The organism is Stenotrophomonas sp. YAU14A_MKIMI4_1 (assembly GCF_003086855.1).
GTDB lineage: Bacteria > Pseudomonadota > Gammaproteobacteria > Xanthomonadales > Xanthomonadaceae > Stenotrophomonas.
This window is the reverse complement of record NZ_CP025998.1, coordinates 3,187,277-3,244,152: the sequence shown is the minus strand read 5'-3', so window position 1 is coordinate 3,244,152 and position 56,876 is coordinate 3,187,277. Positions and strand designations below refer to the sequence as shown.

Annotated in this window: 50 protein-coding genes, 1 pseudogene and 1 riboswitch (1 of these 52 cut by a window edge); of the genes and pseudogenes, 32 read left to right on the top strand and 19 right to left on the bottom strand. The window is 67.4% G+C overall.

Annotated elements, in window-relative coordinates:
- Together pilH and C1931_RS14925 are read right to left on the bottom strand one after the other, a co-directional pair.
- Positions 1-321, bottom strand: partial view of a twitching motility response regulator PilH gene (gene pilH, locus C1931_RS14930; protein WP_005410644.1) — the 5' portion only. 51 nt of this gene lie to the left of the window's left edge; 321 of the gene's 372 nt are visible here — the first part of the coding sequence; it begins with the start codon at positions 319-321; its stop codon lies off the left edge, out of view.
- Between the two features lie 89 nt (positions 322-410).
- The gene (locus C1931_RS14925) at positions 411-1,406 is read right to left on the bottom strand and encodes a YhdH/YhfP family quinone oxidoreductase (protein ID WP_108756895.1); all 996 of its coding nucleotides are present in this window, start codon (positions 1,404-1,406) and stop codon (positions 411-413) included.
- 152 nt (positions 1,407-1,558) lie between these two features.
- On the opposite strand from C1931_RS14925, the gene hflK reads away from it, so the two are divergent.
- From hflK to C1931_RS14890, 7 genes are all read left to right on the top strand, one after another.
- Positions 1,559-2,695 (top strand): FtsH protease activity modulator HflK, encoded by a 1,137-nt coding sequence (gene hflK, locus C1931_RS14920; protein ID WP_108756894.1) that lies wholly within the window; start codon positions 1,559-1,561, stop codon positions 2,693-2,695.
- A complete protein-coding gene (locus C1931_RS14915) occupies positions 2,692-3,555 on the top strand; it encodes a protease modulator HflC (RefSeq protein WP_108750747.1) in 864 nt (287 codons plus the stop codon). The genes hflK and C1931_RS14915 overlap by 4 nt, the downstream gene beginning before the upstream one ends.
- 66 nt (positions 3,556-3,621) lie before the next feature.
- Entirely contained in the window at positions 3,622-3,807 is a 186-nt protein-coding gene (locus C1931_RS14910) for a DUF2065 family protein (protein WP_108750746.1), read from the top strand.
- A gap of 281 nt (positions 3,808-4,088) precedes the next feature.
- Complete coding sequence (locus C1931_RS14905) at positions 4,089-5,381, top strand: adenylosuccinate synthase (protein WP_108753832.1); 1,293 nt, start codon at positions 4,089-4,091, stop codon at positions 5,379-5,381.
- A gap of 125 nt (positions 5,382-5,506) precedes the next feature.
- The gene (locus C1931_RS14900) at positions 5,507-6,151 is read left to right on the top strand and encodes a hypothetical protein (RefSeq protein ID WP_108756893.1); all 645 of its coding nucleotides are present in this window, start codon (positions 5,507-5,509) and stop codon (positions 6,149-6,151) included.
- A gap of 62 nt (positions 6,152-6,213) precedes the next feature.
- Complete coding sequence (locus C1931_RS14895; protein WP_234412830.1) at positions 6,214-6,858, top strand: transcriptional regulator; 645 nt, start codon at positions 6,214-6,216, stop codon at positions 6,856-6,858.
- A complete protein-coding gene (locus tag C1931_RS14890) occupies positions 6,821-7,228 on the top strand; it encodes a hypothetical protein (protein WP_108756891.1) in 408 nt (135 codons plus the stop codon). Before C1931_RS14895 ends, C1931_RS14890 begins: the two co-directional genes overlap by 38 nt.
- Here the strand turns inward: C1931_RS14890 and C1931_RS14885 are convergent.
- From C1931_RS14885 to C1931_RS14875, 3 genes are all read right to left on the bottom strand, one after another.
- On the bottom strand, positions 7,225-7,857 hold the full coding sequence (locus C1931_RS14885) for a M23 family metallopeptidase (RefSeq protein WP_108756890.1): 633 nt from the start codon (positions 7,855-7,857) through the stop codon (positions 7,225-7,227). The genes C1931_RS14890 and C1931_RS14885 overlap by 4 nt on opposite strands.
- 4 nt (positions 7,858-7,861) lie before the next feature.
- Positions 7,862-8,818 carry a L,D-transpeptidase gene (locus tag C1931_RS14880; RefSeq protein WP_108757780.1) on the bottom strand — a complete coding sequence of 319 codons (957 nt, stop codon included), beginning with the start codon at positions 8,816-8,818 and terminating at the stop codon, positions 7,862-7,864.
- 91 nt (positions 8,819-8,909) lie between these two features.
- Complete coding sequence (locus C1931_RS14875; RefSeq protein ID WP_108756889.1) at positions 8,910-9,329, bottom strand: hypothetical protein; 420 nt, start codon at positions 9,327-9,329, stop codon at positions 8,910-8,912.
- A gap of 77 nt (positions 9,330-9,406) precedes the next feature.
- Between C1931_RS14875 and C1931_RS14870 the strand changes: the two genes are divergently transcribed.
- The 4 genes from C1931_RS14870 to C1931_RS14855 all read left to right on the top strand — a co-directional run bounded on the left by C1931_RS14870 (position 9,407) and on the right by C1931_RS14855 (position 13,702).
- On the top strand, positions 9,407-9,766 hold the full coding sequence (locus C1931_RS14870; RefSeq protein WP_108756888.1) for a MerR family transcriptional regulator: 360 nt from the start codon (positions 9,407-9,409) through the stop codon (positions 9,764-9,766).
- Positions 9,767-9,879: 113 nt separating this feature from the next.
- Positions 9,880-12,006 carry a methyl-accepting chemotaxis protein gene (locus C1931_RS14865; protein WP_108756887.1) on the top strand — a complete coding sequence of 709 codons (2,127 nt, stop codon included), beginning with the start codon at positions 9,880-9,882 and terminating at the stop codon, positions 12,004-12,006.
- 176 nt (positions 12,007-12,182) lie between these two features.
- The gene (locus tag C1931_RS14860; RefSeq protein ID WP_108756886.1) at positions 12,183-12,986 is read left to right on the top strand and encodes a hypothetical protein; all 804 of its coding nucleotides are present in this window, start codon (positions 12,183-12,185) and stop codon (positions 12,984-12,986) included.
- Positions 12,987-13,012: 26 nt separating this feature from the next.
- Positions 13,013-13,702: an alpha/beta hydrolase gene (locus C1931_RS14855; protein WP_108757779.1), complete on the top strand. Its 690-nt coding sequence runs from the start codon at positions 13,013-13,015 to the stop codon at positions 13,700-13,702.
- Positions 13,703-13,713: 11 nt separating this feature from the next.
- On the opposite strand, the gene C1931_RS14850 is transcribed toward C1931_RS14855, so the two are convergent.
- Complete coding sequence (locus C1931_RS14850; RefSeq protein ID WP_108753823.1) at positions 13,714-13,896, bottom strand: hypothetical protein; 183 nt, start codon at positions 13,894-13,896, stop codon at positions 13,714-13,716.
- A 23-nt stretch (positions 13,897-13,919) separates the two neighbouring features.
- A pseudogene (locus C1931_RS14845) lies at positions 13,920-15,953 on the bottom strand (catalase); the annotation flags it as partial.
- Positions 15,954-16,134: 181 nt separating this feature from the next.
- Here C1931_RS14845 and C1931_RS14840 point away from each other — a divergent pair.
- The 3 genes from C1931_RS14840 (at position 16,135) to C1931_RS14830 (ending at position 18,828) form a co-directional block, all read left to right on the top strand.
- Positions 16,135-16,845 (top strand): AraC family transcriptional regulator, encoded by a 711-nt coding sequence (locus C1931_RS14840; protein ID WP_108753821.1) that lies wholly within the window; start codon positions 16,135-16,137, stop codon positions 16,843-16,845.
- A gap of 75 nt (positions 16,846-16,920) precedes the next feature.
- Positions 16,921-18,297: an amino acid permease gene (locus tag C1931_RS14835; protein ID WP_199913935.1), complete on the top strand. Its 1,377-nt coding sequence runs from the start codon at positions 16,921-16,923 to the stop codon at positions 18,295-18,297.
- A 120-nt stretch (positions 18,298-18,417) separates the two neighbouring features.
- Positions 18,418-18,828: a VOC family protein gene (locus C1931_RS14830; RefSeq protein ID WP_005418291.1), complete on the top strand. Its 411-nt coding sequence runs from the start codon at positions 18,418-18,420 to the stop codon at positions 18,826-18,828.
- Positions 18,829-19,119: 291 nt separating this feature from the next.
- On the opposite strand, the gene gcvP is transcribed toward C1931_RS14830, so the two are convergent.
- Positions 19,120-21,987, bottom strand: coding sequence for an aminomethyl-transferring glycine dehydrogenase (gene gcvP / locus C1931_RS14825; protein WP_108756883.1), 2,868 nt, complete (start codon positions 21,985-21,987; stop codon positions 19,120-19,122).
- A 62-nt stretch (positions 21,988-22,049) separates the two neighbouring features.
- Positions 22,050-22,152, bottom strand: a riboswitch (glycine riboswitch).
- A 299-nt stretch (positions 22,153-22,451) separates the two neighbouring features.
- On the opposite strand from gcvP, the gene C1931_RS14820 reads away from it, so the two are divergent.
- Positions 22,452-23,690: a multidrug effflux MFS transporter gene (locus tag C1931_RS14820; RefSeq protein ID WP_108756882.1), complete on the top strand. Its 1,239-nt coding sequence runs from the start codon at positions 22,452-22,454 to the stop codon at positions 23,688-23,690.
- 60 nt (positions 23,691-23,750) lie between these two features.
- Positions 23,751-24,143, top strand: coding sequence for a hypothetical protein (locus C1931_RS14815; protein ID WP_108756881.1), 393 nt, complete (start codon positions 23,751-23,753; stop codon positions 24,141-24,143).
- A gap of 78 nt (positions 24,144-24,221) precedes the next feature.
- Here C1931_RS14815 and C1931_RS14810 read toward each other — a convergent pair whose 3' ends face one another.
- The 4 genes from C1931_RS14810 to C1931_RS14795 all read right to left on the bottom strand — a co-directional run bounded on the left by C1931_RS14810 (position 24,222) and on the right by C1931_RS14795 (position 30,989).
- Positions 24,222-26,183 (bottom strand): M2 family metallopeptidase, encoded by a 1,962-nt coding sequence (locus tag C1931_RS14810; protein ID WP_108756880.1) that lies wholly within the window; start codon positions 26,181-26,183, stop codon positions 24,222-24,224.
- A gap of 592 nt (positions 26,184-26,775) precedes the next feature.
- On the bottom strand, positions 26,776-28,425 hold the full coding sequence (locus C1931_RS14805) for a phosphoethanolamine--lipid A transferase (protein ID WP_108756879.1): 1,650 nt from the start codon (positions 28,423-28,425) through the stop codon (positions 26,776-26,778).
- Positions 28,422-29,174 (bottom strand): phosphatase PAP2 family protein, encoded by a 753-nt coding sequence (locus C1931_RS14800; RefSeq protein ID WP_108757778.1) that lies wholly within the window; start codon positions 29,172-29,174, stop codon positions 28,422-28,424. Before C1931_RS14800 ends, C1931_RS14805 begins: the two co-directional genes overlap by 4 nt.
- A 111-nt stretch (positions 29,175-29,285) precedes the next feature.
- A complete protein-coding gene (locus C1931_RS14795; protein WP_108756878.1) occupies positions 29,286-30,989 on the bottom strand; it encodes a glycosyltransferase family 39 protein in 1,704 nt (567 codons plus the stop codon).
- Between the two features lie 130 nt (positions 30,990-31,119).
- Between C1931_RS14795 and C1931_RS14790 the strand changes: the two genes are divergently transcribed.
- Both C1931_RS14790 and C1931_RS14785 read left to right on the top strand, forming a co-directional pair.
- Entirely contained in the window at positions 31,120-31,830 is a 711-nt protein-coding gene (locus C1931_RS14790) for a response regulator transcription factor (protein WP_108753815.1), read from the top strand.
- Entirely contained in the window at positions 31,814-33,100 is a 1,287-nt protein-coding gene (locus C1931_RS14785) for a HAMP domain-containing sensor histidine kinase (protein WP_108753814.1), read from the top strand. Before C1931_RS14790 ends, C1931_RS14785 begins: the two co-directional genes overlap by 17 nt.
- Before the next feature lie 210 nt (positions 33,101-33,310).
- Here C1931_RS14785 and C1931_RS14780 read toward each other — a convergent pair whose 3' ends face one another.
- The gene (locus tag C1931_RS14780; protein WP_108756877.1) at positions 33,311-33,700 is read right to left on the bottom strand and encodes a VOC family protein; all 390 of its coding nucleotides are present in this window, start codon (positions 33,698-33,700) and stop codon (positions 33,311-33,313) included.
- 138 nt (positions 33,701-33,838) lie between these two features.
- On the opposite strand from C1931_RS14780, the gene C1931_RS14775 reads away from it, so the two are divergent.
- A complete protein-coding gene (locus C1931_RS14775; RefSeq protein WP_108756876.1) occupies positions 33,839-35,089 on the top strand; it encodes a DUF819 family protein in 1,251 nt (416 codons plus the stop codon).
- Between the two features lie 143 nt (positions 35,090-35,232).
- The gene (locus tag C1931_RS14770; RefSeq protein ID WP_159095507.1) at positions 35,233-36,375 is read left to right on the top strand and encodes a DUF3103 family protein; all 1,143 of its coding nucleotides are present in this window, start codon (positions 35,233-35,235) and stop codon (positions 36,373-36,375) included.
- 482 nt (positions 36,376-36,857) lie between these two features.
- On the opposite strand, the gene C1931_RS14765 is transcribed toward C1931_RS14770, so the two are convergent.
- Both C1931_RS14765 and C1931_RS14760 read right to left on the bottom strand, forming a co-directional pair.
- The gene (locus C1931_RS14765) at positions 36,858-37,082 is read right to left on the bottom strand and encodes a CstA-like transporter-associated (seleno)protein (RefSeq protein ID WP_049467479.1); all 225 of its coding nucleotides are present in this window, start codon (positions 37,080-37,082) and stop codon (positions 36,858-36,860) included.
- On the bottom strand, positions 37,082-39,163 hold the full coding sequence (locus C1931_RS14760) for a carbon starvation CstA family protein (RefSeq protein ID WP_108750721.1): 2,082 nt from the start codon (positions 39,161-39,163) through the stop codon (positions 37,082-37,084). The genes C1931_RS14765 and C1931_RS14760 overlap by 1 nt, the downstream gene beginning before the upstream one ends.
- A 233-nt stretch (positions 39,164-39,396) precedes the next feature.
- Here C1931_RS14760 and C1931_RS14750 point away from each other — a divergent pair, with 233 nt between their 5' ends.
- The gene (locus C1931_RS14750) at positions 39,397-40,248 is read left to right on the top strand and encodes a pirin family protein (protein WP_108756874.1); all 852 of its coding nucleotides are present in this window, start codon (positions 39,397-39,399) and stop codon (positions 40,246-40,248) included.
- A gap of 135 nt (positions 40,249-40,383) precedes the next feature.
- On the opposite strand, the gene C1931_RS14745 is transcribed toward C1931_RS14750, so the two are convergent.
- Positions 40,384-40,842: a hypothetical protein gene (locus tag C1931_RS14745; protein ID WP_108753807.1), complete on the bottom strand. Its 459-nt coding sequence runs from the start codon at positions 40,840-40,842 to the stop codon at positions 40,384-40,386.
- Between the two features lie 196 nt (positions 40,843-41,038).
- Positions 41,039-41,902 carry a pirin family protein gene (locus tag C1931_RS14740; protein WP_108751630.1) on the bottom strand — a complete coding sequence of 288 codons (864 nt, stop codon included), beginning with the start codon at positions 41,900-41,902 and terminating at the stop codon, positions 41,039-41,041.
- Between the two features lie 627 nt (positions 41,903-42,529).
- On the opposite strand from C1931_RS14740, the gene C1931_RS20610 reads away from it, so the two are divergent.
- Entirely contained in the window at positions 42,530-42,697 is a 168-nt protein-coding gene (locus tag C1931_RS20610; RefSeq protein ID WP_199913885.1) for an IS3 family transposase, read from the top strand.
- A 153-nt stretch (positions 42,698-42,850) separates the two neighbouring features.
- Here the strand turns inward: C1931_RS20610 and C1931_RS14730 are convergent, their stop codons facing one another.
- A complete protein-coding gene (locus tag C1931_RS14730; protein ID WP_108756873.1) occupies positions 42,851-44,914 on the bottom strand; it encodes a 3-hydroxyacyl-CoA dehydrogenase NAD-binding domain-containing protein in 2,064 nt (687 codons plus the stop codon).
- Positions 44,915-45,148: 234 nt separating this feature from the next.
- Here C1931_RS14730 and rpoE point away from each other — a divergent pair, with 234 nt between their 5' ends.
- From rpoE to recO, 9 genes are all read left to right on the top strand, one after another.
- The gene (gene rpoE, locus C1931_RS14725; protein WP_108750715.1) at positions 45,149-45,769 is read left to right on the top strand and encodes an RNA polymerase sigma factor RpoE; all 621 of its coding nucleotides are present in this window, start codon (positions 45,149-45,151) and stop codon (positions 45,767-45,769) included.
- Positions 45,766-46,635, top strand: a complete 870-nt coding sequence (locus tag C1931_RS14720) for a sigma-E factor negative regulatory protein (protein WP_108756872.1) — start codon at positions 45,766-45,768, stop codon at positions 46,633-46,635. The genes rpoE and C1931_RS14720 overlap by 4 nt, the downstream gene beginning before the upstream one ends.
- A 79-nt stretch (positions 46,636-46,714) precedes the next feature.
- Positions 46,715-48,247 (top strand): DegQ family serine endoprotease, encoded by a 1,533-nt coding sequence (locus tag C1931_RS14715; protein WP_108756871.1) that lies wholly within the window; start codon positions 46,715-46,717, stop codon positions 48,245-48,247.
- Positions 48,248-48,424: 177 nt separating this feature from the next.
- A complete protein-coding gene (lepA, locus tag C1931_RS14710; RefSeq protein ID WP_164272953.1) occupies positions 48,425-50,218 on the top strand; it encodes a translation elongation factor 4 in 1,794 nt (597 codons plus the stop codon).
- A 54-nt stretch (positions 50,219-50,272) separates the two neighbouring features.
- On the top strand, positions 50,273-51,067 hold the full coding sequence (gene lepB / locus C1931_RS14705) for a signal peptidase I (RefSeq protein ID WP_108750711.1): 795 nt from the start codon (positions 50,273-50,275) through the stop codon (positions 51,065-51,067).
- Between the two features lie 41 nt (positions 51,068-51,108).
- Positions 51,109-51,492 carry a DUF4845 domain-containing protein gene (locus C1931_RS14700; protein ID WP_108750710.1) on the top strand — a complete coding sequence of 128 codons (384 nt, stop codon included), beginning with the start codon at positions 51,109-51,111 and terminating at the stop codon, positions 51,490-51,492.
- Positions 51,482-52,162 (top strand): ribonuclease III, encoded by a 681-nt coding sequence (gene rnc / locus C1931_RS14695; protein WP_108750709.1) that lies wholly within the window; start codon positions 51,482-51,484, stop codon positions 52,160-52,162. Before C1931_RS14700 ends, rnc begins: the two co-directional genes overlap by 11 nt.
- Positions 52,159-53,055 (top strand): GTPase Era, encoded by an 897-nt coding sequence (gene era, locus C1931_RS14690; RefSeq protein ID WP_108750708.1) that lies wholly within the window; start codon positions 52,159-52,161, stop codon positions 53,053-53,055. The genes rnc and era overlap by 4 nt, the downstream gene beginning before the upstream one ends.
- Positions 53,056-53,073: 18 nt before the next feature.
- Positions 53,074-53,793, top strand: a complete 720-nt coding sequence (recO, locus tag C1931_RS14685) for a DNA repair protein RecO (RefSeq protein ID WP_108750707.1) — start codon at positions 53,074-53,076, stop codon at positions 53,791-53,793.
- 873 nt (positions 53,794-54,666) lie between these two features.
- On the opposite strand, the gene C1931_RS14670 is transcribed toward recO, so the two are convergent.
- A complete protein-coding gene (locus tag C1931_RS14670) occupies positions 54,667-55,389 on the bottom strand; it encodes a response regulator (RefSeq protein ID WP_108753801.1) in 723 nt (240 codons plus the stop codon).
- Positions 55,390-55,516: 127 nt separating this feature from the next.
- Between C1931_RS14670 and rlmD the strand changes: the two genes are divergently transcribed.
- Positions 55,517-56,851, top strand: coding sequence for a 23S rRNA (uracil(1939)-C(5))-methyltransferase RlmD (gene rlmD, locus C1931_RS14665; RefSeq protein WP_108756868.1), 1,335 nt, complete (start codon positions 55,517-55,519; stop codon positions 56,849-56,851).
- The last annotated feature ends 25 nt before the right edge of the window (positions 56,852-56,876 follow it).

Sequence of the window (56,876 nt, the reverse complement as noted above, 5' to 3'; positions counted from 1 at the left end):
CGAGAACGGCTTGGTGATGTAGGCCTTGGCGCCCTGGCGCATGCCCCACATGCGGTCGGTGTCCTGGTCCTTGGTGGTGACCAGGATCACGGGAATATGCCGGGTGGCCTCGTCGCGGGCCAGCGTGCGGGTGGCCTGGAAGCCATTGAGGTTGGGCATCACCACATCCATCAGCACCAGGTCAGGCAGCTCGGCCTTGGCGGTTTCCACGCCGGCCGCGCCATCGGTGGCGGTCAGGATCTGGTGCCCGAGCTTCTCGACGATGCGCTGTATCCCCAACAGCTGCGACGGTGAATCGTCGACGATCAGAATGCGTGCCATGTTGTTCCCCATGTGTTGCCCGCAGTGTAGTGCGGGCAACGTGATGGCGGGAGGGCCGCGCCCTGCCGTCCGTCGCCTGCCTGCAACGCTCAGTCGATCCGCACTACCGTGCGCCCCAGCGACCCGCCGGCCAGCATGCGTTCGAACACGCCGGGCAGTTCGTCCAGGCCCACTTCAGCGGTGCAGATGCGGTCCAGGTGCTGCGGCTTCCACGCGCCGCCCAGCTGGGCCCACACCGCTTCGCGCAGATCGCGCGGGGCGCTGGCCGAGGACACCCCCAGCAGCGACACGCCGCGGAGGATGTACGGCATGACCGTCATTTCCAAAGAAGGGCTGGCCGCCAGGCCGGCGCTGACCACGCTGCCGTAGGGCACGGTCTGCGCCAGCAGGCTGGCCAGCATCGGGCCGCCGGCATTGTCCAGACCGCCGCCGAAGCGGGCCGACTGCAGCGGGGCGGTATCGGCCAAGGCCTCGCGCGGCAGTACTTCGGCCGCGCCGATCCCGCGCAGGAACCCTGCCTGTTCGGGCTTGCCGCTGATGGCATGCACGCTGTAGCCGGCGCGGCTGAAAATATCCACGGCCAGCGCGCCCACCCCGCCACTGGCGCCGGTAACCGCCAGCGGGCCGTGGGCCGGCGTCTGCCGGTTGTCCTGCAGGCGCAGCAGCGCCAGCGCGGCGGTGAAGCCGGCGGTGCCCAGTACCATGGCCTCGCGCGGGGTCAGGCCGCTGGGCTGGGCGATCACCGCGCTCGATTCCAGGCGCACGTACTGGCTGTAGCCGCCGTCGCGGGTCTCGCTCAGGCCGCAGCCGGTGGCCAGCACCGCATCGCCCTCGCGCCAGGCCGGGTCGCTGGAAGCCACCACGGTGCCGGCCACGTCGATGCCCCCCACCAGCGGGAAGCGCCGCAGGATCCGGCCCTTGCCGGTGCCGGCCAGGGCGTCCTTGTAGTTCACTGATGACCAGTGGGCGCGGATCAGCACCTGGCCGGGGTTGAGGTCGTCCACGCCCAGCCGGGTCAGGCCGCTGCGGTAGCCGGCGCTGTCGTTTTCGATCCGGAAGGCGGTGAACGGGGTGGTGGGGGCCATCGGCGCTGCCTGACTTCGAGGAAAACACAACCTTACCGCGTCATCACCCTTTCAATCCTGCCGGTCCGCCCCATCTTGTATGATCGGAGATGGTTCACGGCTGGCGTTGCGGGAAGGGCCCGCGTCGCAGCCCATATCTTGATGGAGCGTGCATGGCCTGGAATACACCCGGCGGCAACAAGGGCGGACAAGGCCCCGAGGACAATCGACGTGGGCCGTTCCGGTCGCGCGGCGGTGGCAATGGCGGTGGCTGGGGCGGTCTGCCCGGGCCGCTGAAGGATCTGTTCGACGGGGGCATCCTGCGTTGGGTGGCGGCGGCGGTGGTGCTGCTGGTGCTGTTCTCCAGCTTCCAGCTGATCGGCGAACAGCAGCGCGGCGTGGTGCTGCGCTTCGGCCAGTTCTCGCGCATCCTGACCCCTGGCCCGAACTTCAAGCTGCCGTGGCCGATCGAATCGGTCACCAAGGTCAACGCCACCGAGATCAAGACCTTCTCGATCCAGGTGCCGGTGCTGACCCGCGACGAGAACATCGTCAATGTCTCGTTGAACGTGCAGTACCGCATCGACGACCCGCAGCAGTACCTGTTCGGTACGGTCGATGCCAACCAGGTGCTGGAGCAGTCGGCGCAGAGCGCGGTGCGTGAGGAAGTCGGCCGTGCCGACCTCAATGCCGTGCTGAACAACCGTGGTCCGCTGGCCGTGGCCGCCGAAGAACGCCTGCAGGCGCTGCTGAAGGCGTTCAAGACCGGCCTGACCGTGACCGGCCTGACCCTGCAGGACGCCCGTCCGCCGGAAGAGGTCAAGCCGGCCTTCGACGAGGTCAACGGCGCCCAGCAGGTCAAGGAACGCCTGATCAACGAGGCCCAGGCCTACGCCGCCAAGGTGGTGCCCGAAGCGCGTGGCCAGGCCTCGCGTGCCCGTACCACCGCCGAAGGCTACAAGCAGGCCGTGGTGTCCAAGGCCGAGGGTGACGCGCAGCGCTTCAGCCTGTTGCAGGCCCAGTACAAGAACTCGCCCGAGGTGACCCGCAAGCGCCTGTGGCTGGAAACCGTGCAGCAGGTGCTGAGCGAGAACCGCAAGGTGATCGGTGGCGATGGCCGCCAGCTGATCTACGTGCCGATGACCGGCGATACCCGCCCCAGCGCCTCGGCGCCGGCCCCGGTGGTGAACCCGGAGGTGGTGATGCCGTCGCTGCCGGGCGCCACGGCGGTGGAAGCTTCCCGTGACCCGGGCCGGCCGGTCGGCCGCCCGACCGGGCGACCCAGTGGCCGTGAGGAGGGCAGCCGATGAGAAGTTCGATGTGGATTGCGGTCGCCGTAGCGGCCCTGCTGGGCCTGCTGGGCTCGGTCTATGTGGTGCGTGAAGACCAGACGGCGATGGTGCTGAACCTGGGCAAGGTGGTCCGTTCGGACATCAAGCCGGGCCTGCACTTCAAACTGCCGGTGGTGGAAACGGTGCGTGTGTTCGATCGCCGCTTCCAGGTGCTGGACACCGCCCCGGCACGTTACTTCACCGCCGAGCAGAAGGACGTCAGCGTCGACTTCTTCGCCATCGGCTACATCTCCAACGTGGGCGACTACTTCCGTGCCACCGGTGGCGACCCGCGCGTGGCCAATGCCCGCCTGGCACCGATCATCACCGATTCGCTGCGCAACCAGATCAACTCGCGCACCCTGCAGCAGCTGGTCTCCGGTGACCGCAGCGAACTGATCGCCGAACAGCTCAAGGGCATCAACGAAGCGGTGGCCGGGCTGGGCATGCAGATGATCGACCTGCGCATCAAGCAGGTGGACCTGCCGACCGACAGCCAGGTGATCAACGACGTGTACGAGCGCATGCGCGCCCAGCGCAAGCAGGAAGCGGCCAAGCTGCGCGCCGAGGGCGAAGAGCAGTCGCTGACCATCCGCGCCCAGGCTGACCGCGACAGCACCGTGCTGATCGCCGAGGCCGAGCGTGATGCCCAGCGCCTGCGCGGTGAAGGCGATGCCGATGCCGCACGCATCTACGGCCAGGCCGGCGCTGCCGACCCGTCGTTCTACGCGTTCTACCGCAGCCTGGAGGCCTACCGTGGCTCCATGACCGACGGTAACGGCGTGATCGTGCTGGACAAGAATGACCCGTTCCTGCAGTACCTGAAGAACGACCGCTGAGTTTCACGCATCACCCACGGGGCCCGGCCAACTGCCGGGCCCCGTGCTTTTTCCGGAGTTCCCCCCATGAAAGACCTGTTCGCCGCCCTCTGCCTGGTGGCGGTGCTGGAAGGGCTGCTGTTGTTTGCCGCGCCGCTGGCCTGGAAGCGCATGGCCGAGCGCCTGCTGGACCTGCCCAGCCCGGCCCTGCGCAGCTTCGGCGGGCTGGTGCTGCTGGCCGGCCTGAGCCTGCTGTGGTGGGCCCGGCACTAGTGGCGGGCCGGGGTCAGAGCCCTTTCCTGCGGAAAGGGATCCGACCCCATCCAGTCGGCTGACCGGCCGGTGAAGCCGTCCGTCGGAAGGGTGGCAGCGGACCCCGGAAACCCGGATAATGCACAAAAGCCGGACGGGCCTCCCCGTTCGGCTTTTTCCGTGTCTGGGCCATCCATCGCCGGCCGCTCCCCGTTTGGAGCCGCCACCCACGCGCTGGCCAGCCCCGCCATGGGTCAACCGTCCGCGGCCCCGATGGCCGCAACAAAATCGAGGAGCCCGTCATGGGTCAGTCTGTCGTAGTGTTGGGTGCCCAGTGGGGCGATGAAGGCAAGGGCAAGATCGTCGATCTGCTTACTGAGGAAATCGGCGCCGTCGTGCGCTTCCAGGGCGGCCACAACGCCGGCCACACGCTGGTCATCAACGGCAAGAAGACCGTCCTGCACCTGATTCCGTCGGGCATCCTGCGTGACGATGCGCTGTGCCTGATCGGCAACGGCGTGGTGATCTCGCCGGCCGCACTGCAGAAGGAAATCGCCGAGCTGGAAACCTCCGGCGTGGAAGTGCGTTCGCGCCTGAAGATCTCCCCGGCCGCGCCGCTGATCATGCCGTACCACATCGCCCTGGACCAGGCGCGCGAGCGCGCTGCCGGTGGCAAGGCGATCGGCACCACCGGTCGCGGCATCGGTCCGGCCTACGAAGACAAGGTGGCGCGTCGCGGCATCCGCATCGCCGACCTGCATTACCCCAAGCAGCTGGAAGAACTGCTGCGCACCGCGCTGGATTACCACAACTTCGTGCTGACCAAGTACCTGGGCACCGAAGCGGTCGATTTCCAGAAGACCTACGACGAAGCGCTGGCCTTCGGCGAATACGTGCAGCCGATGAAGTCCGACGTGGCCGGCATCCTGCATGACCTGCGCAAGCAGGGTAAGCGCGTACTGTTCGAAGGCGCGCAGGGCGCCCTGCTGGACATCGACCACGGCACCTACCCGTACGTCACCAGCTCCAACACCACCGTCGGCGGTGCGCTGGCCGGTACCGGCGTGGGCGCCGATTCGATCGACTACGTGCTGGGCATCGCCAAGGCCTACGCCACCCGCGTCGGCGGCGGCCCGTTCCCGACCGAGCTGGACGATGAAATCGGCCAGGGCATCCGTGACCGCGGCGCCGAATACGGTGCCTCCACCGGTCGCCCGCGTCGCTGCGGCTGGATGGACATTGTGGCGCTGAAGCGCGCCGTGGCCATCAACGGCATCAGCGGCCTGTGCATCACCAAGCTGGACGTGCTGGACGGCATGGAAAAGCTGAAGGTCTGCATTGCCTACGAATACAACGGCAAGCGTACCGAGTACGCGCCGCTGGACGCGCAGGGCTGGGAAGACTGCACCCCGGTGTACCTGGAGTTCCCGGGCTGGAGCGAGAACACCCACGGCATCACCAACTGGGACGACCTGCCGCCGGCCGCACGCGCCTACCTGCGTTCGCTGGAAGAGCTGGCCGGCTGCCCGATCAGCATCGTCTCCACCGGCCCGGACCGCGACCACACCATGGTGCTGCAGGACCCGTTCGCCTGAGCGATTGACCGGTAGCGCCGGGCCATGCCCGGCGTCGTTGCAAGGAGAAGCCCCGCGCAAGCGGGGCTTTTTCGTTACTGTGTGGGCCATGCCTGCAGGGACGTAGCGCAATGACGAGGACAACGGTGAAGGGCGAGACGGTCGCGCGGGTCACCCTGTGGGTGTTGTGGAGCCTGTGGGGGCTGGCCTGCGTTGTGCTGCTGCTGGGCGCGGTCGCCAACCATCTCGCGTCGCGCACGCAGACGGTGCCGCTGCGCTTGCAGCCGGGCGCGTCTGCACAGGTGACGGTCTACCGCTTCATTGATGATCGCCTGCGGCTGCGCCTGCGCTATCTGCCCGAGGCAGCGGATCCGGCGCTGGACCCCACGGTGCGGTTCAGCGTGGAAACCCCCACACAGCAGGCGCAGTTCCGCACCAGCGTACGTGCCGGCCCTCCGACCACGGACGTCGTGCGCCGGCTGGAAACCATCGCGGGCGGGGGACTGTTTGACGCGTACTTCGGTTACGGCCGCGGCGATGCGCTGCCGCGCGGCCGTTCCTGGTTGCGGGTGACCGTGCTGGATGTCGAGCCGGCGCTGGCTGGACGTGCGGCTTCGGTGGAGTTGTTGCCGCCAATGGACGTGCTGAAGCTGACCGATCTGGATTACGTGTGGTTATGGCCATTCTTCTTCTGGCAGCCGCTGGCCTTGGGCCTGCTGATCGTCGGCGCCGGGCTGGCGATCGCCAGCATCGCCCTGCGCCGCTGGCGCCGCCGCGTATCCGCCCGGTAGCGCCGGGCCATGCCTGGCGAGGCACTTGCCAAATACCCAATATGGGCACAATAATGCCCAATATGGGTATATCCGCCGCCACTGCCTCTTCATCCGGCCCCATCGGGTTGGCCGACGCGCTGTTCACCCAGACCCAGCAACGGGTGCTGGCCCTGCTGTTCGGTCAGGACCGCAGCGATTTCAGCATTTCCGAACTGATCAGCGGCAGTGGCGCCGGCTCGGGCGCCGTGCAGCGCGAAGTGGCCAAGCTGGTCGCCAGCGGTCTGGTGAACCAACGCAAGGTGGGCAACCAGAAGCGCTACCGGGCCAACGCGCAGTCGCCCATCTACGCCGAACTGGTGTCGCTGGTGCACAAGACCGTGGGCCTGGCCGGTCCGCTGCGCGATGCATTGCAGCCACTGCAGGACCAGATCACCTGTGCATTCGTGTACGGATCGGTGGCCAAGCGCAGCGACACCGCGCACAGCGACATCGATCTGCTGCTGGTGTCCAATACCTTGGGCTATGCTGAACTGATGGCCGCGCTGGACCCGCTGGAGGCCCGCCTCGGGCGGCCCGTGAACCCGACGCTGTACACGCACGACGAACTGAGCGAGCGCCTGCGCAAAGGCAATGCCTTCCTGCAGCGGGTGCTGGAACAACCCAAGCTGTGGGTGATTGGAGGAAAGGATGACCTCGCCTTTGCAGAACCTGGTGGGGCCGGGTAAGCCGCTTTCGCTGGAGCCGCCGGATGCGCGCGAGATCGAGGGACTGCAGCGTTCCGGCCTGGCGCGCCTGCGCGATGCACGCAACGCCACGCTTTCGCTGGAAAGCCGCTTCGACCTGGCCTACAACGCGGCCCACGCGCTGAGCCTGGCGGCACTGCGCGGGCAGGGCTACCGGCCAAGCAACCGCTACATCGTGTTCCAGTCACTGAAGCACACCTTGGGCGTTGGCCCGGAGGTCTGGCGCGTACTGGACAAGTGCCACCAGCAGCGCAACCTGGCCGAGTACGAGGGCGAGCTGGATGTCAGTGGTCGCCTGGTCGAAGACCTGATTGCCGCGTGCGAGGCGGTGCGGGTTGCTTCTGGGATTTAGAACAATGGATACGGGTTGATCGATTCACCCTTCCACCACTGCTTCTCCGGCCCCAGCACATGCACCTCGAAATGCAGGTGTGGGGCATCGGCGCTGGCATTGCCGGTGCTGCCCACATAACCGATCACATCGCCGCGCTTGATCGCCTGTTTTTCCGCCAGGCCGTCGGCGTAGCGCTGCAGGTGCGCGTAGTAGTAGCACCATTGCCCGCTGGGTTCGAACTGGTAGACGGTCAAGCCACCGCGCTCGCTGTCGAACAGCTTTTCCACTGTACCGTCGGCCACCGCCAGTACCGGCGTGCCGGCCGGCGCCATGATGTCGATGGCATCGTGCACGCGTCCTTCGCTGCGCGCATCGGTGAAGGTGTCACGCAACTGCGCGCGCTGCACGCCCTGCACCGGCAGCAGCAGGCCGATCGGTTGCGCAGCGGCGGCGCCAGCGGTTGGCGCCACGGCAGGCGAGGGCGCCGGCGCAGTGGCCGGCTCGGGCTCAGCCAACACCGCGGGCGCGGCCTGCACCACGGCCTGCGCTGGCGTCGACGCAGGTGCAGGCCCAGCCTCACGCCGCAGCCACCAGCCCAGCCCCAGACCGAGCACCACTCCCAGCACGATCAGCTGCGACAGCCGCATGGCATCACTCCTGCATCACCACGGGCACCGATTCGTCCACCGCATCGGCCACGCGCAGCGCATCCCAGTTGGTCATGCGCACGCAGCCATGCGATTCGGTCTTGCCCACGTGGCCGGGTTCGGGGGTGCCGTGCAGGCCGTAATGCGGCTTGGACAGATCGATCCAGACCCGGCCAACCGGATTGTTCGGGCCCGGCGGCAGCGTCGCCTTCTTGTCGCCCTTGCGGGCATCCCAGAACAGCTTCGGGTTGTAGTGGAACGGCGGGTCGCGGAACACGCCGAGGATCTTCCATTCGCCGATCGGCAGCGGATCGTGCTCGCTGCCGGAGGACACCGGCACCTGCGCGATCACCTTGCCCTGCGCATCCAGCAGCTGCAGGGTGGAATCGGATTTGTCGATCAGCACCTTGGCCGCTTTTGCCAGCGGCGCTGGGGCGATGTTGGGTACCTGGATGCGACTGCCGGCCTTGCCCAGGTCCACGCCGGGGTTCAGCGCTTTCAGCAGCTCGGGTGAGGCGTGGAAGCGCTCGCCCAGCGCTTCTTCCACGCTGGCGTAGCCCAGGGCTTTCAGCTTGGCCTGCGCAGCAGGTGTCTTCGGTACCGGCTGGAACGGCCCGGCCACGTCTTCTTCCGTCAGCGTGTAGCTGGCCAGTGGCGCGGTGGCATCGGCCTGCAGCGCCTTCCAGGTGGCATCGTCCAGTTCACCGGTCACTGTCAGCCCGTGCGCGGCCTGGAAGCCCGACACCGCGCGGCGCTGGTTGCTGCCCACTTCGCCATCGATCTGGCCGGGCGAAAAATTGGCGCGGTCCAGCAGTACCTGTGCGTGCAGCGGCGATCGCAGTGCGGTGTCCGGGCCGGCCTGCTCGGCAATGGGGGCGGGCAGGCCGGCGGGCGGCGCCTGCGCGAACACAGGGCTGGCCAACAGCGAAAGCGCAAGGACGGCTACACGGGGTGAAAGCATGGAAAGCTCCTGCGGGGTACGCATGCACCATGCCTGTGCCCCGCGGCCAGCCTGCGTGAACGCGCCGCCTTGGGTCTGTGAAGCGGGACGGTCAGGGCGTGTCTGCCTTCTCGACCGCAGGCCGCGCAATCCGTTGCAGCTGCAGTACGCCGAACGCCACTTCGGCCGCGGTGAACAGCAGCACGATGCTGCTGGCCCCGTGTACCACGGCGTACACCTGCCAGACAGCAAACAAGCCGCGGGCAACGGCATCCAGGCGTCCCATCAGCACGCTGGGCGCCCACCAGCGCGCCAGTGACCACACCACCACGACCGATCCAAGCAGGTTGGCCAGCAACATGTGCAGGGGGTCCAGCGCCGGCACCGTGCCGGGCAGCGACCACGCGGCGGCCAGCGCGGCCATGGCCGCGTGCACGGCGGCGAAGCCCCAGGGCAGGGCGAAGGGCAGGGTGACCAGCAGGTCGTAGGCGGCGCTGGCACGGACGATACGCAGATAGGAGGGGAGCTGCATGGAGCACTCGTTCGCTGAAAGAGCGCCCACTGTCAGGCCTGAAGTAAACTTCAGGGTCAAGCTTTGTTGGAGCATCCATGCGCATCGGCGAATTGGCCCAGGCCTGCGGGCTGTCCCGCGAAGCACTGCGCTTCTACGAGAAGCAGGGCCTGATCGGCGCCCGCCGGCTGGGCAACGGCTACCGCGACTACCCGCCGGAAACGGCGATGCTGGTGCACTACATCCGCACCGCACAGCAACTGGGCTTCACCCTGGCCGAGATCGGCCAGCGCCTGCCCGCCCTGTGGCAGCAGGAGGACGCCGGCGCACTGCTGGCCATCGCCCTGCAGCAGAAGCTGGCCGATATCGATGCGCGCATCCATGCCCTGAGTGCGCTGCGCGATGACCTGTCCAGCCGCTTGGCCAGTGCCTGCCCGCTGCAGCCCAGCGCTGGCTGAGGTGAGTCGGCTGCACAACGTGAACGGCACCGGAAGCGTTCACACTGCGTGCGTCAAGGCGGCGTGAGGGCAGGCCGATAAGGTCGGACCCCCCCACGTCTTTGGATGCATCGATGAACTACTTGAGGAACGTCAGGGTTGCCTGGCGTCTTGGCCTTGGCTTTGGCCTGCTGTTGCTGCTGGTCGCGGCCGTGGTCGCTACCGGTGCCACCGCCACTGCCGTGCAGAAGCACGCCATGCAGCAGGTTGTGGACGTAAGCGTGGCCAAGGTGCGGCTGCTGTCGGAAATGCTGGACGCCAACAACCAGATGATGGTCGTGCGCCGCGAGATGCTGATCCGCCAGGGCGACGCCCGCGAGGCCGACGAGCAGCGCATTGCCGACCTGGTCAAGCGCTACGAAACCAGCTGGACCCGCTACCAGGCGCTGCCCGGTGATGCCGACGGCAAGGCGATTGGCGAGGCCATCGCGGCAAAGCGCGCCATCGCACGGCCCCTCAACAAGCAGACCAGCGAGCTGATGTCGCAGGGCGATTTCCCCGGCGCGGTGGCCCTGACCCTGGGCCCGGTGCAGGAAGCAGCCAATGGCTGGAACCAGGCCCTGGCCGATGGCGTGGCCTACGAGGAAAAGGAAAGCCGCGAAGCGGCCGCCGAAGCCATCCGCCTGGGCGAGCGCAGCCTGCTGCAGTTGTTGGTGCTGGGCGGCGTTGCGCTGCTGGTCGGCATTGCGGCCTCGGTGATGATCGGTCGCAGCATGACCGCGCCGCTGGCGCGTGCCGTGCAGTTGGCCCAGCGCCTGTCCAAGGGCGAACTGGACCAGGAATTCCGCCTGGGTGGCCGCGATGAGCTGACCCAGCTGGGCGAGGCCATGGCCAGCGTGCGGCAGAGCGTACAGGCCGCCATCGGCGCGCAGCTGCAGATGGCCGAGCAGCACGAGGCCGGCGCGATCCGTTACCGCATGGACGCAAGCGCCTTCCCCGGCGACTTCGGCCGCATGGTGCAGGCCACCAACACGCTGGTGGAATCGCACGTGCAGGTGGAACTGCTGATGGCCGAGGTCATGCAGCGCTACGCGATTGGCGATCTCAGCCGCGACCTGCCGCAGTACCCGGGCGAGAAGGGCGAATTCACCCGCACCCTGGCCGCGGTGAAGCAGAGCCTGATGGCCATCAGTGCGCAGATCGATGGTCTGGCCCGTGCAGCGGGCGCCGGCGATTTCAGCGTGCGTGGCGATGCCGCCGCGTTCCAGTTCCAGTACCAGGCCATGGTCGAGCATCTGAACGCGATGATGGCCAGCTCGCAGTCCAGCATTTCCGACGTGTCCGACGTGCTGCAGGCCATTGCCCAGGGCGATCTGACCGCGCGCATGGACGGCCAGTACCAGGGCGTGTTCGCGCGCATGCGCGACGATGCCAACACCACCACCGCACAGCTGACCGGCATCGTGCGCGGCATCCAGGATGCCGCCGGCAGCATCAACAACGCGGCGCAGGAACTGGCCGCCGGCAACAGTGACCTGTCGCGCCGTACCGAACAGCAGGCAGCGAATCTGGAAGAAGCAGCGGCTTCGATGGAAGAGCTGACCTCGACCGTGCGCCAGAATGCCGAGCTGGCCCGCCAGGCCGACAGCGAAGCCCATGCGGCCGGTGCCGCGGTGCGTGCCACCGAGCAGGCCATGGCGCAGATGGCAACGGTGATGGGTGAGATCGACCAGTCCTCGGCACGCATTTCGGAAATCTCCGCCACCATCGACGGCATCGCGTTCCAGACCAATATCCTGGCGCTGAACGCCGCCGTGGAAGCAGCGCGTGCCGGCGAGCAGGGGCGTGGCTTTGCCGTGGTGGCCAGTGAAGTGCGCACCCTGGCCCAGCGTGCCGGCGTGGCCGCCAAGGAGATCAAGGAGCTGATCGACGATTCGGCGGCCAAGGTACGCAGCGGCCTGGACGTGACGGTGGAGTCGCAGGCCGCCATTGCCCGCCTGGCCCAGGCCAGCGCACGCACCAACCAGCTGATGAGCGATATTGCCGCGGCCAGCAAGGAACAGGCGGCCGGTATCGAGCAGGTCAACCAGGTGGTGGTGCAGATGGACCAGGTGACCCAGCAGAACGCGGCGCTGGTGGAAGAAGCCACCGCAGCCAGCCGCGCGCTGGAAGAGCAGGCCGAGGCGCTGGCCACGTCGGTGGCGGTGTTCCAGTTGGAGCAGGGCGGTGCAGCCCGCCCCGCGGTGGCGCGCGCGGCCTGACCGGCCGCCCCCGGTAGGGTCGAGCTTGCTCGACGCTACCGGGACTGCGGCGGTCAAGAACGTAGAGTCGAGCTTGCTCGACTGCTCTTGATCTACCCACGCAGGCAGTCGAGCAAGCTCGACTCTACCGCCGGGCGCCGTTTTCGGCGATGCTCGGGGGCAAAGGGGGATCGCGCATGGACAGCAGGGAACCGGAACCGGCCTATGGCGATGTGCCGCGGCTGCAGGATATCGAGGTCGTGGCCGTTGCCGCGCGGGAACCACCGACCGACTGGTCGATGCTGCCGCTGACCCGTGGCGACGATGATTCCCTGGTGATGCGGGCCCTGCGGCGCATGCGCCGCGAACCGGCGCTGCTGTTCACCGTGGCCTATCTGCTGGTGTCACTGCTGGGCCTGTGGTGCAGTTTCTGGTTCTACCAGGGCTTTGAACTGTCGATTCTGGATTACATGCAGCCCAGCGACTTCCTGGTGGCCGGCATGCGCGACCCCGCCTACGTGCTGTTGCTGCTGCTGGGCGTGTTGCTGGTGCTGCTGGTCAGCTGGCCCGACACCCTGCGCGCGCGCAACGCGGCCAAGCTGCAGACGCTGCGCCAGCGCAGCATGCTGTGGCGGGTGGTGCTGTCGCGCTCGGTGCTGACCAGCTGGGATGGAGTGGGGCTGCGCGCCCTCACCGCGATGACCTTGGGTGTGGCCGGGTTCATGGCCGTCGGCGCAGCGAACTATGTGATGGTGCGCGGCGAGCAGATCCGCAACCACGGGCGCGGCGAAGTCGTGCAACTGCAGCTCAATGGCGATGCAGCACCGTTGCCGGGCACCGCACGCCTGCTCGGTTCCAGCAGCGCCTTCCTGTTCGTCTGGTGGCCACAGCAGCGGCGCGCCGAAGCGATTCCGATCGCCGCCGTGCGCAAGCTGCAGGCGCTGCCGGTGGCGGTGCGCACGCCGGCGCCGGCCGCACCCGCGCCGGGGGCGCCACGTTGACCGGCCCGGTGCCGCCCTGCCTGGTGATGCTGCCGGGGCTGGATGGCACCGGCCACCTGTCGATCGCGTTCCTGGCCGCCGTCCGCGCGCACGGTGTGCCCACCCGCGCGCTGGCCCTGCCCAGCAACGGCCCGCAGGACTACGCCAGCCTGCTGCAGCTGCTGCGCCCGCAGCTGCCCAGCCAGCCGTTCGTGCTGCTGGGTGAATCCTTCGCCGGCCCGTTGGCCATGCAGTTGGCGGCCGAGGCGCCACCCGCGCTGCGCGGACTGGCACTGTGCACCACCTTCGCGCGCCGGCCGTTGCCGGTTCCGGCTGCCGGTGCAGCGTTGCTCGCGCCCGCCTGGCCACTGCCGGCGTGGCCGATGCCACCGTTGCTGCTGCTGTCGCGGCTCTTGTTGGGGCGCTGGCGCAGCCGGCAGACCGTGCGTGAGCTGCGCCTGGCGCTGGCCCAGGTGCCAGCAGCCACGCTGCGCCAGCGTGCTGCCGCCACCCTGCGCGTGGATGCGCGCCAGGCACTGCCGCGCATCGCGGTGCCCACGTTGTGCCTGCAGGCCCGCCAGGATCGCCTGCTGTGGCCGCCCAGCGTGGCCGAACTGCAGGCGCTGCTGCCGGACGCCCGGCATGTCACCCTGGAAGGGCCACACCTGCTGCTGCAGGCGCGCACCGACGCGGCCGCCACCGTGGTGTCCAGTTGGGTGAAGGCCCTGCCGGGCTGACGCGCCGTTCGCTAGCGGTGGTCCTTGCGCCCACTGCCACTGCGCTTGCCACCGCCGTCCTGCTTGTTCACGGTGGCCCAGGCAATACGCTCGGCCGTGCTCTTGCTGGCGCCCCGCTCGCGTTCGCTTTCTTCGATGTGCGCGGCCTGGCGCTTCTGCTTGTCGGTGTACGCGGATTTGTCACCCTGGGACATGTCGTTTCTCCGGGAAGGAAGATTCAGGCCAGCAGGCGCAGCTTGGGTTCGCGCGCCCATTGGCGGGTGGCCGCGGCAGCCAGGAAACCCTTGGCGTTCTCGGCCTCGACGATGCCGGCATCGTTGCCCACGCGCGCGGCCTTCAACAGCGCCTGGCCACCGGCATCGCTGGCGATCGCCTTCAGATGGGCCCAGGCATGGCTGACGAACTCCACGGCGGCCGCTTCCTTGACCAGCCCCTTGGCCGCGTCTGCGCTGAGCACCACCGCCACCGCATCGAACAGCACCGACGGCGTGCCGGCCAACTGGCCGTCGGCGGCCTGCACCTTGCCGTCGCTCAGGCGCGCACCGCCTACCTTCGGCGCGACCAGCTTCACCTCGGCGCCGGCCTTCTGTGCGGCCTTGCGCAGGCTGGCGATCAACCCCGCGTCCGAGCCTTCGTCGAACAGGATGCCGATGCAGCGCCCCTGCAGCGTGTCCTTGGTACGGCCGATGATGCGCACTTCGGGCACGGCGGGCATGTCGCGTGCCGGTGTTGCGGTCGGCGCAGGTTCGGGCAGGTCTGCCAGCGCCAGTCCGTCGGCCACGCGTTTGGCCAGCGACTCATCGATGTTGCGCAGGTGGCTGACGGTGCGCACGCGCACCTTCAGCGTTTCCACCTTCGACAGTTCAAACACCAGGGACGAGGCGAGGTGTGCCTGCTCTGGCTTTTCCAGGCTGCGGAAGAACGCCCGCGCCTGGCTGTAGTGGTCGGCGAAGCTCTCCGCACGGGTGCGCCCTTTGCGTCCGTCGTCGGCCGTGGCGTGGCTGCGGAAACCGGCCTGCGTCTCGCGCGGGCTGTTGTCTTCCAGCGAACTGGGGTCATACGCCACGCGCCCCTTCGGCACCTGCATCTGCATGTGCCCATCGCGCTGGTGGTTGGCGAAGGGGCACTTGGGCGCATTGACCGGAATCTGATGGAAGTTCGGGCCGCCCAGCCGGGTCAGCTGCGTATCCAGGTACGAGAACAACCGGCCCTGCAGCAGCGGGTCGTTGCTGAAGTCGATGCCCGGCGGCACATTGGCCGGGCAGAAGGCCACCTGTTCGGTTTCGGCAAAGAAGTTGTCCGGCCAGCGGTCCAGCACCATCCTGCCGATCACCTGCAGCGGCACCAGCGATTCGGGAATGATCTTGGTCGGGTCCAGGTGGTCGAACGGGAACGACTCGGCGTCTTCCTCACTGAACAGCTGCACGGCCAGTTCCCATTCGGGGAAGTCGCCGCGTTGGATGGCCTCGAACAGGTCGCGACGGTGGAAGTCATTGTCGGCGGCCTGCAGCTTCACCGCTTCGTCCCAGACGGTGGACTGGATGCCCAGTTTCGGCCGCCAGTGGAACTTGACGAAGGTGGAATCGCCGGCCTCGTTCAACAGGCGGAAGCTGTGCACGCCGAAGCCTTCGATCATGCGCAGCGACCGCGGAATGGCGCGATCGCTCATCGCCCACATGATCATGTGCATCGATTCGGGCATCAGCGAAATGAAATCCCAGAACGTATCGTGCGCGCTGCCGGCCTGCGGGTAGCCGCGGTCCGGCTCCATTTTCACCGCGTGCACCAGGTCGGGGAATTTCATCGCGTCCTGAATGAAGAACACCGGGATGTTGTTGCCGACCAGGTCCCAGTTGCCTTCCGGCGTGTAGAACTTCACCGCGAAGCCGCGCACATCGCGTGGGGTATCGACCGAGCCGGCACCGCCGGCCACGGTGGAGAAGCGGGTGAACACCGGCGTCTTCGTGCCCACCTCGGTGAGCACGCGGGCGCGGGTGTACTTGCCCAGCGACGTGGTCAACTGGAAATAGCCATGGGCCGCAGTGCCGCGCGCATGCACGATGCGTTCGGGAATGCGCTCATGGTCGAAGTGGGTGATCTTCTCGCGGAGGATGAAATCCTCCAGCAGGGTGGGGCCGCGCGGCCCCTGGCGCAGCGAATTCTGGTTGTCGGCCACCGCGATACCCTGGGCGGTGGTCATGGCCGGGTGCGTGCCACCGGCCTGCAGGTGCAGTTCGTCACCCTCGCCGCGCGGCGGGTTCTGGGTCTTCTGCGACGGGGCGGTTGCGCGCTTGCCGGTGGGCTTGCTGGCGGCCATCAGGGTGTCTCCGGGGTACGAGGGGGCAGGGCATGACAGTCGCGCCCTGTCCGTTAACCCACGGTCCGCCGCGGGTGAACGTACGGGCAAAAGCCGGCTCGGGTATGCTTGCCGCATGCGAGTCGAGCCCACCGACATCGAAGCCCTGTTCGACGCCATTCCGGACGTGCTGTTCTTCATGAAGGACCGGCAGGGGCGCTATACCCACGTCAACCAGACCATGCTGCGGCGGCTGGGGCTGCGTGCGCGCAAGGACGTGATCGGGCGCACTGCCGCCGAGATCTATCCCACCGGCCTGAGCGCCGACTACGTGGACCAGGACGCGCGCGTGCTGGGCGGTGAAGTGATCGAGAACCTGATGGAACTGCACCTGTTCGCCAACCGCGAGCCGGGCTGGTGCCTGACCTGCAAGCGGCCGCTGCTGGTGGAGGGGCAGATCCAGGGCCTGATCGGCATCTCCCGCGACCTGGGGCAGAAGGACAGCCTGGGCGCGCAGTACGAACAGCTGCGGCTGGCGCTGGCGCATCTGAACGCGCACTACGCCGAAAACGTGCGCATGCAGACCCTGCTGGACATCACCGGCTTCTCGCTGTCCAAGCTCGAGCGCAGCTTCCGCAAGGTGTTCCAGATGACCCCGCAGCAGGTGCTGACCCGCCTGCGCATCCAGATGGCCATGCACCTGCTGCACGGCCAGGACAGCATTGCCTGCATCGGCCAGGCCTGTGGGTTCAGTGACCAGAGCGCGTTCACCCGTAAATTCAAGGCGGAAACCGGCTTTTCGCCGCGCGCCTACCGGGCCCGCATCGGCGAACCGCTGCCGGCCTGAGTGCCCTGCTGCACTGTGCCTATCCCGCCGGGTGGGGGACAATGTAAGGTGTCGCCCCTGTAGCCGCCGCCAGCCCTGCCGATGCCCGCCAACCCTTCTTCGACCGCTTCGTCCTCGCGCCTGGGCCATTCGCTCAAGCCGCGCCAGCTGATCATGATGGGCCTGGGCAGCGCGATCGGCGCCGGGCTGTTCCTGGGCTCCGGTGTGGGCGTGCAGGCGGCCGGGCCGGCGGTACTGGTGTCCTACCTGGTGGCCGGCGCGCTGGTGATCATCGTGATGAACGCCCTGGGCGAGATGGCCGCGGCCAAGCCGACCAGCGGTGCGTTCTCGGTGTATGCCGCCGATGCCATGGGTGCCACTGCCGGTGCCACCGTGGGCTGGCTGTGGTGGGTGCAGCTGGTGATCGTGATCGCTGCCGAGGCGGTGGGCGCGGCCGGGCTGCTGGCCACCGTCTGGCCGGCGGTACCGGTACCAATGGCTGCGCTGGCCTTCATGCTGTTCTTCACCGCCATCAACCTGTTGGGGGTGAAGAACTTCGGCGAGTTCGAGTTCTGGTTCGCCATCCTGAAAGTCGCCGCGATCCTGGCCTTCATCGCCATCGGCATCGCCCTGCTGATGGGCTGGCTGCCGCAGGTCACCTCGCCGGGGCTGAGCAACTTCACCCAGCACGGGGGCTTCGCGCCCAAGGGCCTGGCCGGTATCGGTGCGGCCCTGCTGGTGGTGGTGTTCGCCTTTGGCGGCACCGAGATCGTGGCGGTGGCCGCCGCGGAAACCGAAGACCCCGAGCGCAGCATCGCCCGCGCGATCCGTACCGTGGCCTGGCGCATCCTGGTGTTCTACATCGGTTCGCTCAGCGTCATCATCGCGGTGGTGCCGTGGAACAGCGAGTCGCTGAAATCGCCGTTTGCCGCCGTGCTGCAGGTCGCCAACATTCCGGGCGCGGCCACGGCCATCACCCTGATCGCGGTTATTGCCCTGCTGTCGGCGCTCAATGCCAACCTGTACGGCGCCTCGCGCATGATCTTCTCGCTGGCCCAGCGCCGCGAAGCGCCGGCCGTGCTGGGTTGGACCGACCCGCGCCAGGTGCCGGTGATCGCCGTGCTGGCCAGCGTGCTGTTCGGCTTTGCAGCGACCATCATGGAACTGCTGTTCCCGGACAAGGTGCTGCCGGTGCTGCTGAATATCGTCGGCTCCACCTGCCTGCTGGTATGGACGCTGTCGCTGGTCTCGCAGCTGGTGCTGCGCCGCCGTGCCGACCGCCTGGGCACGCGCCTGCCGTTCCGCATGGCCGGTTTCCCGTGGCTGACGGTGTGCGCGCTGGCCATCCTGGCGCTGATCTTCGGCCTGCTGCTCAGCGAAGCGCAGACCCGTCTGCAGTTCCTGTCCATGGTGGCGCTGACGGCGACCATCGCGGCCGGCAGCGCGATCGCACGGCGCCTGCGCGAGGCCTGACCGCCGCCATTGGATCGAAGCCGCCGGGCGTGGCCCGGCGCGACCGATACATGCTGCCTACATCTGCGGTGCGATCCTGATTGCCTGGGTCCTGAGCGACCCGTCGAACAGGAGCACCGCATGCTGCGCAGCCGTCCTTTCCTGATGTTCACCGGCCAGGCCGAGGCCGCCCTGGCGCTGTACGCCGAAGCCTTCGCCGATTTCCGCCTGCTGGCCCTGCAGCGCCACCCGGAAGGCGCCGGCGCGGGCGTGCCGGGGCAGGTGCGGCAGGCGATCTTCCTGCTGGGTGGCACCCACTACCTGTGCTTCGACAGCCTGGACGTGCACGATTTCACCTTCAGCCCGTCGATTTCGCTGTTCGTGGAATGTTCCGGCGCCGAGCAGTTCGAGCGTGCGGCGCGGGTGCTGGGCGAGGGCGGGCACTGGCTGATGCCGGTGGGCGATTACGATTTCAGCAACCGCTATGGCTGGGTGCAGGACCGCTTCGGCGTGTCGTGGCAGTTGAGCCTGGGGCAGATGCCGGACCCGTGATCGGATTATTGTGGGTGTGGACCGATCCTTGTGGGTGTGGACCTTGGTCCACACGCCCTTCAACAAACGGCCCGCTTGCGCGGGCCGTTCGCGGTGAAGCAGTCGAGCAAGCTCGACTCTACGTGCAGCACCGCTTCGGCGTGTCGTGGCAGTTGAGCCTGGGGCAGATGCCGGGCCCGTGAGTCCACGGCATCCACGCATGGCGTGGATCTACTCCAGGATGCCGGCAGTAGATCCACGCCATGCGTGGATGCAAACGAAAACGGCCCGCTTGCGCGGGCCGTTTGTCGATCATGCTTCGACTTCGTCGTCCTTGTAGGCATCGACCGGGATGCAGGCGCACATCACGTTCTTGTCGCCGTACACGTTGTCCACGCGTGCCACCGGCGGCCAGTACTTCTGCAGCTTCAGGCTGGGCAGCGGGAAAGCTGCCAGTTCGCGCGGGTAAGCGTGGGTCCACTCGCTGGCCGTCACCGCAGTGGCGGTGTGCGGGGCGTTCTTCAGCGGGTTGTCCTCGCGGTCCAGGCGGCCGTCTTCGATCGCACGGATTTCCTCGCGGATCTGGATCATCGCGTCGATGAAGCGGTCCAGCTCGTGCAGCGATTCGCTTTCGGTCGGTTCGACCATCAGCGTGCCGGCCACCGGGAAGCTCAGGGTGGGGGCATGGAAGCCGAAGTCGATCAGGCGCTTGGCCACGTCTTCGGCGCCCACGCCGCTGGTCTTCTCCAGCGGGCGCACGTCCAGGATGCACTCGTGTGCCACCAGGCCGTTGCGGCCGGTGTACAGGGTCTTGAAGTGCGGGGCCAGGCGCTTGGCGATGTAGTTGGCGTTGAGCTGCGCCACCTGGGTGGCCTTGCGCAGGCCTTCGGTGCCCATCATGGCGATGTACATCCAGCTGATCGGCAGGATCGAGGCGCTGCCGAAGCTGGCCGCGCTGACCATGCCGACCGGGCCGTTGTCACCCAGCTTGCCCGGCAGGAACGGGGCCAGGTGTTCCTTCACCGCGCACGGGCCCACGCCCGGGCCACCGCCGCCGTGCGGAATGCAGAAGGTCTTGTGCAGGTTCAGGTGGGACACGTCCGAACCCCACTTGCCCGGCTTGGCCACGCCCACCAGGGCGTTCATGTTGGCGCCGTCGGTGTACACCTGGCCGCCGTGCTGGTGGATGATCTCGCAGATCTCGACCACTTCCTCTTCGAACACGCCGTGCGTGGACGGGTAGGTGATCATGATCGCGGCCAGGCGGTCGCTGTACTTTTCGGCATTGACGCGGATGTCTTCAACATCGACGTTGCCGTTGGCATCGGTCTTGGTGACCACGACCTTCATGCCGCACATCTGCGCCGAGGCCGGGTTGGTGCCGTGCGCCGAATCCGGAATCAGGCAGATGTCGCGGTGGCCTTCGCCGCGCGAGCGGTGGTAGGCGCGAATGGCGAGCAGGCCGGCGTACTCACCCTGCGCGCCGGAGTTCGGCTGCAGGCTGACCGCATCGTAGCCGGTGCATTCCACCAGCATGGCTTCCAGCGATTCGATCAGTTCCTTGTAGCCCAGCGCCTGGTCGGCCGGCACCAGCGGGTGGATCTGCGAGAACTCCGGCCAGGTGACCGGGATCATTTCGGCGGTGGCGTTGAGCTTCATGGTGCACGAGCCCAGCGGGATCATCGTGCGGTCCATCGCCAGGTCCTTGTCGGCCAGCGAACGCAGGTAGCGCAGCAGTTCGTGCTCGCTGTGGTGGGTGTTGAACACCGGGTGGGTCAGGAACGCGGACTGGCGCAGCAGGCCGGCCGGCAGCGCGTCGGCGGTGCTGGCGTCCAGCGCTTCCACATCCAGGCCGGCACCGAACACGGCGGCCAGGGCCACGATGTCGGCGCGGGTGGTGGTCTCGTCCAGGCTGATGCCCACCGAATCGCTGTCGATCGCGCGCAGGTTGTAGCCGGCGGCACGTGCCTTGGCGTGGATCTCATCGGCGTGCACGCCGGTGATGTGCAGGGTGTCGAAGAAGTCGCCACCGACCTGCACGCCGGCGTTGCGCAGCGCCGCGGCCAGGATCGAGGCCAGGCGGTGGGTGCGGCGGGCGATGCGGGTCAGGCCATCCGGGCCGTGGTAGACGGCGTACATGGACGCCATCACCGCCAGCAGCACCTGCGCGGTGCAGATGTTGGAGGTGGCCTTCTCGCGGCGGATGTGCTGCTCGCGGGTCTGCAGGGTCAGGCGGTAGGCCGGGTTGCCCTGCGCATCGATGGACACGCCGATCAGGCGGCCCGGCATCGAGCGCTTGTAGGCATCGCGGCAGGCCATGAAGGCCGCATGCGGGCCACCGAAGCCGAACGGCACGCCAAAGCGCTGGCTGTTGCCGACCACGATGTCCGCGCCCCATTCGCCCGGGGCGGCCAGCAGGGTCAGCGCCAGCAGGTCGGTGGCCACGGCCACCAGGCCGCCACGCGCGTGCACGGCATCGACCAGCGCCTTGTAGTCGCCCACCTGGCCGAAGGTGTCCGGGTACTGCAGCAGCAGGCCGAAGGCTTCGGCTTCCAGTGCTTCGGCCGGGGTGCCCACGCGCAGCACGATGCCCATCGGCTCGGCGCGCGTGCGCAGCAGTTCCAGGGTCTGCGGGTGCACGGCGTCGTGCACGAAGAAGGTGTCCGACTTCGACTTGGCCGAACGCTTGGCCAGGGTCATCGCTTCAGCGGCGGCGGTGGCTTCGTCCAGCAGCGAGGCGTTGGCGATCTCCATGCCGGTCAGGTCGGCGCACAGGGTCTGGAAGTTGATCAGCGCTTCCATGCGGCCCTGCGAGATTTCCGCCTGGTAGGGGGTGTAGGCGGTGTACCAGGCCGGGTTTTCCAGGATGTTGCGCAGGATCACGTTCGGCGTGTGGGTGCCGTAGTAGCCCTGGCCGATGAAGCTGCGCAGCACGGTGTTCTTGTCGGCGATCGCACGGATCTTGGCCAGTGCCTGCACTTCGGTGATCGATTCGGGCAGGGCCAGCGGCGCGGGCGACTTGATCTTCGCCGGCACGATGGCATCGGTCATCGCATCCAGCGTGGCGTGGCCGACCACGTCGAGCATCTGCGCGATCTCGGCGTCGTTGGGGCCGATGTGGCGTTCAACGAACGCGCTGTGGTGCTCGAGCTCACGCAGGGAGGGGGTGTTCTGGGACATGGCGAAGGATCCGTCAGGGAAGGGCACACGCACGGGCACAAGCCGCCGGTCGGCGGTCTGCGGGGCGCCCCTCTGTCCTTTTGCCTGAGAGTTTAGAAGCGCGGAAAACCGCAGCTTCGTGCCCCTTCGGCGCCGGATCGAACCGGTCTCTCCAGAGTTGTGTTACGGGTGGTATCGGGCCTGAGCGATTACGGGCGTTGCGCCTTCGGCAGCGGTGTTCCGCTTCTCCCACCGTGTTGCCCGCCGATTATAGCCGGTTGCCGGGCTGGCGCAGTGGGTCGCGGCCGCGTTGACGGGGCTGAATGGAGGATGGCCCTGACCGTGACCGGCCGCGTTCATCCATGGCGCCGGCAGGCCCGGGCGCCTATCATGGTCGGACTCTCGTATTCATCTGGCGCCGTCCCTGCCACGGGGAAGCGGCGCCTGCCGTGCATGCTGCGCACGGCCCTGCCGGACGCCCGCCGATGACCGCCGCTGTTGCACCTTCCACCCGTCGCATGGCTCTGCTGCTGGCCGGCCTGGCCATGTTCGGGCCGTTCTCCATCGACACCATCTTCCCGGCCTTCCCGCAGCTGGCCCAGCGCCTGGCCGTGGATGAAGTGGCGGTGCAGCAGACCATCAGCGTGTACCTGCTGTTCTACGGCCTGATGAGCCTGGCCCACGGCCCGCTGTCCGACGCCTGGGGGCGCAAGCGGGTGATCCTGGGCGGCCTGGTGGTGTTCGTCGGCGCCTCGGTGGGCTGCGCGCTGTCCACCGATCTGAGCACGCTTCTGGTGTTCCGCGCCGTGCAGGGCCTGTCGGCCGGTGTGGGCATGATCGTCGGCCGCGCGGTCATCCGCGATCTGTACCACGGCCATGACGCGCAGCGGCTGATGAGCCAGGTGTCCATGCTGTTCGGCATCGCCCCGGCCATCGCACCGATCATCGGCGGCTGGATCCTGCTCAGCGGCGCCGGCTGGCCGCTGATCTTCTGGTTCCTGGTGGTGTTCTCGCTGCTGCTGCTGGTGGCCACGGCGCGTTTCCTGCCCGAAACCCACCCCGTGGACGCCCGCGTACCGCTGTCCCCGCGCGGCCTGCTGCGCGACTACGTGCGCATCGGCTTCAACCCGCGCTTCCTGCGCCTGGCGCTGGCCGGCAGCATCAACTTCGGCGGCATCTTCCTGTACATCGCCTCGGCGCCGGTGTTCGTGATGCAGCACCTGCACCTGGGCGAAGGTGGCTTTGCCTGGTTGTTCATCCCCACCATCGGCGGCATGACCCTGGGCTCGTTCCTGTCCGGGCGCATGGCCGGGCGTACCCTGCCGACCCGCCAGATCAGCATCGGTTTCACCCTGTGCGCGCTGTCGGCGCTGCTGAACATCGGTTACGTGGCGCTGGCGCCGCAGCTGGCGCTGCCCTGGGCGGTGCTGCCGATCTTCCTGGGCGGCACCGGCATGGCGCTGATCTTCCCGATCCTGGCCCTGGCGGTGCTGGATATGTACCCGCACCAGCGCGGCCTGGCCTCGTCGCTGCAGGCCTTCGTGCAGCTGATGATCAGCACCGTGGTGGCCGGCGTGGTCTCGCCGCTGCTCAGTGCCAGCCCCCTGCACCTGGCGCTGGGCCAGGCCGGTTTCTTCGCCGCCGGCTTCGTGTTCTGGTACTGGGAACACCTGCGCCAGCGCACCCTGCAGGCACCTGTCCAGGAGCAGCCGCCGCTGGCGTGAAGCGGCGCGGCGGCCGGGCTGGGTTATTCTTGCGCCCCCTTGCTGTGCGATACGACCCCCATGTCCACCACGTCCAAGATCCGCCGCGACCAGCGTCGCCGCCAGGAAAAGCAGGCTGCCAACAAGGCGGCGGCCACCGCTTCGCCGGTCGAACCGCATGCCGAACTACGCGATCCGCAGCGTGCCCTGCTGGCCGGCGTGGTCCGCCGCGATGGCGAATGGGTGCTGGGCATGGATGGCCGCATTGCCGGCCAGACCCACAGCGCCGCGCACGTGCTGGCCATGATCATGCAGGCCGGTGAGCTGCACGAGCGCAATGGCACGCCGGTGCGCCTGATCTATTCCGATGCGCTGCGCGATGCGGCGCAGGCCGAAGTGCAGGAGAAGGGGCAGACCTTCGACGAGTTCAAGGCCGAGCTGGCCGCGGTGATGGCGGCGAAGAAGGGCAGCTGATCGTGCATTGCGGTAGCGCCGGGCCATGCCCGGCGAGAATGAAAGGGGCGGATCCTCGCGGATCCGCCCCTTTCCGTTTTACTTCGCCGGCGCCGCGCTGGCCTGCCAGCCGCACATCTGGCCTTCGTTCTGCTGCTTCAGCCACTCGTTGACCGGGGTGAAGTACTCGATCATCGGGCCGGCATCGAGCTTGTCGCTGCCGGTCAGCTCCTTCAGCGTGGCCTGCCACGGCTGGCTGGCACCCTTGCTCAGCATCGCCCAGTACTTCTGCCCGGCTTCCTTGTTGCCGTAGAAGGTGCACTCATGCAGCGGGCCCTTGTAGCCGGCCGCATCGCACAGGCCCTTGTAGAACTGGAACTGCAGGATGCGGGCCAGGAAGTAGCGGGTGTACGGGGTGTTGCCCGGCACGTGGTACTTGGCGCCCGGATCGAAGAACTCCTCACCGCGCGCGCTGGCCGGGGCCACGCCCTGGTACTTGGCCTTCAGGTCCCACCAGGCCTTGTTGTAGTTGTCCGCGGTGATCGAACCGTCGAACACGCCCCAGCGCCAGCGGTCGATCATCAGGCCGAACGGCAGGAACGAAACGCCCGACAGCGCCATGCGCATCTGGTTGTTGATCACCGCTTCGCGGCTTTCGGTCGGGGCATCGACCAGGCCGATCGAGCTGAGGTACTTGGGCGTCATCGCCAGCACGATGGTGTCGCCGATCGCTTCGTGGAAGCCATCATTGGCACCGCCCTGGAACAGCGGCGGCAGCGGGTTGTAGGCCAGATCGTAATAGATGTGGCCCAGCTCGTGGTAGATGGTGGTGAAGTTCTCTTCGTTGGGCTTGATGCACATCTTGGTGCGCACATCGCCTTCCATGTTCATGTCCCAGGCGCTGGCGTGGCAGACCACGTCGCGGTCGTCGGGCTTGATGAACTGGGTCTTGTCCCAGTACGACTGCGGCAGCGAAGGCATGCCCAGCGAGACGTAGAAGTCCTGGGCGCGTTCGGTCATCTGCCGTGCGGTGCGCAGCTCGGCTTCACGCTGTGCCTTGTAGCGCGCCGTCACATCGGCGTCCTTGCCGGCCTTGTCCAGCGCCGCGCTCAGGTTGGTCTGGTACTGCTTTTCCAGCGCGGCGGTGATGTCCAGGCTGCCGGCACCGGGGTAGGGTTCCAGCTGGTCCCACAGGTTCGACCAGTCCTGCTGCCACATGTTGCCCAGCAGGTGCGCGGCGATCAGGCCGTTGCCCACTTCGGCCTTGTCCTTGCCATAGGTCTTGTCCAGCTTGCCGCGGGTGTAGCAGTGCAGCTGCTCGTACATCGGCTTGACCTGTTCCCACAGGCGGTCGGTTTCCGGCCCGATCTGCTCAGGCGGCATGTCGTAGCCGCTGCGCCACATCTGCCCGGCATCGCTGAAGCCCATGCCCTTGGCGCCTTCGTTCACCAGGCTGACGAACTGCTGGTAGTCGCCGCGCATGCCTTTGGTGGTGCTGTGCCAGCCCTGCCAGGCGTCCAGTTGCTTGTCATAGTCGCGGCTGCGCGACAGCACCTGTTCCAGGTCGCCCAGCTGGCGGCAGGAGGCCGGATCGTTGGCGTCGGTGCAGTACTTGCCGGCGCCGTAGCTGCCTTCCATGCGGGTGGCGATCTGGGTCAGCTGGGCCAGCTTGGCGGCATCGCGCGGTGCCGGCATCGACGACATCAGCTTCAGCAGGTGGATGGCGCGCTTGCTGTCTTCGCTCATCGGCTGGCCTTCGAACTTGGCGGCCTGTTCGATCCAGCTGTTGAGCTGGGTCAGCGAGCGTTCGTTGGCCTTGGCGGCGATGCGTTCGGAATCGCTGTTGATGTAGGTGGACGACAGCCACTGCGCCGAGGTCATCTCGGGGTAGGCGGCCTTGTATTCAGCGTTGATGCGGGCAACGAACTGGTCGGCGGTTTCCCCGGCCGGCGCGCTGGGGGCGGCGGCTTCAGAACCGGGGGTAGCTTCCTTCTTGCAGGCAACCAGGGCCAGCGTGGCGGCGGCGATTGCCGAGGCCAGCAGCAGATGGCGGTGTTTCACGGGTAGTCCTTGGGTGGTGAACGACGGCCGAAGGCTAGTGGGCGGCCGCAGCCACCGCAAGTGGCAAATGTCCGGCAGGGCTGCGCCCTGCACCCGCTCAATGCAACGGCAACGGCAACGGCAAAGGCAACGGCAACGTCAAAAGCTGGGTATCCGTGGGGTGGCGGGGTGGGTCCGGTCGAGGGGGACGCCGTAAATACATCCATGTAGGCTCGGTCGCGCCATCCATGGCGCTCACGCCCCCTCGACCGGACCCACCCCACCTTCGACAGTTTCCTGCGTTCTGTCGGAATGACTGGGTCGGATCCCGTTGCTGCGCAACGGGCTCTGACCCCAGATTTATTTGGATATCCGACAGATTTCATCCACGCATGGCGTGGATCTACTGACCACCGGCTAACTGTCAGAGGTGGGGCGGTGTCGGATTGCGGGGTGTCCGCGGCATGGGTGCCGCGGCCAAGCCTACACGGACGTACTTGCGGCGTCCCCGCAATCCGACACCGCCCCGCCACCCCACGGATACCCCGCTTTTGACGTTGACGTTGACGTTGATTCGGCAGGTGCAGGGCTGCAAGCCCTGCCACAAATACCCCTACCGCGCGCAGTTGGCGAATACGTCGCGGTCGCGTTCGTACAGTGCGGTCTTCACCTGCATCAGCCCCAGCACCGAGGGGAACAGATTGTCATGGTCGGTGTATGCCACCGCGCGCTTGCGCACGCACTGCAGATCCAATCCACGGCTGCGGGCGAAGCCCGGCGAGAACCACATCGTCATTGGCACCCGGGTCTGCTCGGCCGGCGCGATCGCGTAGGGCACGCCATGCAGGAACAAGCCCTTTTCGCCCAGTGATTCACCATGGTCGGACAGGTAGATCATCGCCGTGTCGTAGTCATCCAGCCCCTGCAGCGTGCCGATCGTCCGGGCCAGGAAATGATCGGTGTAGAGCACCGCATTGTCGTAGCTGTTGGTGATCTGTTCGCGGCTGCACTGGCCGATGTCACGGGTGTCGCAGGTCGGGGTGAAGCGGCGGAACGCGGCAGGGTAGCGCTCGAAATACGCTGGCCCATGGTTGCCGAGCTGGTGCAGCACCACCACCCGGTCGCCGGGCTTTGCGCGCACCTGCGTGGCCAGGTCCTGCAGCAGGATTTCATCCATGCAGCGGCCATCCGCGCACAGCCCCGGCGTGGTCGCATCGGCCAGCGACTGGAACTGCAGACCTTCGCATACGCCCTTGCAGCCCGATTGGTTGTCACGCCACAACGGGGTGATGCCGGCGCGGTTCAGTACGTGCAGCAGCGACTGGTGCGCGCGGATCTTCTTCTCGTCGTAGTCGTGCCGGCCCCAGGGCGAGTACATGCACGGCAGCGAGACTTCGGTGCTGGTGCCGCACGAATGCATGTCGGGAAAATTGATCACCGGCGCCTGGGCCAGTTCGGGCGTGGTGTTGCGGCCGCCGTTGAGGCCCCAGTCCTGCGCACGCAGCGTTTCTCCCATCACGATCACCAGCAACCGCGGCTTGCTGGTCGGCGCGCGTGGCGTCGCCATGGCGTCGGTGCCGATCGGCAGCTTCGGCGCGCGCTGCACCGGGTTGTCGCTGCGCAGTGCGCGCGGCAGGCCCAACATCACGTTCGCCGGCGTGGCCAGGTAGCGCACTTCGCGCTGGTTGCGCATCAGTGCCGACACATCCTGGAACGACAACAATGCACCGCCCAGCGCGGTTGCCGCTGCCAGCAGCAGGAAGCCCGCGCGCCACAGCAGCGTGCGGGTCCAGCTTCGGCTGCGCAGCTGCACGCGCCACAGCAGCAGCATCGGCACCGCCGCCAGCCACAGCAGCGGCCACAGCAGCGAAGCGGTCATCAGCTCACGGCTTTCCTTCGGGTCCGTGGCCAGTACGTTGCGCAGCATGTCCGCATCCAGATAGATGTGGTAGCGCCCCATGTAGTGCGCGGCGAGCGCGGTGACCAGCAACAGCAGGCTGACCATCACCTTGGCGTTCCAGCGCCACACAAGCAGCCCCAGCAGCACGCCATGCGCGCCCAGGAGCAACAGCAGCAGCGAAAGTGCATAGCGCAGGCTGCCGGGGTGGCTGGCCATCGCGCTGTGCCAGAACAGCCCGTTGCCTGCGACGGCGAAGAACAGGCAGGCCAGCGCGATCAGCGCTTCGGTGGACAGCAGCGGCCGCCACTGCAGCAGCGATGCCAGCGCGGGAAGGCGCGGCGAGCGTTCAACCGATGCGTTCATGCCTGTGCCTCCTGCCGGCGCGGGCGCGCCAGCCAGCGCTGCACGCCCAGGAAAAGCCCGAGCGAGAGCAGCCAGCACAGCAGCGCGGTGGCGACATCGTGCGAGAGGAAGTGCGCACCGCGCAGCTGCTGGCTGATGCCGAACACCAGCCCGGCGGCCAGGCCGATGCCCAGCCCCACCCAGCGCCAGCTGGGGCGCCAGAGCAGGGCGAAGAAGTACAGGCACAGCCATGCATAACCGGCACTGGCGTGGCCGGCGGGGAAGCAGGCACGCGCCGGCATGCCCTGCGGGCGGTGACTGAACAGACCCACGAAGGCATCGTGGCCGCCGTAGCGCAGCAGGTCCCACGGGCAGTCCATCGGCACCAGCGCCTTCAGCAGCGATACCAGCCCGGTGCCCAGTGCGACGGCGGCCACCACGTACAACAGCGCACAGCGCAGCGTGCGGTCACGCCCGCGGCGCCAGTGGTGGAAGCACAGCAGGATGGCGACCAGCGCGGCCAGGGTGCTCAGCCACTTGCCGCCCTGGTGCACCGCCACGCGGGTCAGCCAGGCTTCCTGCAGGGCCCAATGCCCGCCCTGCAGTTGGTACAGGTGATCGGCCAGCCACTGGTCCCCGCCGAAGCCCATCAGCAGGGCGAACGCTGGAATGCCAATGGCCAACGGCAGCCACAGATGGGTCAGCGCGAAGCGCGAGCCCAGCCGTGATGGGGCAATCGCGAGTGCGGGGGCAAGAGGATGTGCGGGCATGCGGGCCGGTGCCGTGGCGGGAATCGCGGCCATGCTGGTCAGCAACGTGTCGGAGAAGGGTCGGACCGGTGTTGCCGACCGGTTAATCTGCCGGCGCCGGCCGTGATCCGTTCAGTCTTCCTCCTGCGACATCCCGACCGTTGCCGCATGGCAATCCACGTTCCAGGCCGTACCTGGCAGCAGCAACCAGTGATTGCGGTTGGCCACGCCAATATCGACCACCTGCGCGCGGTCCACGCAGGGGCTCATGGCCTGGTCCAGCACCAGTACCCAGCGTGTGTGCGGGGCTTGCGCCAGCCACGGCCCCGCGTAGTGCCACTGCTCGTCCCAAGGGCGCTTGAAGCCGAACTCCTGCACCGGCCGATCGGCCTGCAACAGGTTCTGCTCCCGCCAGGCAACCATCGCCAGTTCGGCATCGGGCCCGATCCGCTGGCCAACCCGTTGCATCACCGCCGAAGCCGAGGCGAAGGGATCCAGCGCCGGAATCAGCAGGCCGCCGTACAGCAGCCACAGCAGGCCATGGCTGAGCAGCACCAACAGACCTGCGCGGCGCACCCGCAGCCACACGGCCAGCGTTGCCACGGCGATGGCGAAGCTCAACAGCCCTTGTCCCAGCACCGGCAGCAACGTCTCGGGCATCGCCCGTCGTGCCAGTTGTGCCTGCGCCCATGCGCTGTCGCTCATCAGCAGCACGCCCAGCGTACCGGTGCACAGCATCAGCGCGGCGCTGTAGCCGAACAGGTAACGCCGCACCCACACCAGGCGCAGCAGGCCCGGCAGCAGTGGCGCAACCGCCAGCGCCAGCGCTGGCAGCATGGGAAGCACATAGACCTCACGCTTGCCGGGGCTGGCGCTGAAGAACACCAGGACCAGCACCGCCCATCCCAACAGCAGCCAATGGCGCAGGTCGCCGCGGCGCAGGCGTCGCCACCACGGCCGCAGCAGCCAGGGCAACAGCAGGCTGCCGGGCAGCCACAGCGTGGCCATCACCTGCAGGTAGTACCAGACCGGTTGCCGGTGGTGCCACGCGTTGGCGTATCGCGTGCCGGTCTGTTTGAAGAGAAGCTCATGCGCATACGACTGCAATGCGGTGCTGGGCTCATGCAGCAGGGCCCAGCCCAGCGGCGCCAGCCAGACGGCCGTGCCCAGCAGGAAGGCCGGCAGCAACCACAGCAGGGTGGCCGGGTGCGGGCCGTCCACGGCCCGTCCCAAGTGGCGCCGGTGCAGCCGCCAGCCAAGCCAGGGGAGCACGATCAGCAGCGGCAGGAAGCCCACGCCCTTGGTCACCGTGCCGACGCCGGCGGCGGCACCGGCCAGCCACAACGCAGGCAGGTTGCGGCGTTCGCACAGATGGCGCAGCAGGCCCCACAGGGCGAGCGTGGTCATGGCCACCAGTACCATGTCGATCTGCGCACGCTTGGCCATCAGGCCGAACTGCAGAGTGCAGAACAGCGCGGCCACCGCGTACAGCGCATGCCGGGGCGACCACAACCGCCGGGCCAGGTCCGCCACCAGCCACAACGTCAGCAGCGCCGCCAGCAGCGACGGCAGCAGGAACGACCACTGCCAGCTTCCCACCAGCTGGTGCGCGGCCGCCTGCAACCACATGAACACCGGGGGTTTTTCCGCATACAGTTCGACCCCGCGATGGGGCAGCAGCCACTGCCCGCTTTCGACCATGCTGCGGGCCGCCAGTACGAAGCGCGGTTCATCCGGCGGCTGCGCCTGGCGCAGCCCCAAACCAGCCGCAAGGGCAACGGCAACCAGCAGCCACAGCAGGGGGTGCAGCCAACGGCGGGGCAGGGCGTCGGGCACGGCAGGCTCCGGGGCAAAAGCCACAGGCTGCGCTTGGCGGCGTGGGAAACCTGTCGGAAGGGCGCCATCCCGACCGCTTTCCGACACGGGCACGGCTACCATGGGGCCAGTTCCCGTGGATCCGCTACGCATGCGCCTGTTGGTGATCGAAGACAACCGTCAGCTGGTGGCCAATCTGTTCGACTACTTCGAGTCGCGCGGGCACGTGCTGGATGTGGCCCCCGATGGCATCACCGGGCTGCACCTGGCCGGCAGCCATCCCTACGATGCGGTCATCCTGGACTGGATGCTGCCGCGCATGGAGGGTCCGGAAGTGCTGCGCCGCCTGCGCAGCGAGCACGGTTCGGAAGTGCCGGTCATCATGCTGACCGCCCGTGATGAACTGCCCGACAAGATCGCCGGCTTCCGCGCTGGCGCCGACGACTACCTGACCAAGCCCTTCGCCCTGCCGGAACTGGAGGTGCGGCTGGAGGCGCTGCTGCTGCGGGCCCAGGGCCGCAATCCGCGCAAGCGCCTGCAGGTGGCCGATCTGGTGCTGGACCTGGCCACCCTGGAAGCGCAGCGTGGCGGACAGGCACTGCACCTGTATCCGGCGTGCCGCAAGCTGCTGGAAGTGCTGATGCGCGCCAGCCCCGGTGCGGTAACCCGGCAGCAACTGGAATTCGCCCTGTGGGGCGATGAACCGCCCGATGGGGACCTGCTGCGCTCGCACGTGTATGAGCTGCGCCGCAGCGTGGACGGTCCCTTCGCCGACAAGCTGATCCACACCCTGCCGCGGGTGGGCTATCGCCTGGCTGCGAGCCCGGCGGCAGAGGACGACAGCAATGCCCCGCGCGCGTAAGCCCGGCCCGCTGTACCGGCGCGTGGTGTGGTGGCTGCTGGGCTACCTGGCGCTGCTGTCGCTGGCGGTGTTCAGCGTCGGCAACTACGTGCACGAGCATGCCGAACATGCCGCCTGGCGTGCGCTGCTCAATTCCGAACTGGACAGCATCCTGGAACACACCCGGCATGAGCCGGACTATCACTGGCAGGATTCGGACACGCTCAGCCTGTACCGGTTCGGCCAGCCCGACCTGCCTGAGAGCGTGCGCACGCTGCATCCTGGGCTGCATGACGGTGTGCTGATCGACGACCGCGAAACGGCCGTCATGGTGCGCGATACGCCCACCCTGGGCCGCGTGGCGCTGGCGCTGGACATCACCGATTTCCACGACCTGGAACAGTTCGCAACACGCTGGGTGATGCTGGCCGGCATCATCATGATCTTCGTCACCGTGATGATGGCCTCCTTCGGCATGGAGCGCATGGTGCGGCCGTTGAGCCTGCTGGCGCGCAACATCGGCGCGCTGCGCCCCGGCGAGCAGGGCCAGCGCATCGAGGTGGATCCGCGTGGCAGCTCCGAGCTGCACACCATCGCCGATGCCTTGAACGATTACCTGGACCGCAATGAACAGTTCGTCGAGCGCGAACGGGTGTTCATCAGCACGGCCAGCCATGAACTGCGCACGCCGATTGCGGTCGTGACCGGCGCGGCCGAACTGGCACTGGAGCAGCCCGGCCTGCCCGAGCGCGCGCGCCAGCAGATGCAGCGGGTGCTGCGCACCGCGCAGGGCGTGGAAGAGCTGATCGAACTGCTGCTGGTGCTGGCGCGCGACCCGGCGCGGTTGAGCTCGCGTGCCGAGCGCATCGCGCTGGACCAGTTGCTGCCGGAGATCGTCGACGACCATCGCCACCTGCTGGGCGACAAGGACCTGAGCATCGGCATCCAGGCGGCGGCGGTGGATATCGTTGCGCCGCTGGCGGTGGTGCAGGCGGCCATCGGCAACCTGCTGCGCAACGCCATCGAGAACAGCGGGCGCGGCCACATCGCGCTGAGCCTGGACGCGCAGGCCGTGCTGACCCTGCAGGACCCGGGGCACGGCATGAGCCCGGAAGAAATCGCCGCGATCCATGCGCGCCTGGCCCGCGGTGAGCGCGCCGACCGCGGTGGCATCGGCCTGGAACTGATTGCCCGTCTCTGCGAGCACCTGGGCTGGACGCTGCAGTTCCAGCCCTGTGAACCACGCGGCACCCGGGTCACGCTCGACTTCGCCGCATCGCGGCCGGCCTGATCAGAACGCCTGGCAGGTGCCAACCCCGGTTGGCACGTCGGTCCCTGGTAGGTGCCAACCTTGGTTGGCACGCCAGTCCCCGGTAGGTGCCAACCTTGGTTGGCACGCCAGTCCCCGGTAGGTGCCAACCTTGGTTGGCACGCTGTGCGTCGACCAAGGTCGACGCCTACCAAAGCGGATTGCCGCCCGGCCGCCGCCAACCGGCGCGGATTACCGCGTTCTCGGCCGCGGCACGTGCTGGTCGATCAGGATCACGTTGCCATCCGGGTCGGCCAGCTGCACATAGCCCGTTCCCTGTCCATCCGGGTCGGTGCGCACGGCCAGTTTGATCCCTTTGCCTTCAATGGCCGCCTGCAGCTCGCGCACGTCCTGGAAGTCGGCCAGTTCCTGCTTGTGCTGGTCCCAACCCGGGTTGAAGGTCAGCAGGTTGCCTTCGAACATGCCCTGGAACAGCCCGATCACGATGCCGTCGTTGCGCAGCACCAGCCAGTTCTGGCTGGCATCGCCGCCGGTCACCGAAAATCCCAGTGCCTCGTAGAACGACCGCGAGGCAGCCAGGTCCTTCACCGACAGGCTGACTGAAAAAGCACCCAGTTGCATGGCACAGGCTCCGTTGTGGAAGGGCAGGGTGGCCGGCACTGCAGCATGACCCTGCGTGAAGAGGATGTTAACCTCGGGCCGTGCCGCACCGATGCGGCACTTCTTTTTTCCACGCCCTTTCGATCGACAGAGGATCCCATGCCGACCGAACCCGCTACCGCGCTGATCACCAGCGATATCGTAGGCCTTGGCCTGATTGCTGCCACCCTGGCCCTGATCTTCTGGGCCGCCAGTGGCCCCACCCCGCTGCTGAAGAAGATCTTCGCCTGGGTGCCGGCCCTGCTGCTGTGCTACTTCATTCCGGCCATCTACAACACCGTTGGGCTGATCGATGGCCACAACACCGCCCTGTACAACCCGATCGCCCGTGACGTGCTGCTGCCGGCAGCGCTGGTGCTGCTGACGCTGTCGATCGACCTGAAAGGCATCGCCAAGCTCGGCCCGAAGCTGATCCTGGTGTTCTGCGCCGGTACGGCAGGCATCATGCTCGGTGCCATCGTGTCCTTCCAGGTGATGAAGTTTATCCATCCGGAAACCGTGGCCGGCGATACCTGGGCGGGAATGGCCGCGCTGGCGGGCAGCTGGATCGGTGGCGGCGCCAACATGGTGGCCATGCGCGAGATCTTCGGCACCGACGCCACCACCTTCGGCCAGTTCGCCGTGGTCGATGTGGCCTGCGCCAGCCTGTGGATGGCCATCCTGCTGTTCCTGGCCAACCGTGCGCAGCAGATCGACACCCGCAGCGGTGCTGATACCCGCGCCATCGATGAGATGAAGGCGCGTATCAGTGCCTATGAAGCGCAGAACTCGCGCATTCCCACCCTCACCGACCTGATGGTGATCGTCGGCGTGGCGCTGGGCGGGGTGGGGCTGGCACATGCCATTGCCGCGCAGCTGGCCGCCTGGTTCAAGGCCAACGTCGGCTGGTCCAGCCAGTTCAGCCTGGACAGCCAGTTCGTGTGGGTGGTGCTGCTGTCCACCGCCTTCGGCCTGGGCCTGAGCTTCACCCGCGCACGGCGCCTGGAATCGGCTGGTGCATCGCGCCTGGGCACCGTGTTCCTGTACTTCCTGATTGCCTGCATCGGCATGCAGATGGACCTGCTGTCGCTGCTGGATCGCCCCTGGCTGTTCGTCCTGGGCCTGATCTGGATGGCCACCCACGTGCTGGTGCTGTGGATCGTGGCACGCCTGGTGCGCGCACCGCTGTTCTTCTTCGGTGTCGGCTCGATGGGCAATATTGGCGCGGCCGCATCGGCGCCGGTGGTGGCCGCTGCGTTCCATCCGTCGCTGGCGCCGGTGGGCGTGCTGTTGGGAACGGTGGGCTATGCCACCGGCACCGGCCTGGCCTACGTCACCGGCTTGATCCTGAAGGCGATGGCGGGCGCGTAACCGGCCGGGGGAATGCGCAGGCCGCGCCTGACGCATTCCCCGGCAACCGCACGAACTGTGCGGTGCATACCGGAACCGATCCGGTGCGCTCCGTACCGTGGGCACTTCCGCTGGCAGCCGCCAGCCTCTGCCCAGGTATGACCATGACGAAAGAACGGATGTTTCGTGCGGCAGTACTGACCCTGGTGCTTGCCGCTGGCAGCGCCTTCGCGCAGGCGCCTTTGACACCGCAGCGCGCTGACGTACAGGCGATCACCGAAAGCAGCGCGCGCGAGGTTGCCGCGTTGCTGGCCCAGCCGGGGTTTGCCGCCAGTGCGCGCGCTGCCCTGCAGTCGGGGCCGGAGCAGGGAGTCGCCCTGCAGCAGGTGATGGCCCGCTTCGATCCGCAGGCACGCACCCGCGCCAGCACGCTGCTGGCCACGCAGGACCAGCAGGTGCGCCAGCGCAAGGGTCTGGCCCAGCAGGGGACGGGGCTGCTGCAGCTGCGGGCGTTCGTGCCTGCAGGTGCCTCGCTGGCTGCGGTCGCGCCGGAGCGGTTGTGGGTGGCCAGCCTGCCACGCGGCAACGACCGCGACTGGACCACGCTGACCGCGTACGACGCACAGGGCCGCGCGCACCTGCTCGATGCCCGGCAGGCGCCGGACGTGCCCGTGCTGATCGTGGACGTGGATACCCGCCGTGCAGTGAAGGAAGGCATGGCTCTGGTCAACGCGGGCCTGCGCGCGCGCGGGCTGCAGTCACCCGAACGCATCACCCTGTCGGCCGACGGTGCCAGCGCCTCGCTGGACATCACCCGCCTGGACCGTATTCGTCTGAATGACGACCAGGAGCCGTGGGCGCTGGGCGCGGCCGAAGTGTTCGCGGTCGTGTCAGGCCTGCAGGTCGACGCCACCGAACCGGAAATGATGACGGTGGACATGCCGTGGCTGGACCATGACCAGACAGACTACACGCCCCAGCAGCCGTTGGTGATCTGGGGCAACTACCGCTTCAACGCGGCCAACGTGCAGCTGTTTGAAGACGATGGCGATACCAACTACCAGGAGCTGCTGGTCGCCCTGGCCACCGGGGTGAAGACGGCGCTGGGCGCGTTCGCTCCCGAGTACGCGGTGATTGCCGATATCGCCGGGGCGATCCTCAAGGCCATGCCGACCTCGTGGTTTGCCAACGATATCGATTACCTGGACAGCTTCTACCTGCTGCAGCGCGGGCAGGGCTACACCGACCGCATGGGCGCGGCGAACAACGCCAAGGTCACCCTCACGCCCATCACCCTGGTGGACTAGGCCAGCAGGGCTTGCAGCCCTGCACCCGCTGTAGAGTCGAGCCATGCTCGACTGAAGCAACAGCAACAGCGGGCATTCCGCGGGATGGGGGGGGTGGGGCCGGTTACAGGAGACGCCGTGAATCCGTCCATGGAGGCTCGGTCGCGCGGCTGTAGGTGGGTGCCGACCGTTGGTCGGCACTTCTGTCAGATATCGACAAACAAAATGGGGTCAGATCCGTTCCCTTCGGGAAACGGATCTGACCCCGCGTGTGTCCCGCCGTCACCGGCAATCTGTCGAAGGTGGGGCGGTGTCGGATTGCGGGGTGTCCGCCGCATGGATGCGGCGGCCAAGCCTACACGGACGTACTTGCGGCGTCCCCGCAATCCGACACCGCCCCGCCAAACAAACAGAAACCCAGAGCCGACGCTCTTGCAGTCGCAGTGGCAGTTGCTCTGGCTTCTGCGGGCGCCGGGCTGCAAGCCCGGCACCCATACAGCACCTCAGCAGCAGCGCCCGCCGTTGCGGCCGCCGTATCGCGCTTCCTGTCGCTCGCGGAAGAACGTCTTGTAGTCCATCGGCTCCTGATCCGGATGCTTTTCCAGCATGTGCCGGACGTAGTTGTCGTAATCAGGAATGCCACAGCACAGCCGCGCGGTCTGCACCAGGCGCCGCCAGATGCGGCGGTGCGCCTGGTACTGGCCTACCGGAACCAGTTGGGTACTCATTACAGATCCACCATTTCGTGCGGCTTCAGCGCCACGTACGGGGTCTCGCGGTCGGTCCGCTGCGGGTTGCGACGGGCGGCCAGGATGGTCTTGATCGCATACACCAGCACCGAGGCCACCACCAGCAGGAACAGCGCGGTCAGGCCGGTGTTGACGTAGGCATTGACCACGATCTGCTGCATCTGCGCCACGGTCTTGGCCGGTGCGGTGATGGTGTCACTGGCAATGGCGGCCTGGTACTTGTGCGCCTGTGCCAGGAAACCCTGCGCCGGGTTGCTGTCGAAGATCTTGATGAAGCCCGCATACGTGGTGCAGATCAGCAGCCACACGGCCGGCACGGCGGTCACCCACGCGTAGCGGTCACGCTTCATCTTGAACAGCACCACCGTGCCCAGCATCAGCGCGATACCGGCCAGCATCTGGTTGGAAATGCCGAACAGCGGCCACAGCGTCTGGATGCCACCGAACGGATCGACCACGCCGGTGTACAGCAGGTAGCCCCACAGCGCCACGCAGCCGGCCGTGCCGATGATGTTGGCCGTCCACGATTCGGTCTTCTTCAGGGCCGGCACGAAGTTGCCCAGCAGGTCCTGCAGCATGAAGCGGCCGGCACGGGTACCGGCATCCACGGCGGTCAGGATGAACAGCGCTTCGAACAGGATCGCGAAGTGGTACCAGAACGCCATCATGGCGTCGCTGCTGCTGGGAATGGCCTCGTGCAGGATCTGCGCGATGCCCACCGCCAGCGTGGGCGCACCACCGGCGCGGTGCAGGATGGTCGGTTCACCGATCGCCGCCGCCGTGGCATTCAACTGTTCCGGGGTGATGGTGAAGCCCCAGGTGTTGGTGATGTAGTGCGCGGCCGAAACGGCGTCGGCACCGATCACCGCTGCAGGGCTGTTCATGGCGAAGTAGATGCCCGGATCGATGATCGAGGCTGCCACCAGCGCCATCACCGCCACGAACGATTCCATCAGCATGCCGCCGTAGCCGATGTAGCGCATGTGCGCTTCATTGGCCAGCAGCTTGGGCGTGGTGCCCGAGGAAATCAGCGCATGGAAACCGGACACCGCGCCGCAGGCGATGGTGATGAACAGGAACGGGAACATGCCGCCCTTCCACACCGGGCCGTCACCGCTGGCGGCGAACTGGGTCAGTGCCGGCATCTTCAGTTCCGGCATCACCACCACGATACCGATGGCCAGGGCGATGATCGTGCCGATCTTCAGGAAGGTCGACAGGTAATCGCGCGGGGCCAGCAGCAGCCACACCGGCAGCACCGATGCGACGAAGCCATAGCCGATCAGCATCCAGGTGATCTGGGTACCGGTGAAGGTGAAGGCCGGGCCCCAGACCGGGTCGGCCGCCACCTTGCCGCCGAACCAGATCGCGGCCAGCAGCAGGATCAGGCCCACCACGGAAATCTCACCGATCTTGCCCGGCCGGATGTAGCGCATGTACACGCCCATCAGGATCGCGATGGGCATCGTGGCGATCACCGTGAACATGCCCCACGGGCTTTCCGCCAGCGCCTTCACCACCACCATGGCCAGCACCGCCAGGATGATGATCATGATCAGGAAGGCTCCGAACAGGGCGATGGTGCCGGGCACCTGGCCCATTTCCTCGCGCACCAGGTCACCCAGCGAGCGGCCGTTGCGGCGGCTGGACAGGAACAGGACCATGAAGTCCTGCACTGCGCCGGCCAGCACCACGCCCACCACCAGCCACAGCAGGCCGGGCAGGTAGCCCATCTGCGCGGCCAGCACCGGGCCCACCAGCGGGCCGGCGCCGGCAATGGCGGCGAAGTGGTGGCCGAACAGCACGTGTTTGTTGGTCGGTACGTAGTCCAGACCGTCGTTGTTGATCACCGCCGGGGTGGCCCGGGTCGGATCGAGCTGCATCACCTTGTTGGCGATGAACAGGCTGTAGTAGCGATAGGCGACCAGATACAGCGATACCGCGGCCACCACGATCCACAGTGCGTTGATGTGTTCGCCGCGGCGCAGGGCGACGGTGCCCAGACAGAACGCGCCGAGCAGGGCCAGTGCGGCCCAGCCCAGTTTGGAAAACCCTTTCATGAGGTGCTCTCTCCCGGAAAGACAGTGAAAGAGTCCCGCGTGCCCTTGGCAGGGTCAATGTCCACGGGAGCCTTCTTCGGTAGTACTTTGGTCGAACACAACGCAGGCGATGCCGCGCGGCGGACATGACGCGCGGCAAACACCAGCAATGGAACAATCGGTTGCGGCGCCATCCATTGGCCTGCCGCGCTGCAGCGTCCATCTTCATGGGCATCCATCCCACAGGAGTTGCCATGAGTCTTCCCGAGCCGATGCGCGTGCTGCGCACGATCCGTGGCATGCCCACGTCCGACGGCGCCGGCGTGCGCCTGACCCGGGTCATCGGTGGCCCCTCGCTGCCGGATCTGGACCCCTTCCTGCTGTTGGATGAATTCGGCACCGACCGCGCCGAGGACTACATCGCCGGCTTCCCGGAGCACCCGCACCGGGGCTTCGAGACCGTCACCTACATGCTGGACGGGCGCATGCGGCACCGCGACAACCACGGCAACGAAGGCCTGCTGACCCCGGGCAGCGTGCAGTGGATGACCGCCGGCCGCGGCCTGGTGCATTCGGAGATGCCCGAGCAGGAAAGCGGGCAGATGCGTGGCTTCCAGCTGTGGGTGAACCTGCCGGCGCGGGACAAGATGACCGAGCCGAAGTACCAGGAGTTCGCGCCCGAGCGCATTCCGGTGGTACAGCCGGCCGACGGCGTGCAGGTGAAGGTGATCGCCGGTACGGTCGATGGCACCGCAGGGCCGATCGCGCAGCCGGCCACCGATCCGGTCTATCTGGATATCACCCTGGCGCCTGATCGCGCCTGGACGTACACGCTGCCGGAAGGCCACAACGCCTTCGCCTACGTGTTCGAAGGTGCGCTGACCGTGGGCGAGCAGGATGCGGCGCGCGATGTGGCGCGGCAGGAACTGGCCGTGCTGGGCGGTGGCGAGCAGCTGCACGTGTCGGCCGGCGCCGAGGGCGCGCGGTTGATCCTGGTGGCGGGCCGTCCGCTGCGCGAGCCGGTCATGCGCCACGGGCCGTTCGTGATGAACACCCGGCAGGAACTGATGCAGGCCTTCGTCGATTTCCAGGAAGGCCGCTTCTGAGCGGTAGCGCCGGGCCCCGCCCGGCGTTTTTTCCCGCGCTGCCCACGCAACGCCGTTCGCCGGGCAGGGCCCGGCGCTGGCGATGGGTCGGGCGGGACGGCGGGGAGGCTGCCAGGCAGTCATCCCCGCGTTCATTCAGCGGCCGTCGGCCACGGCAGTGGGGTTCAGGCTCATGCCCTGCGCCAGCTGCTGCAGGCTGCCCATTTCCTGGGTGCTGCCCGGGTACAGGGCGATCTGCGCGTAGCGGCCCTTGTCCAGCTTGACCACGCTGATGCGGCGCTCGGCATAGCCGGGCGGCTGCTGGCCGCCCAGGTCGGGCTTGTACCAGTACATCGATTCACCGCCGAAGCTGCCCTTTTCCTCGCGCAGCGAGCGGCTGAGCGGAATGTTGGGATCGCGTTGGCTCAGCATCAGGCTCAGCACTTCGCGGCCGTCGGCGGTGCTGGCGCGGCAGATCAGGAAATCGCTCTGCACCTGCTGCTGCCATTGCAGGCCACTGCTGGCTGGCAGCGTAGGACAGTCAACCGGCGCCTGTGCGGCGGCGTTGGCCGCGGCAAACAACAGGCTCGACAACAGAACAGGCACGAACTTCATGCATTCCCCCAAGGTGGTGTGGCCTAGAGTCCCCGCCGATGGCACCGGCGGCGCGGGCATCCCATCCCCGGATGCCGACGTTCCCGGCACGTGCACGGGAGGTCAAGCCGACCTTAACGGAACGTGAGCGATCGCACAAATTGCGGTTGCAGATGTAACCATCACTGGCCTTGGCGCCGAGCTCGCTCGACTGCCGTCAATACTGCGGCAACGGAATGAATTCCTTGTCGTCACCCGGGATCGTGCCGAAGCGACCGGCTTCCCAATCGTGCTTGGCCTGTTCGATGCGTTCCTTGGAACTGGACACGAAGTTCCACCACAGGTGGCGCGGCCCATCCAGCGGTTCGCCGCCGAACAGCATGGCCTTCACCGGCGTCTTTGCGCGCAGGCGGCCGATGGCGCCGGCTTCGGGGATGACCAGGTGCTGGGCGGGAATGTCCACGCCATCCAGCTGGGCCTGGCCTTCCAGGATGTACAGCGCTCGTTCGCGGTGGCCATTGTCGATGTCGATCTCGGCATCGGGGTCCAGGTCGATGGCCACGTTCAGGGTATCGGCGAAGACCTTCACCGGCGATTCCTCGCCGTAGGCGCGGCCGGCGATCACCCGCAGCCAGACGCCGTTGCGGCGCTGCTCGGGCAGGGTGGCCGCAGCGTGGTGGTAGAACGCCGGTTCGATTTCCTCATGCGACTTCGGCAGCGCCACCCAGGTCTGCATGCCATGGATCGGGTTGTCGTGGCCGCGATCCGGCGGCGGCGTGCGCTCGGAATGGGCGATGCCGCGGCCGGCGGTCATCCAGTTCACATCGCCGGGGCGGATCACCTGGTCCGAGCCCAGCGTATCGCGGTGGCCGATGGCGCCGGACCACAGGTAGGTCACCGTGGCCAGTCCGATATGCGGGTGCGGGCGCACGTCGATGGCGGTGCCGGGGTGCATGATGGCCGGGCCCATCTGGTCGACGAACACGAACGAACCGATGCTGCGGGCCTGCAGCGTGGGCACGGCGCGGCGCACTTCCAGGCCGCCGATGTCGTGCACGCGCGGGGCGATGATGGTGGTCATGCGGGCGTTCTCGCTGGCAGGAATCAAGGGTGCCAGCATGGCACGCCGTGGTGACGGCGACATGCCCCATGCGGGTAACAGCCTGTTCCGTAGCGTCGAGCTTGCTCGACGGGGTTCCCGCCAACGGCGCAGCCCCTCGTGGCTGGGCGGGGTGCGCGCATTCCGTGGGTGGCCGGGCGGGTGGGTTGCGCAGGGGACGCTGCAAGTACGTCCATGTAAGCTCGGTCGCCGCATCCATGCGGCTCACGCCCCTGCGCAACCCACCCGCCCGGCCCCTGACGGTTTCCCGGGGCGTCCAGCCACGGAAAAGAAAAAAGAAAATCAAAATCAAACGCCGGTCGCTTCGCTCCTGGTGGCCACCAGGTTAGCCACCCACCAGTTCGTAGTGATCCCAAATGAAGTGGCTGTTTACCCACCGTCACCGGGAAACTGTCAGGGGTGGGGCGGTGTGGGCTGGCAGGACCGCAGGCGCCATGGGCCCGAGGCATGCCTCGGGCGGGTTGGGCAGGACGCCCAACCCCGGTCTTGCCGTGTGCGCAGGATTGCGCACACGAGCAAGGCGCCTACGAGCCCCCATGGTGAAGTGACCCCCGGGAGTTGGACACCTAATCCGACCCCGAGGTTTGCATGAATAGATATGAGGTTTGTTTCAAATTGCAGGTCGCCGAAGAGGCCTGTAACACCTCCACATCGGTCAAGGCCGTTGTCCGGTACTACAACGAGAATCGTATCCGCTTGAAACTAAAGGGCTTGAGCCCCGTACAGTACCGGGAGCAGGCCGCGCTGGCCGCCTGATCCCCCACCTGTCCAACTTCAGGGGGTCACTTCATGGACGGGTTTACGGCGTGTCCTGCCAGCGCACACCGCCCCGCCCAGCAAACAGAAAAGCCAGAGCCGGCTGTTGCTGTTGCCTCTGCGGGTGCCGGGCCGCAGGCCCGGCCTACCAACTCACACCACCGGTTCGCGCAGGGCGGGGTTGTCCCAGCCCGGGCGCGGGGCGAAGCGGTCGCCGTGGCGCTGCTGCAGCGCCTTCAGCCGCTCGACGATCGCATCGGCACCCACCGCGCGGATGTGCTGGATCGGGCCGCCACGGAACGGGGCGAAACCGGTGCCGAAGATCACACCCGCATCCAGCAGGTCCGCATCGGCCACCACGCCTTCGTGCAGGCAGGCTACCGCCTCGTTCAACAGCGGCAGGATCAGGCGGTCTTCCAGATCGGTCGGGGCCTGGTAGTTGCTGGCCACGTCCGGCTTCTTCGGCTTGCCGTTTTCCCAGGTGTAGATGCCCTGGCCGTCCTTCTTGCCGCGCTTGTCCGGTTCTACCGTCTGCAGCGCCGCCGGAATCTGCAGGCCCAGGAACGGGGCCAGTTCACGGCCCACGCCGGCAGCCACGTCCAGGCCCACGGTATCGATCAGCTCGATCGGCCCCATCGGCATGCCGAACTTCACCGCGGCCTTGTCGATCACCGGGCCCGGAATGCCTTCGGCATAGGCGGTGGCCGCTTCCAGCATGTACGGGAACAGCACGCGGTTGACCAGGAAGCCCGGGCTGCCGGCCACCGGCACCGGGAACTTGCCCAGCGCCTTGCAGAACGCGGCCAGGCGGCGCTCGGTTTCCGCTGCCATGCCGTCGTGGTGGATGATTTCCACCAGCGGCATCTGCGCCACCGGGTTGAAGTAGTGCAGGCCGGCAAACTGCGCCGGGCGCTGGATGTGGTCGCGCAGCTCCACCAGCGGAATCGACGAGGTGTTGGTGGTCAGCAGGGCGTCCAGCTTCATCTTCGGTTCCAGCGTCTGGTACAGCGCACGCTTGGCCTCGGGGTTCTCGATGATGGCCTCGATCACCAGATCGGCTTCGGCCACGCCGTTGCCCTCCAGGTCGGCACGCAGTCGCGCGGCCACCGCCGGGCGCTTGCTCTCGTCGCGCACCTTCTTGGCAAACAGCGCCTGCGCGCGCTCCATGGCCGGGTCGATGAAGCGCTGCTCGCGGTCCTGCAGGGTCACCTCGAAGCCCTTGTAGGCGGCCCAGGCAGCAATGTCGCCGCCCATCACGCCGGCGCCGACCACGTGCACGTGGCGGATGCCGGAATCACCGCTGCCCAGGCCCTTCAGGCGCTCGGTCAGGAAGAAGATGCGGATCAGGTTGCGCGCGGTCGGCGTGCTGGCCAGCTTCACCACCGCGCGGCGCTCGGCATCCAGGCGTGCCTGGATCGGCTTGCCGCCGCTGCGCTGCCAGGTGCTGATCAGTGCGTACGGCGCCGGGTACTGGTCCTTCTTCGCCTTGCGCGCCACCTGCTTGACCATCTGCGGTGCCAGCAGCGTGCGCGCCAACCAGGTATTGGTCGCCCATGCGGTCGCGCGCTGCTTGAACGGCCGGGTAGTGCCGGACAGGGCCAGCGCCACGGCGGTATCGAGCACCACGGCCGGTGCCACCACCTTGTCGACCAGGCCGATGCCACGCGCTGCCGAGGCCGACAGGGTGCGCCCGGTCAGCATCAGGTCCATCGCCGCCGGCGCACCCACCAGGTGCGGCAGTCGCGCGCTGCCGCCCCAGCCCGGGAAGATGCCCAGCTGGGTTTCCGGCAGACCGATGCGGGTGCTGCTGTCATTGGAGGCCACACGGTAGCGGCAGGCCAGCGCCAGTTCGGTACCGCCGCCCAGGCAGTGGCCATGGATGGCCGCCACGGTGGGGCAGGGCAGCTCGGCCAGCTTCTGGTAGGTGGACTGGCCGCGGCGGATGGCATCGTTCACGGTGCCGCGGCGGTCGAACTCCTGGAACTCCTTCAGGTCGGCACCGGCAATGAAGCCGGCCTTCTTCGCCGACTGGATCACCACGCCCTTGGGCGGGTCCAGGGCGATGCGTTCGAGCAGGTCGCCCAGTTCCAGCAGCACGTCCTGCGACATCGCGTTGACGCTGGTGTCCTGACGATCCAGGGTAAGGACCACCACGCCGTCTTCACGGATTTCGGGGTGCCAGTGGCTGAAGCGGAGCCCATCGAAGCCTGAGAGCATGGACGTTCCATCCGGTTGTGTATGGAGAAGCGGCTATGATCCAGAGGTTGTTTCCCCCGCGTCAAATCCCAATAGGAGGGGTAGGCGACCCCGGATCCATGGCCGTGGAACCGGACGCTAGCGGAACGGTGGTTAAAAGCTGGTGCGGCGCCGGGTGATCGGCGACTGAACTTTTCCCGGGATTGGCAGTCTCATTGCCCGACGTCGGTTGGGCTGACAGGAGTGCGGCCCCTCATGGCCGAGGTTGAAACACCACAGGAGCTGGATCTGGAACTGGTCCGGCGCGTGCAGCACGGCGAGAGCGCCGCGTTCGATGTCCTGGTGCGCAAGTACCAGCATCGCGTGGTGGCCCTTGTCGGTCGCTACATCGCCGACTGGAGCGAATGTCAGGACGTGGCCCAGGACACTTTCATGCGCGCCTATCGCGCCATTGGAAGCTTCCGCGGCGACGCCCAGTTCTCAACCTGGTTGCATCGGATCGCCGTGAACACTGCCAAAAACTACCTGGCTTCACACAATCGACGCCCGCCCACCGATGACATCGACATCGGTGATGCCGAGCAGTTCGACAGCGGCACCCGTCTGCGCGACACCGACACGCCCGAACGCGAGTTGATGCGCCAGGAACTGGAACAGACGGTGATGAAGGCCGTCAACGCGCTGCCGGAAGAACTCCGGTCGGCGATCACCCTGCGCGAGGTGGAAGGCCTGAGCTACGAGGAAATCGCGCAGAAGATGGGGTGCCCGATCGGCACCGTGCGTTCGCGGATCTTCCGGGCGCGCGAGGCGATCGACACTGAACTCCGGCCGCTGCTGGACATCGGCAGCGCCACCCGCGAGAAGAGCCGCGTATGACCAGTAACCCGTTGAACGAATCGCAGAACCATCAATCCCCGGCCGGGCAACGCCTGGACCAGCGCCACCGCGAACAGCTGTCGGCCCTGGTCGATGGCGAGCTGGGCGCCGACGAGGCGCGCTTCCTGCTGCGCCGCATGGAACATGATCCGGAACTGGCCGGCTGCCAGGAACGCTGGCAGCTGCTGGGCGATGTGATGCGTGGCCAGGCCTCGCTGCTGGCCCCGGCCGGTTTCAGTGAACGCGTGGCCGCGGCGATTGCCGCCGAACCCGCGCCGGTGGCTGAACCGCGCCGGCAGGTGCGTCGCACTGGCTGGCGTGCCTGGGGCGGCGGTGCCGCACTGGCAGCCTCGGTGGCGGCCGTGGCCCTGTTCATGGGCGGCGAAAAGCTGCAGACCCCCGCACCCGGCGAAGCGCCGGCCCCGCAGGTGGTGGCCAGCCAGGCCGAACTGGCGCCGGCTGCCGCGCCGGTAACCGAAGCGTCGGTGGACAGCGCCGCGATGGCCGTGGCCGCTGTGCCGGCGGTGGCCATGGCCGCCAGCCGCCGCCAGGATGCCCGCCGCGCCAGTGCCACCCGCAGCCAGCAGGCCGCGCGCGTGGCCCAGCGTGACGAGGCGCCGCAGCGCGCCGTTGCCACGGCTGCGGTGCCGCTGGCGCCGTCGGTGCCCGCCGCCAACACGCGCCATCTGCCCTTCGGCGATGTCGGCAGCCTGCAGGCACGGCCCTGGCCGAAGTCCAGCCTGGCCCCGGCCGGCGGCAGCGCCCTCAACGCCAGCCTCCCGGCCGCGTCCGCTGGCGCCGCGTTCTATCCCTTCGAGCCGCGCCTGCAGGACGATCTGCCGACGCCGCCCCGCCCGCGCGACTGACCTGGAGCGCGCCGGTCCACGCCCCGCCGCCGGCGGGGCGCCTCTCCCTTTTTCCATCCGATCCGGAGGTTGCCGTCCGATGACTGCCCGATTCCGTACCCATGCCATGGGCCTGCTGGTGATGACCCTGCCGTTGATGGCCTGCGCGCAGGCGCCGTCACCGGCCGCCCCGGCGCAGCCGGCCGCAGCGGCCGCCGCCCCTCGCGCACCGGCGCAGCCGCTGGTCAGTGGCCTGCCTGATTTCACCAACCTGGTCGAACAGGTCGGCCCGGGCGTGGTCAACGTCGATACCACCATCGTGCGCCAGAACCGCCAGGCGCGCGGCGGCATGGGCCCCGGCGACGACGAGATGCCCGAATTCTTCCGCCGCTTCTTCGGCCCCGACTTCCCGATGCCGGGGCAGGGTGGGGGCGACAGCGGGCCCAGCATCAAGGGCCGTGGAATGGGCTCGGGCTTCATCATCTCGCCCGACGGCTATGTGCTGACCAACTACCACGTGGTGGCCGATGCCAGCGATGTGAAGGTCAAGCTGGGTGACAGCCGCGAGTTCACCGCCAAGGTGGTCGGCAGCGACCAGCAGTACGACGTGGCCCTGCTGAAGATCGAAGGCAAGAACCTGCCGACCGTGCGTCTGGGCGATTCCAATACCCTGAAGCCGGGCCAGTGGGTGGTCGCGATCGGTTCGCCGTTCGGCCTGGACCACTCGGTCACCGCGGGCATCGTCAGCGCGCTCGGCCGCAGCACCGGTGGCCCGGACCAGCGCTACGTGCCCTTCATCCAGACCGACGTGGCGATCAACCAGGGCAATTCCGGTGGCCCGCTGCTGAACACTCGCGGTGAAGTAGTCGGCATCAATTCGCAGATCTTCTCCGCCTCGGGCGGCTACATGGGCATCAGCTTCGCGATCCCGATCGACCTGGCGATGAGCGCGGTCGAGCAGATCAAGAAGAGTGGCAAGGTCACCCGTGGCCAGCTGGGTGCGGTGGTCGAGCAGGTCGATTCGCTCAAGGCGCAGGGCCTGGGCCTGCCCGACAGCCGTGGCGCCCTGGTCAACCAGATCGTGCCGGGCAGCGCCGCGGCCAAGGCCGGTGTGCAACTGGGTGACGTGATCCGCTCGGTCAATGGCCGCGCGGTCAACACCTGGTCCGATCTGCCGCCGCTGATCGGTGCCATGGCGCCGGGCAGCAAGGTGACCCTGGTGGTCTACCGCGACGGCAAGCCGCGTGAGCTCAGCGCCACCCTGACCGCGCTGACCGAAGACGGCCAGGCCGACGGCCGTGGTACGTCCACCGCCGACGCGGATGCGCCCCCGCAGACCGGTGCCAACGCCCTGCTGGGCCTGGACGTGACCGAGCTGACCGCCCCGCAGCGCAAGCAGCTCGGCCTGGATGCGGGCGAGGGCGTGCGCATTACCGGGGTCAAGGGTGAAAGTGCCCGCGATGCCGGCCTGGCGCCGGGCATGGTCATCCTGCGTGTCGGCAATACCCCGGTGGGTCGTGTCGACGCGCTCAACCGCGCGCTGTCCGGCTACAAGAAGGGCGACGTGGTCCTGCTGCTGGTGCGTGCCAACAGCGGCAACAGCGCCTTCGTGGCGGTCAAGGCCGGCCAGTAAGGCCTTCACGGCCTCCCCTGGCGGCCCTGGCATTCCCCCGAAGCCCCGCTCTGGCGGGGCTTCGGCCATTTCCAGCCGCCCCGCGAGCGCGCCCAAGCGGGCTGGCCCCGGGCATGCGATAATCCACCGTTACCCTGACGACGCCGCGCGCCGCCGCCACCTATGTCTTCTGATTCGATGCGGAACATCCGCAACTTCTCCATCATTGCCCACGTCGACCACGGCAAGTCCACGCTGGCCGATCGCATCATCCAGCTCTGTGGCGGCCTGCAGGCCCGCGAGATGGAAGCGCAGGTGCTCGACTCCAACCCGATCGAGCGCGAGCGTGGCATCACCATCAAGGCCCAGTCGGTGTCGCTGCCGTACCTGGCCAAGGATGGGCAGACCTACCACCTGAACTTCATCGACACCCCCGGCCACGTCGACTTCTCCTATGAAGTCAGCCGTTCGCTGGCCGCTTGCGAAGGCGCGCTGCTGGTGGTCGATGCCGCCCAGGGCGTGGAAGCGCAGTCGGTGGCCAACTGCTACACCGCCGTCGAGCAGGGCCTGGAAGTGGTGCCGGTCATCAACAAGATCGACCTGCCCACCGCCGATATCGAACGCGCCAAGGCCGAGATCGAGGCCGTGATCGGCATCGACGCCGCCGACGCCGTGCCGGTCAGTGCCAAGACCGGCCTGAACGTGCAGGACGTGCTGGAAGCCATCGTGCACCGCATTCCGGCACCGCAGCCGCGCGACACCGACAAGCTGCAGGCGCTGATCATCGATTCCTGGTTCGACAACTACCTGGGCGTGGTCTCGCTGGTGCGCGTCATGCAGGGCCAGATCAAGGCCGGCGACAAGCTGCAGGTCATGTCCACCGGCCGTACCCACCAGGTCGACAACGTCGGCGTCTTCACGCCGAAGCGGAAAGTGCTGCCGGCGCTGCGTGCCGGTGAAGTGGGCTGGGTCACCGCCAGCATCAAGGACGTGCACGGCGCACCGGTGGGCGACACCCTCACCCTGGCCGCCGATCCGGCGCCCAAGCCGCTGCCGGGCTTCCAGGAAATGCAGCCGCGCGTGTTCGCCGGCCTGTTCCCGGTCGATGCCGAGGACTACCCGGACCTGCGCGAAGCGCTGGACAAGCTGCGCCTGAACGACGCCGCGCTGCGCTTCGAGCCGGAAAGTTCCGAAGCCATGGGCTTCGGTTTCCGCTGCGGCTTCCTGGGCATGCTGCACATGGAAATCGTGCAGGAGCGCCTGGAGCGCGAATACAACCTGGACCTGATCAGCACCGCGCCGACGGTGGTCTACGAGGTCCTGAAGACCGACGGCACCATCATCAACATGGACAACCCGGCCAAGCTGCCGCCGGTGAACCATGTGGAAGAGATCCGCGAGCCGATCATCCGCGCCAACGTGCTCACGCCCGAGGAGTACATCGGCAACATCATCAAACTGTGCGAAGAAAAGCGCGGCAGCCAGATCGGCATCAACTACCTGGGCAGCCAGGTGCAGATCAGCTACGAGCTGCCGATGGCCGAAGTGGTGCTGGACTTCTTCGACAAGCTGAAGTCGGTCAGCCGTGGCTATGCCTCGCTGGACTACCACTTCGTGCGCTTCGATGCCGGCCCGTTCGTGCGCGTGGACGTGCTGATCAACGGTGACAAGGTCGACGCCCTGTCGCTGATCGTGCACCGCAGCCATGCCGACCGCCGCGGCCGCGAGCTGTGCGAGAAGATGAAGGACCTGATCCCGCGCCAGCAGTTCGACGTGGCCATCCAGGCCGCCGTCGGCTCGCAGATCATCGCCCGCACCACGGTCAAGGCCATGCGCAAGAACGTGCTGGCCAAGTGCTATGGTGGCGACGTTTCGCGCAAGAAGAAGCTTCTGGAAAAGCAGAAGGAAGGCAAGAAGCGCATGAAGCAGGTCGGCCGCGTGGAAATTCCGCAGGAAGCCTTCCTGGCCGTGCTGCAGATGGACAACAAGTAAGCCCGCAGCGGCCCTTCGGGGCCGTTCGTCCGGTGACGTTGCAAAGGACCCTGAATGAAACTGTTTGAGATCCTCCTGGTCGTACTGACCCTGGCCTCGGGCCTGATCCTGCTTGCCGAAAAGCTGTACTTCGCCAAGCGCCGTGCCCAGCGCGCCGGCCTGCTCGACACCGAGCCGGTGCTGGTGGATTACTCTCGCGCCTTCTTCCCGGTGCTGGCCATCGTGCTGGTGGTGCGCAGTTTCATTGCCGAGCCGTACAAGATTCCGTCCAGCTCGATGATGCCCAACCTGCTGATCGGCGATTTCATCCTGGTCAACAAGTTCTCCTACGGCCTGCGCCTGCCGATCAGCAACACCAAGTTCGTGCCGGTGGGCGAGCCCTCGCGCGGCGACGTGGTGGTGTTCCACTTCCCCGGCCACAGCGACAACGACCCGGCCAAGGGCGAGAACTTCATCAAGCGCGTGATCGGCGTGCCGGGCGATACGGTGTCCTTCGACGGCGACAGCGTCACCCTCAACGGCGAAGCGCTGAAGTATGACAACAAGGGCATCTACGCCGGCCACCGTGGCCAGGGCGAAGGCGCCAACCTGCTGGTCGAGCACCTGCCGGGCCGGACCCATACCGTGCTGGAGACCGATTTCCCGCGCGGCCAGGGCCAGTGGACCGTGCCGGCTGGTAAATATCTGGTGATGGGCGACAATCGCGACAACAGCGACGACGGCCGGTTCTGGGGCCTGCTGCCGGAAGAAAACCTGCGCGGCAAGGCCTTCCTGATCTGGCTGAACTGCTCGGGCTGGTTCTGCAAGGACGGCTTCGAACCGTCGCGTATCGGTTCGGGCATCAACTGAAACTGACTTCACATCCATTCGCGTATCTGGGGAGAAACGCCATGAAGACGATGAACACGCAGCGCGGCATGACTTTGACCTCGTTCCTGGTCGTACTGGCCGTGGTCGGGTTCTTCCTGTACATCGGCATGAAGCTGTTCCCGATGTACCAGGAGTACTACTCGGTGCGTTCGGCCATGAAGAGCCTGGCGGCCGAGCCCAACGTGGGCACCATGGCGCCGGCGCAGATCCAGGACCTGTTCTTCAAGCGGCTGTACATCAACTACTCGGACAACGTGAAGCCGGCCAACGTCAAGTTCGCCCGACGCGATGGCGGCTGGACCCTTACCGTCAACTACGAAGTGCGCCGCCCGCTGGTCGGCAACCTGGACGTGGTTGGCAAGTTTGAATCGACCCAGGACCTGACCCGTAGCGGTGCCGAATAAACCTTTCCAACGTGGTGACCTGATCGGTCACAGCTTCCGCGATCCGGCCCTGCTGAAGCAGGCGCTGACCCATCGCAGTGCCGGTGCGCCGCATAACGAGCGCCTGGAATTCCTGGGCGACAGCATCGTCAACCAGATGGTGGCCGAGGCCCTGTACCACCGCTGGCCCAAGGCCGACGAGGGCGCGCTGACCCGCGCCCGCGCCGCGCTGGTGCGGGAAGAGGCGCTGGCGGTGATCGCGCGCACCCTGCAGCTGGGCGAGCGCCTGATCCTGGGCGCCGGCGAAATGAAGTCCGGCGGGCACCGCCGCGACTCGATCCTGGCCGACGCCGTGGAAGCGGTGGTGGCCGCGATCTACCTGGATGGGGGCTTCGAGGCCTGCCGCACGGTGGTGCTGCCCTGGTTCAGTGCCTCCATGGAGGCGCTGCCGGCCACCGGGCGCCCGGAAAAGGACCCCAAGACCCGCCTGCAGGAATGGCTGCAGGCCCGACAGAAGGCGTTGCCGCAGTACGAACTGGTGTCAGAATCCGGTGACGACCACGCCAAGCACTTCCGGGTACGCTGCAACGTAGCCGACCCCGCCGCCAGCATCGAGGGCGAAGGCTCCTCGCGGCGGATTGCCGAACAACAGGCGGCTGCGGCCGTCCTTGAACAACTGGATTCCAAGTGAGCGAACAGATTCCCCATCATTGCGGCAGTGTGGCCGTCATCGGCCGCCCGAACGTGGGCAAGTCGACCCTGACCAACGCGCTGGTCGGCGCCAAGGTCAGCATCGTCTCCAACCGCCCGCAGACCACGCGCCATCGCCTGCTGGGCATCGCCACCTATCCCGAAGGCCAGCTGGTGCTGGTCGACACCCCGGGGCTGCACAAGGTGCAGAAGCGGGCGATGAACCGGGTGATGAACCGCGCTGCCCGCGGCTCGCTGGAAGGCGTGGACGCCGGCCTGCTGGTGATCGAAGCCGGTCGCTGGGACGAAGAGGACAGCCTGGCCTTCAACGTGCTGCGCGACGCCGGCGTGCCGGTGGTGCTGGTGGTCAACAAGATCGACCGCCTGAAGGACAAGGGCGCGCTGCTGCCGTTCCTGCAGGAAGTCACCAACGGCCGCGATTTCGCCGCCGTGCATCCCATTTCCGCGCAGAAGCGCAACGGCCTGGAAGCGCTGGTGCGCGACGTGCTGAAGCTGCTGCCGGAAGCCCCGCCGATGTTCGGGGAGGATGAGATCACCGACCGCAGCCAGCGTTTCCTGGCCGGCGAACTGGTACGCGAGCAGCTGATGCGCCAGCTTGGCGAAGAACTGCCGTACGCCACCACGGTGGAAATCGAGCGCTTCACCGAAGACGGCAACCTGCTGCGCATCGGCGCGGTCATCTGGGTCGAGCGCGAGGGCCAGAAGGCCATCGTGATCGGCAAGGGCGGCGCCCGCCTGAAGGAGATCGGGGCCAAGTCGCGCCTGCAGATGGAGCGTCTGTTCGGGGCCAAGGTGTTCCTGGAAACCTGGGTGCGCGTGCGTGAAGGCTGGTCCGACGACGAGGCCGCACTGAAGGCCTTCGGCTACGAATAAGCCGTTGCGGTCGCTTCGATGCTGATCGAGGACGACACCGGGTTCGTGCTGCACGCACGGGCCTACCGCGAGACCAGCCTGCTGGTGGAGGTGCTGAGCGCGCAGCATGGCCGTATCGGCGTGCTGGCGCGCGGGGTCTCCACCGCGAAAGGGCAGGTGCTGCGCGCCGCCCTGCAGCCCCTGCAATGGATCCGCTTCAGCGCGCAGCAGCGCGGTGAGCTGGCGCAGTTGCGCGGTGCCGAGGCCCTGGATGCAGCGCCGCGGCTGGTGGGGCAGGCCATGCTGGCCGGTTTCTACCTGAGTGAACTGACCCTGCGCCTGGCCCCGCGCCAGGACCCGCTGCCTGATCTCTATCTGGCCTACGGCGAAGCGCGCGCGCGACTGGCGGTGGGCGCCGGCCTGGCCTGGACCCTGCGCCGTTTCGAGCGCGAGCTGCTGGCGGCACTGGGCCTGGGCTTCGATCTGGAAACGGCCAGCGACGGCCAGCCGATTGATCCGGCGGCGCGTTATGCGCTGGACCCGCAGGAGGGTCCGCAGCGGCTGTTGAGCGTGCGTGACGGCGAGCGCAGTGCCGCGGCCACCGGTTCGGCGCTGCTGGCGCTGGGCGCCGACGAAGAACCCGATGCGGCCGACCTGGCCAGCCTGCGGCTGCCGATGCGGCGGGTGCTGGCCCATCACCTGGGCGCACGCGGCCTGAAATCCTGGGAGCTGCTGGAGCAGCTGTCCCCCCGCCGCTGAGCGGTTTGTCGGCAGGGCTTGCAGCCCTGCACCTGCTACCGTCAACGTCAAAAGCTGGCTATCCGTGGAATGGCGGGGTGGGTCCGGTTGAGGGGGACGCTGCAAGTACGTCCCTGTAAGCTCGGTCGCCGCATCCATGCGGCTCACGCCCCCTCAACCGGACCTACCCCGCCTTCGACAGTTTTCCGCGATCTGTCGGAACGGCATATTGGCCTGGTAGGTGTCGACCTTGGTCGACACAGTAGATCCACGCCATGCGTGGATGCTTTTCGAACGCGCTTCGAAATTTCTGATTCCGATTGAGATTCATCCACGCATGGCGTGGATCTACTGGCCGCCGGGACCCCGTGACAGTCCCCGCGATCTGTCGGCACCGCATCTTGCTCTGGTAGGTGTCGACCTTGGTCGACACGGTAGATCCACGCCATGCGTGGATGCTTTGCGAACGCACTTCGAAACTTTCGATTCCGATTGAGATTCATCCACGCATGGCGTGGATCTACTGGCCGCTGGGAACCGGTGACAGTCCCGCGCGATCTGTCGGAACCGCATCTTGCTCTGGTAGGTGTCGACCTTGGTCGACACGCTCTGTCAGATACCGAATTGTTTCTGGGGTCGGAGCCCGTTGCGCAGCAACGGGATCCGACCCCGTGCCGTTCCGACAGATCGCGGAAAACTGTCGAAGGCGGGGCGGTGTGGGTGGGCAGGACCGCAGGCGCCATGGATGGCGCCTACGAGCCTACAGGGACGTACTTGCGGCGTGTCCTGGCCACCCACACCGCCCCGCCATCCCACGGATAGCCCGCTGTTGCTTCGGCCGTTGACGTTGATTCGGCAGGTGCAGGGCTGCAAGCCCTGCCGCCCCCCACGCCCTCAGTGCAGCAGGGAAGCCACGGCGGCGCGGAAGCCCGCCTGGGCCTGCCCGGAGTCGGGCGCGTGGTGCAGCTGGCGCACGGCACGGCCCAGCCGGGCCGCCCCCACGAAGCCACAACTGGCCTGTAGCCGATGCAGCTGGCTGCGCAGCTGGCGCTCGTCGTGCTGGTCCACCGCCTGTTCGACCGCATCGCGGACCCCCGGCAGCTCGGCCAGGAACAGCTCACGCAGGGCAATCAGGTGGTTGCGTTGGCCGTTCAGTGCCGCCAGGGCCGCCGTCTCATCCCAGTCTTCCACGGCCAGCTCAACCGCGGCCGGCGGCAGCGGCGCAGCGCCCGGGCTGTTCACCAGCGCCCGGCGCACTGCCTTCAGCAGTTGATCACGGCCCAGCGGCTTCACCAGGGTGTCGCTGAAGCCTGCTTCACGCAGGCTGGCATGAATGGAGGCATCGCCGTCGGCGGTATGGGCCAATGCCGGGGTGTCCGGATGCGACTGGCGCAGCGCCTGCAACAGCTGGGCGCCATTGCCGTCGGGCAGGTTCACGTCGATCAGCCACAGGTCATGCGTGCCCGGCTCGCCACGGGCAAGCGCGCTGGCAAGTGAGTCAGCAGTGTCCACATCGGCTGGTAACGTTTCCAACGCCGCTTTGAAAAAACCGCGGCTGATAATGTCGTCCTCGACAAGCAGGAAGCGGGGCCGGCTGGTCCGCGGGGTCATCTGCATAGGGCTGCCTCCATGTCAGCTGTGGACAATCATCATGCACGGCGGCGGCGTGTGCAAGCGGCCATCGGCCCGCCCGGCCAGGATCTGCGACAATGTGCGCCCTTTTTTGCCCGCAGCCTGTCGCCACGTGGCCCGATCCCGTTCCCGCATCGACCGTACCCCGTTCCAGACCGAAATCCTCGACCTCAGCCATGACGGTCGTGGCGTCGCCCGCCGTGAAGGCGAAGGCGGCAAGGTCACCTTCATCAGCGGCGCCCTGCCGGGCGAAGTGGTGATGGCCGAACAGACCGCCCGCAGCCGCCACTTCGACGAGGCGCGCACGGTGGAAGTGCTGCAGGCCTCGCCGCAGCGCGTCACCCCCAAGTGCCCGCACTTCGGCACCTGTGCCGGCTGCGTGCTGCAGCACCTGGACGAAAGCCAGCAGATCGTGGCCAAGCAGCGCGTGCTGATGGACAACCTGGAGCGCATCGGCCACGTCACCCCGGGCACCGTGCTGCCGCCGCTGGTCGGGGACAGCTGGGGCTACCGCCGCAAGGGCCGCTTCTCGGTCCGCCGGGTGGAAAAGAAGGACAAGACCCTGGTCGGTTTCCGCGAACAGGATCCGCGTTTCGTGGCCGACCTGAGCCAGTGCCTGACCGTGATCCCGGAAATCGGCACCAAGGTCCAGGACCTGTCCACCTTCATTGAAGGCCTGGATGGCAAGCGCGACATTCCGCAGATCGAGTTCATCGGCGGCGACAATGCCATTGCCCTGACCGTGCGCCACCTGCAGCCGCTCAGCGATGCCGACCGCGCCGCCTGGGCCGCGTTCGGCCAGCAGCACGGGTTTGCCATCTACCTGCAGCCGGGCGGCCTGGACACCGTGCACCCGCTGGACGGGCAGGGCGTGCCGCTGTCGTTCCGGCTGGCGCCGTGGGACGTGGAACTGGCCTTCCGCCCGCTGGATTTCATCCAGGTCAACGCCAAGCTGAACGAGGCGATGATCGCCCGTGCGCTGGAATTGCTGGAGCCGGGCTCCGATGAGCGCGTGCTCGACCTGTTCTGCGGCCTGGGCAATTTCACCCTGCCGCTGGCACGCAAGGTGCGCGAAGTGGTGGGCGTGGAAGGCGATGCCGGCCTGGTCGCGCGCGCCCGCGAAAACGCCGAGCGCAACGGCCTGGCCAACGCACAGTTCTTCAGCGCCGACCTGACCCAGGACCAGCGCGCCACCCCGTGGATGCGCCAGGGCTTCGACAAGCTGCTGCTGGACCCGCCGCGCTCGGGCGCGATCGAAGTGCTGCAGCAGCTGCCGCTGAAGCAGTTCAAGCGCATCGTCTACGTCAGCTGCCACCCCGGTTCGCTGGCGCGCGATGCCGGCTACCTGGTCAACGAACAGGGCTTCACCCTGGTCAGTGCCGGTGCCATGGACATGTTCCCGCACACCGCGCACGTGGAAAGCATCGCGGTCTTCGAAAAGCGCTGACGCCGCGCGGGCACCGGGGTGACCC

Coding starts and splice junctions, on each gene's coding strand:
- C1931_RS14925 (WP_108756895.1), bottom strand. CDS start 1,406: ATGGCCCCCACCACCCCGTTCACCGCCTTCCGGATCGAAAACGACAGC.
- hflK (WP_108756894.1), top strand. CDS start 1,559: ATGGCCTGGAATACACCCGGCGGCAACAAGGGCGGACAAGGCCCCGAG.
- C1931_RS14915 (WP_108750747.1), top strand. CDS start 2,692: ATGAGAAGTTCGATGTGGATTGCGGTCGCCGTAGCGGCCCTGCTGGGC.
- C1931_RS14910 (WP_108750746.1), top strand. CDS start 3,622: ATGAAAGACCTGTTCGCCGCCCTCTGCCTGGTGGCGGTGCTGGAAGGG.
- C1931_RS14905 (WP_108753832.1), top strand. CDS start 4,089: ATGGGTCAGTCTGTCGTAGTGTTGGGTGCCCAGTGGGGCGATGAAGGC.
- C1931_RS14895 (WP_234412830.1), top strand. CDS start 6,214: ATGGGTATATCCGCCGCCACTGCCTCTTCATCCGGCCCCATCGGGTTG.
- C1931_RS14890 (WP_108756891.1), top strand. CDS start 6,821: ATGACCTCGCCTTTGCAGAACCTGGTGGGGCCGGGTAAGCCGCTTTCG.
- C1931_RS14885 (WP_108756890.1), bottom strand. CDS start 7,857: ATGCGGCTGTCGCAGCTGATCGTGCTGGGAGTGGTGCTCGGTCTGGGG.
- C1931_RS14880 (WP_108757780.1), bottom strand. CDS start 8,818: ATGCTTTCACCCCGTGTAGCCGTCCTTGCGCTTTCGCTGTTGGCCAGC.
- C1931_RS14875 (WP_108756889.1), bottom strand. CDS start 9,329: ATGCAGCTCCCCTCCTATCTGCGTATCGTCCGTGCCAGCGCCGCCTAC.
- C1931_RS14870 (WP_108756888.1), top strand. CDS start 9,407: ATGCGCATCGGCGAATTGGCCCAGGCCTGCGGGCTGTCCCGCGAAGCA.
- C1931_RS14865 (WP_108756887.1), top strand. CDS start 9,880: ATGAACTACTTGAGGAACGTCAGGGTTGCCTGGCGTCTTGGCCTTGGC.
- C1931_RS14860 (WP_108756886.1), top strand. CDS start 12,183: ATGGACAGCAGGGAACCGGAACCGGCCTATGGCGATGTGCCGCGGCTG.
- C1931_RS14855 (WP_108757779.1), top strand. CDS start 13,013: ATGCTGCCGGGGCTGGATGGCACCGGCCACCTGTCGATCGCGTTCCTG.
- C1931_RS14850 (WP_108753823.1), bottom strand. CDS start 13,896: ATGTCCCAGGGTGACAAATCCGCGTACACCGACAAGCAGAAGCGCCAG.
- C1931_RS14840 (WP_108753821.1), top strand. CDS start 16,135: ATGCGAGTCGAGCCCACCGACATCGAAGCCCTGTTCGACGCCATTCCG.
- C1931_RS14830 (WP_005418291.1), top strand. CDS start 18,418: ATGCTGCGCAGCCGTCCTTTCCTGATGTTCACCGGCCAGGCCGAGGCC.
- gcvP (WP_108756883.1), bottom strand. CDS start 21,987: ATGTCCCAGAACACCCCCTCCCTGCGTGAGCTCGAGCACCACAGCGCG.
- C1931_RS14820 (WP_108756882.1), top strand. CDS start 22,452: ATGACCGCCGCTGTTGCACCTTCCACCCGTCGCATGGCTCTGCTGCTG.
- C1931_RS14815 (WP_108756881.1), top strand. CDS start 23,751: ATGTCCACCACGTCCAAGATCCGCCGCGACCAGCGTCGCCGCCAGGAA.
- C1931_RS14805 (WP_108756879.1), bottom strand. CDS start 28,425: ATGAACGCATCGGTTGAACGCTCGCCGCGCCTTCCCGCGCTGGCATCG.
- C1931_RS14800 (WP_108757778.1), bottom strand. CDS start 29,174: ATGCCCGCACATCCTCTTGCCCCCGCACTCGCGATTGCCCCATCACGG.
- C1931_RS14790 (WP_108753815.1), top strand. CDS start 31,120: ATGCGCCTGTTGGTGATCGAAGACAACCGTCAGCTGGTGGCCAATCTG.
- C1931_RS14785 (WP_108753814.1), top strand. CDS start 31,814: ATGCCCCGCGCGCGTAAGCCCGGCCCGCTGTACCGGCGCGTGGTGTGG.
- C1931_RS14780 (WP_108756877.1), bottom strand. CDS start 33,700: ATGCAACTGGGTGCTTTTTCAGTCAGCCTGTCGGTGAAGGACCTGGCT.
- C1931_RS14775 (WP_108756876.1), top strand. CDS start 33,839: ATGCCGACCGAACCCGCTACCGCGCTGATCACCAGCGATATCGTAGGC.
- C1931_RS14770 (WP_159095507.1), top strand. CDS start 35,233: ATGACGAAAGAACGGATGTTTCGTGCGGCAGTACTGACCCTGGTGCTT.
- C1931_RS14765 (WP_049467479.1), bottom strand. CDS start 37,082: ATGAGTACCCAACTGGTTCCGGTAGGCCAGTACCAGGCGCACCGCCGC.
- C1931_RS14760 (WP_108750721.1), bottom strand. CDS start 39,163: ATGAAAGGGTTTTCCAAACTGGGCTGGGCCGCACTGGCCCTGCTCGGC.
- C1931_RS14750 (WP_108756874.1), top strand. CDS start 39,397: ATGAGTCTTCCCGAGCCGATGCGCGTGCTGCGCACGATCCGTGGCATG.
- C1931_RS14745 (WP_108753807.1), bottom strand. CDS start 40,842: ATGAAGTTCGTGCCTGTTCTGTTGTCGAGCCTGTTGTTTGCCGCGGCC.
- C1931_RS14740 (WP_108751630.1), bottom strand. CDS start 41,902: ATGACCACCATCATCGCCCCGCGCGTGCACGACATCGGCGGCCTGGAA.
- C1931_RS20610 (WP_199913885.1), top strand. CDS start 42,530: ATGAATAGATATGAGGTTTGTTTCAAATTGCAGGTCGCCGAAGAGGCC.
- C1931_RS14730 (WP_108756873.1), bottom strand. CDS start 44,914: ATGCTCTCAGGCTTCGATGGGCTCCGCTTCAGCCACTGGCACCCCGAA.
- rpoE (WP_108750715.1), top strand. CDS start 45,149: ATGGCCGAGGTTGAAACACCACAGGAGCTGGATCTGGAACTGGTCCGG.
- C1931_RS14720 (WP_108756872.1), top strand. CDS start 45,766: ATGACCAGTAACCCGTTGAACGAATCGCAGAACCATCAATCCCCGGCC.
- C1931_RS14715 (WP_108756871.1), top strand. CDS start 46,715: ATGACTGCCCGATTCCGTACCCATGCCATGGGCCTGCTGGTGATGACC.
- lepA (WP_164272953.1), top strand. CDS start 48,425: ATGCGGAACATCCGCAACTTCTCCATCATTGCCCACGTCGACCACGGC.
- lepB (WP_108750711.1), top strand. CDS start 50,273: ATGAAACTGTTTGAGATCCTCCTGGTCGTACTGACCCTGGCCTCGGGC.
- C1931_RS14700 (WP_108750710.1), top strand. CDS start 51,109: ATGAAGACGATGAACACGCAGCGCGGCATGACTTTGACCTCGTTCCTG.
- recO (WP_108750707.1), top strand. CDS start 53,074: ATGCTGATCGAGGACGACACCGGGTTCGTGCTGCACGCACGGGCCTAC.
- C1931_RS14670 (WP_108753801.1), bottom strand. CDS start 55,389: ATGCAGATGACCCCGCGGACCAGCCGGCCCCGCTTCCTGCTTGTCGAG.